The organism is Vibrio sp. 1751, assembly GCF_033339895.1.
GTDB classification, from domain to species: Bacteria; Pseudomonadota; Gammaproteobacteria; order Enterobacterales; family Vibrionaceae; genus Vibrio; species Vibrio alginolyticus.
On sequence record NZ_JAWOVM010000035.1, the window covers coordinates 1 to 43,583 of the forward strand.

Consider the following 43,583-nt stretch of genomic DNA (forward strand, 5'->3'; position numbering starts at 1 on the left):
GACTTAGTGTCTTAATCTAAACAAACAAGGTATTCAATATGTTTTCAATCGGTGACGTAGTAGTAGCGACTAAAGGTATCGATCTTGGCGAAATGGTTGTTACAGGTTTAAGCAGTGGCGGTTTTTACACACATGTAAAAGCAGGCGAAAAAACACTAACTTACCCAGCTAAAGATCTTAAGAAAGCATAATTAAATTTGCTCATTCTTATTTTTAACTGGCTTAAAGTTCGTATTAGTTATTTTAAGCGGGTTAGAATCGATAAAAGGTAGCGCAATGAGTCGCTACCTTTTTTTATTTTTTCTACCTTTCTTCACCAATATGAAACTCAACGCGATTTCTTCCAGTTTCTTTTGCCTTGTAAAGTGCTAAGTCGGCGCGTTTAACTAATGGTTCAAATGAGTCGTCGAGACGACAGACTTGAGTTACCCCAATACTCGCGGTGAAGCTCATATCACAACCTGAATGTTGAACGGTCGTCGTTTCTAGTGCATTACGAATCGTTTCTAATGTGTCTAGAGCTTGCTGTGATGAGCGACTTCTTAATACGATGGCAAACTCTTCACCGCCAACTCTGGCAAGTAAGTCACAATCAAGTAGATGACTTTTAATAGTATTAACTGCATGGATCAGTGATTTATCGCCTGCGTCATGACCAAGTCGGTCATTGAGGCTTTTAAAATTGTCGAGATCTAAAATAGCAACATGGAAGTCAATGCCCTGGGTTCGGTATTCATTTAGGCGGCTTTCGATTTGTCGCATGAACTCTCTGCGGTTTGGAATACCTGTTAGATCATCCGTCGTGGCGAGGTGCTCCATCTTCATAATCTGTATATGAAGGGCAATGTTTAAAGCAATCCAATTAGCGATGCACTGAAGCTGTGCCGCTTGTTCGTTTGTGTAAATGTGCGTTTGATGATGCGCAACATTAAGCGTTCCTAGGCAGACTTTACCGTGCATTAAAGGCGCGTCCATACACGTACCCATACCATTGGATGCGAGCATCATACAATCGATCTCATCAGATTGCGTAACATCATCGCAGATCATCAGTTGTTGCTTTTTGAACACTCGGCCAACAAACGCTTGATGAATGGGCACTAAAAATTCAGCGGGAATCGCTTTACTACCAGAGAAAGAGTAGACCTTTAGATGATCATTGTTTTCATAAAGTGTGATACTCGCACGGTCAGAATTAAATATACGATTTATCCATTCTGCCACCGTATCAAGTACTTGCTGTAGTGTTTCCGATTGAGCTAAAAAGTGAACAAACCCTATCGGCATACATATCGGACTTTCCATGTTTTGCATCGATAAGTCATCAGGGTTAAAAGTTCTTTCAAGTCTCAATAGACATCTCCTTGGCAATGTTGCAAATACCAACAATAAATTACGTGAAGCTATTTTGTAGAAAATGTGCTTCTTGGTAAGAGTATGGTTTAATTATCGCCGTTTGTGTGCATTTGGTTGCTTAATGTGGGCGTTAACTCACCCTAAATAAGTAAATCTTATACCTATTTATAAGTAAGTCATTACTCAATAAGTGGTGTTTTTAAGATGGAAGTACAGAATGAGCCCTTCTGGAAGAGAAGGGCTAGAAAAGGATACAAATGGGGTCAGGTGAGTAGAGACTTAATTGTCTTTGTACTTTTGTAAAATCAACTGACTTATCTGCGCAACGAGCTGGTCCCTAGCTTGAAGTGAGAGCTCGGTTTCTGTGACATAAATACTAATGTAAACAGGTCGATGATTTTCCTTCCATATAATCGCGTTAATGCCACGCGAACCATGACCACCCGCACCAGAACGGTCTGCAATAGACCAACCTGTTGGTAATACAGAACGCATTAACGAGTCTGAAACTTTGTTGTCCTGCATCCAGATTTTTAATTGTACACGAGACTCATAAGACAACGTTTCGCCTTCGACCAAAGTTCGAAGAGTGTTTAGTATGGCGTTAGGTGTGGTTGTGTCGCGGCTGTCGCCTGGTGTGGCTTCGTTCAAGCGAGGTTCTATTCTGTCTAGGCGCGTTGCTTTATCTCCAATTGTTCGCAGAAACATTGTTACGGCTTTAGGGCCGCCAATTTCATTTAATACCAAGTTGGCTGCAGTATTATCACTCATTAACATAGCGGCTTCACACGCGTGCTCTATGCGTGTGTTTTGGCCTGCGAGCTTATCCATCACTGGAGACCATACAACGATACTGCGCTCATCGACTTTTGCGGTCGCATTCTTACTTAGCTTACCGCTGTCCATATCACTTAGCATTTTGGCACAAGCTAGGGTTTTGAATGTGCTCATGAGTGGGAAGCGTTCATCGCCACGGTAGTCCCAACGCTCGTCTGCTTGGGTATCCCAAACTGACACCCCAATTCTGCTTGAGGTTTGTTGCTCGAGGAGAGAAATGTCCTCATTCAGTTGGGACGCGTAACTTAGGGTTGAGCAAACCATTAGCCCAGCCAACAAAAATAACTTTTTCATGGATCGTGTTCTTCAATTTTAGTTTTAGTTCGCACCGTAGCGATGTCACGTAAACTATAACGAGCCAATACTCTAAACACTGTTAAATCTATGTCTATTTTATGTAGGATTCTTTGCAATACGCTAATACGGTCTCAATATGAGGAGAAGAGTGTTGCTATCAAGGCCCGTAGTTTGGCTTATATATTACGTCGGTGATTCGGTCATAAAAATATCTTAGCGTGAGACACTGGCTCAGAATTTCTTATCATGAGCTAACGAATAGTTTGATCCAGAGAAATAAAAGGAGCTGAATCATCAGCTCCTTTGTCTAGTTGGATAATTACTTACAGTTCAATCTTTTTAACCATGCCCGATTCTGCATGGCCCGGAATGTTGCACGCGAACTCAACCTTGTTGTCACCGTGGAAGTGCCACAGTAATTGCTTCGCTTTACCTGGTTCTACCGTAACTGCGTTGCCTGAGTCATGCATGTGATCGCCACTCATTGTCTTCATCATTTCGCGATGTTCTAGCTGCTCTTTAGCCGAACCAATCGTAAACTCGTGGTTGATCTTACCGGTGTTCATGACCACAAATTGCACCACATCGTTTGGCTCAATTTTAACGTCTTTTTTGAACTTGATGGTCATGTCATCACCCAAGATAACGTGTACCACCTTGTCTGGCTTTGCCCCTTTTGCTGGCATACCAACTGCCGACATGCCCGGCATATCCATCATGTTTGAATGGTCCATTTTACTGTGGTCCATCTTCATGCTGCCGTGGTCCATATTTTCATGCTTCATGTTGCTATGATCCATGTTCGCGTGGTCCATGTTTGAATGATCCACTTGGGCAAACGCAGTCGTTGTTGTTAGGGCTAGAGCAAGAGTGATTAGTGTCTTTTTCATTTTTATATCCTTGTTTTAATTCATTATTAACTTGGTTGCTTCCCCTCAAACGGCATGTTTGAGAGGAAGGTAGGGGTTAAGCCTTGTTGTTTACATCACTAGCTTGGTGATTAGTTGCATTGCTTTGGCGCAACTCACGTTGTTTCCACAGCTTGAAGATGGCTGGAAGCACCAACAGCGTCAGCAGCAGTGCTGATGCCATACCACCAATCATTGGTGCGGCGATACGTTGCATTACTTCTGATCCTGTCCCTTCGCCGTACATGATCGGAATCAGACCAATAATGACCGTCAGTACCGTCATCATTACTGGGCGAACACGTAGGCCTGCACCTTCACGAATGGCATCAGTTAGGTCTTTCGCCTCAAGCTTCTGTTGGCTCTCTTCTGCATCGAGTTTTTTGTAGTGCCACGCTTGGTTGAGGTAGACGAGCATGATGACCCCAATTTCAACCGCGACGCCTGCTAGGGCAATAAAGCCGACCCCAACGGCAATCGAGAAGTTGTAGTTGAGGATATGCATGAGCCACAAACCACCAACCATAGCGAGTGGTAGGGTAAGCATGATGATCATCACTTCACCGACACGACGGAAGCTGAAGTAAAGCAGCAGCATAATGATGGCGATGGTGATTGGTACCACGACACTCAAGCGATCTTTCGCACGCTCCATGTATTCGTATTGACCAGACCAAGCCAGCGAGTAACCCGCAGGAAGTTCTAGTTGATCGGCCACGACTTGCTGTGCTTCCACTACGTAAGAGCCAAGGTCACGACCATCGATGTCGACAAATACCCAGCCGTTTGGACGCGCGTTTTCTGTCTTGATCATCGGAGGGCCGTCTTCGTAACGAATGTCCGCTACATCAGCCAGCGCAATACGAGCGCCATTTGGTGTCACCAATGGTAGGTTTTGCAGTTTAACCACTGAATCTCGGTAGTCTTGTGGGTAGCGAACGTTGATTGGGTAACGCTCCAAGCCTTCAATGGTTTCACCCACATTCATACCGCCCACCGCAGTGGAGATCACTTGCTGAACGTCTTTGATGCTTAAGCCATAACGCGCTGCGGCACGACGTTTAATGTCGATCGTGACATAACGACCACCTGCTACACGTTCTGCATAAACCGATGCCGTGCCTTGTACGCCGTTAAGAATTGGCTCCAACTGAGAACCGATCTTCTCAATCACTTTCAGATCGGGTCCGGAGATCTTAATGCCGATAGGGGTTTTGATGCCCGTTGCCAACATGTCGATACGCGTTTTGATCGGCATTACCCAAGCGTTAGTAAGACCAGGGAACTGAACCAGCTTGTCGAACTCTTTGCGCAGTGACTCGGTTGTTACCCCTTCACGCCATTGGTCGCGTGGCTTCAACTGAATCACGGTTTCAATCATGGTGAGTGGCGCTGGATCGGTTGCAGTTTCAGCTCGGCCAATCTTGCCCCATACGGTTTTCACTTCTGGAACGGTTTTGATCAGCTTGTTGGTTTGTTGTAGAAGCTCGCGTGCTTTACCAATTGAGATACCCGGATAGGTTGTTGGCATGTACATCAAGTCCCCTTCATCCAGCGGAGGGATGAACTCGCTACCCAGTTTACTGGTTGGGTAGTAAGCCGATGCCATCAGACCTAATGCGATAACAATCATGGTCTTAGGGTATTTTAAGCTGGTGTTCAACAGCGGACGGTACAACGCGACCAAGCCACGGTTAACTGGGTTTTTGTGTTCCGGTAACACCTTACCGCGAATGAAGTAGCCCATAAGAACAGGGACGAGTGTGATTGCCAAACCTGCTGCCGCTGCCATTGCGTAAGTCTTAGTGAACGCAAGCGGCGAGAACATCTTGCCTTCTTGGCCTTCTAAGGCGAACACTGGTACGAAGCTAAGAGTGATGATAAGCAACGAGAAGAACAGCGGTGCGCCGACCTCTTCTGCGGCTTTGCCGATTACTTGCCAGCGGTTCTTGTCGGTCAATGGCGTTCGTTCAATGTGCTTGTGAACGTTTTCAATCATTACGATTGCCCCATCCACCATGGCACCGATGGCAATTGCAATACCACCCAAGGACATGATGTTGGCGTTGATGCCTTGCCAATGCATTACGATAAACGCAGTGAGAATGCCAACCGGTAGGCTCAGAGCGATAACCAACGAAGAACGAATGTGGAATAAGAATAACGCGCACACAATCGCAACGACAATGAACTCTTCTGCAAGCTTCTTCCATAGGTTTTCTACCGCTGAATCGATAAGGGTAGAGCGATCGTAAGTTGCAACAATTTCCACGCCTTCTGGCAGGCTGCGTTGTAGGTCTGCGAGTTTGTCTTTGACTTTCGCAATCACTTCACTGGCGTTTTCACCAAAGCGCATCACGATAACGCCACCTACCGCTTCACCTTCGCCATTCAGCTCTGAGATACCACGGCGCATTTGTGGGCCAAGGTTAATGTCTGCGATGTCTCCTAATAGCAACGGCGTGCCTTTCTCGGTGACTTTTAGAGGCAGTGATTTGATGTCTTCAATGCTGGTTAGGTAACCCGTGGTACGAACCATGTGTTCGGCTTCCGCAACTTCGATAACGGACGCGCCGGTTTCTTGGTTACCGTTTTGGATTGCCATGTTCACTTGTTGCAAAGTGAGGTTGTACGCACGCAGTTTGGCAGGATCAATCTGCACTTGATACTGCTTCACCATACCGCCCACGGTAGCGACTTCAGAAACGCCATCAACGGTTTGCAATTCGTATTTCAAGAACCAGTCTTGCAGGCTGCGAAGATCCGCCAAATCATGCTTGCCGGTTTTGTCTTGTAATACGTAGCTGTAAACCCAGCCCACGCCCGTTGCATCAGGACCTAGGGTTGGTTTTGCGTTCGGTGGCAGCTTTGGTGCTACTTGGCTTAAGTACTCCAACACGCGCGAACGTGCCCAGTACATGTCGGTATCATCGTTGAAAATGATATAAACGTAAGAGTCACCAAAGAAGGAGTAACCACGAACTGTCTCAGCACCCGGCACGGCAAGCATGGCGGTGGTGAGTGGGTAAGTGACTTGATCCTCGACGACTTGAGGAGCCTGACCCGGATAGCTTGTCTTGATGATCACTTGCACATCAGAAAGATCCGGAATCGCATCAACAGGCGTATTCTTTACACTGTAAAGTCCGCCTAATACAAGGGCTAAGGTCGCGACCAACACTAGGAATCGGTTGCTCAGTGACCAACGAATAATAGCATTGATCATAATTAACCCTCGACGGCTGTTGTTGCAGGAACTAGCTGTTTAAGAACGTAGTCAGAACCTTGTTTTTCAACTAGAAACCGAACTTTCTGTCCTTCTTCAAAACCCGATAGATCAACGTCTTCACCCACAGAGAAGTTCATCTCGCCTGCATCCCAGTTCCATTCTGCAACCGGTAGGTGGTTTAAGGTGATCATGCCAAAATCAGCCATCAGCATGCTAATGTCACCAGTTAGCCAAACTTCTGCGGCAATGACGCTGTTGTCTGCCTTATACTCGATGATTTGGTACTGACCGGACTCCGTCTTTTGCATTTCAAATTCGATAGCCTGACCTTTTTTCAAGTCACCCATTTCAACGCCATCTGCGAAAGTGAAGTTCATTACCATGCCCGGCCAATCCCATTCTGGTACAGGTTGGTGGTTGATGGTCAGCATGCGGTGATCTTTCATTACGTCTGTGATTTCACCTTTGGCCCATGCTGTTTCTGCCGCTGCTTCTACACCATTGATGCGAGACAGATCCGCCGACTGGCTTGATTCAGAATCGAGCATGAAGTGAGATGAAGTAACGATCTTATCGCCTTGTTTAAGTCCTTGTAATACTTCGATTTGTTCGCCAGCTTCACGGCCAACTTCAATTCGAGCGGAGCGATATTTGCCTTCGCCCTCAGCTAGAACAACGCGAGTCATACCACCAGAGCGGATAACAGATGATTTAGGAATCGTTAACACTGCGTCGTCAGTAACAGGCTGCAAGGCAATATTGGCGAACATGTTTGGCTTCAATGCGCCATCTGGATTAGGGAATTTAAGACGCACACGCAACGTACGTGTTTTCGGATCAAGGATTGGGTACACGTAATCGACAACACCTTGCCATTCATTGCCCGGAATCGCGTCAAGGGTCATCGTGGCTTGAGAACCCGCTTTCATCCAGTGCGCTTGACGCTCAAAGACTTCTGCATCAACCCAAACATTGTCCAAAGGACCTGCACTGATCACCGCTTGAGCAGGGGACAAATAGCCACCTTCACGCACGTTTAAGCTCGCGATAACGCCATCAGCAGGCGCTTTGATTTCAATGGTTTGCGATGCTTTACCACTACGAGTAATGGATTTGATTTGAGCACGGTCAACCCCAAGCGTTACCAAGCGCTCGGTCGCGCCTTTTTCAAGACCTTTGCGGCCAGTGCGGTACGCATTCAGCAATTCTTCTTGTGCTTTAACCAGTTCTGGAGAGTAGAGCGTGAACAGCACATCGCCTTTCTTCACTTTCTCACCCACGGCATTGATGTAGAGTTTTTCTACCCAACCCGCCACACGAACGTTGGTTTGCCATAACAGACTTTCATCAAAGGCAATATAGCCAACCGTTTCGATGCGTGGTGATAGCTGTTGTAGTGTCGCGTTTGCGGTTTTAACCCCGAGGTTGTTCTCTACTGAAGGGTCAATAGTCACTGTACCCGGTGCGTCTTGTTCACCGGATAGGTCTTCTGCGTAAACCGGAATCAAATCCATGCCCATTGGGGACTTACCCGGCTTGTCGCGTTTGTAGTTCGGATCCATTGGGGCAACCCAGTAAAGCGGATCATTAGAGCTTGCAGCAGACTCGCCACCCATCGCACTCATGTCATGAGTTGAGCCCGTAAGAAAATGATTAGCACCAAACCCTAAAGCACCACCAACAATCAGCGCGATGGTTGCAATTTTTAATGTTTTCATTGTTTTACCTTATTTTCCCCTTCACATTTGACGCTACAGCGTTGTTGCCTGCTCTCGTTCACCCAAATCACATAGAGGATCTATGCTCATGGGATTCTCTCGTTTGCCGCCTAACTGCAGCCCCAACTGTCTTGGGGAATCACAAATTAATATGTCGAAATAGAGCGAGCTTCCGGTGAAGCCACTTGGTAGTCGAAACCACCGAGTAGGGTGGCTAAATTGCTGTTTGCGATGTTGAGATCGGTCAGTAGACGTTGTTGCTCTAATTGCAGAGCCAATTCGTCAGTCGTGGCAGAAATCACATCGTTAAACTGCGCTGTGTTGTTTTGATAACCCCGCTCAACGGCTTGAATGCGCGCTTTCGCTTGAGGCAATAAGGTGGATTGATAACGTTCTAAACGCTGGGTTAAGTTGCCGCGATCAACTAGCAAAGTGTTCACCTTGGCATTCATCTGCGTTAGTAAGGTGTCCTTTTGTGATTGTGCCGCGCCAACTTGGTATTGAGCGGCCGCGAGATTACGATCTTGGCGGTCACCCGTAAACAACGGAATGTCCATGGTGAGGTAAGCGCTAACCAAATCAGAGGCGGGCTCACCCATCATGTTGTCGGCTTGGCGGTAGGCGTACATTACTTCGACGCCAAATTGTGGGTTGTAGGCTTGCTCAGCAATTTCCACCTGCGTTTTATTGGCAGAAATGCTGACGTCGGCCATCTTAACCATCGGGTGTTGGCTGAGTTGCTGATAATGCTTGGTGGAACCCTGGCTGGCAGCAAGTTTGCTGTTCAGTGTGTCCCAATTAAGTTGATTGCTCGCGTGCAGAGCCTCTTCGTTCGCCAACCAATCTGACCCCAACCATTCGGAGAGTTGAGAGATAAGACGACGTTGCATTTGTGCATTGGCTTGCAGTTTCTCATCCAACTTGCTGACTTGAAGTTGGGCGTTGAGCAGATCTTGCGCTTCACTCTTACCAATCGAATAGTTGGTTTGAATAAAGCTTTCCATTTCCTTCATCAACTTGCGGTTCTCAAGCATGATTTGCTCCGCGCGTTGCTGGTAACCAAGTTCTAACCAAAGTTGAGTCATGCTGTTGGCTACCTCAAGCTCACGAGCATGGACTTGAAGCCCAAGGCCGTCAGCTTGTTGATTGGCTTTCTTCTGCTGTAAATCAAGCGTAGAGCCACGCTCAAATTGTTGCATTAAACCAACGGAGATGTTGGTCATTGGGTCTTCATCGAATTTGAAGCTGTCGACAGGTAAGCCACCAAAACCCACTTTCAGTTTTGGGTCCATCAAGGTCGCACTCGCGACACCCGTTTCACGCATGGCAGCAGATTGCGCTGAGTATTGCTTACGATTGCCATCGTTACTCAAAGCGACGTTGATCAGTTGGGCAAGCTTGGTCGTTGAATCTCGCTCACTTGATGCGGAATTTTGCGCTGCGTGCGTCTCTTTACCAGCGGCGTTAACCAAGGTTGGCACAGCGACCAGAGCCACCATAAAAATAGGTGCAGCTAAGCGGTATGGTTTGATATCCATAATCTAAATCCAGTGTTCGCCGGATCGATGGAGGTGCGGATTTTATTGCGGGAACAGTAAAGCCTTGTTACCTCATCGTTCAGGCGCATTAAAACAACCTGCGATACACGCGCAGGGTCGAATGCTAGGATGGATTTAGGCTATAGGAGGTCGGTACAGGTCGCGGCTGACGTGTACGACTGGGGAAGCAACTTCAGGAGTAATAGTTGCGCGATAGACGACGGGCATTGGGCTATTGATAGGATTCGGTAGGGGGACGAAAACTATCGTACACGCAGCAGTACAGCAGGTATGAACCATGCCGGAGCCCCCACCACAGTTCATGCTGGTTTCTCTTGCATCGCCATCTTCGGACATAGAAGCGTCAGTCATGGAGACGTCCATCATGCCAGGCATACCGCAGTGTTCGCTGTCACTCATCATAGAAGGATGGTGAGCCATGCCAGTAGACATCATTTGAATATTCATCAACGGCTCACTGTTCGCCACACTAGATACCAATAGTACTAGCGTCGTGAAGAGAGTTAACCAGATTGTATGCAGCGATTTTAAGTGCATACCTTTTCCCATGTGTTTGATGAAAATGATGAAAACCCTTCGATTCTAAAGGTTAACCTAAGGGTAAGGTCAATCATTTATTACTCTTATTATCAAAATAGTCCACCCCTTCAGTTTTCGCACTTTCGAGGGAGTAAAACGTTTGTTAAACACCGAGTGTTGAAAGTTAGCGAAAGAAGCCCTCGCTTTTTATGACACGTGAAAAATGTGGTTTATAAGTTTTACATCACACTAACTTGTCTTACAAATGATTATCCTTATAGAATGCATGGTTTTACTTGTGCAGATTTGGATTTGCTTTGCTGCGGGGGTTGCATGATAGAAATCGTCATCGATGGAAAATATAGAATTGTAGAAGAGGGTCTAACCCTTTTAGAAGCAGCAAAAGTGTGTGGGGTCGAGATCCCATCGCTGTGCGGAATGAACAAAAGTAATGAAAAAGTACCGTGTGACTTGTGTGTAGTTGAAGTCGAAAGTGGCGGTACTAAGCGTGCGTGTGAGCTCGAAGTTTACCGCGGCCTTAATGTGGTCACGCAATCAGAACAATTAAGCGAGCACCGCAGAAAAGCACTCAACCGCATCATGACGGACCATTACGCCGATTGTGAAGCGCCATGTAAAACCGAGTGTCCTGCGGGCGTGGATATCCAATCGTACCTTTATCACATCGCACAGAACGACCATCAAAAAGCGATTGAAGTGATTAAGCGTACGCTGCCTATGCCGTTATCGATTGGCCGCGTATGCCCTGCATTTTGTGAGAGCGAATGTCGCCGTTCGCTAGTCGATGAGCCAATCGCAATTCGTCAGCTAAAACGTCATGCCGCGGATGCATATCTGTCTGCGCATGAAGCCTATGTGCCAGAAAAGAAACCAATTAAAGGGTTGAACATTGCCGTCGTCGGCAGTGGCCCTGGTGGTCTAACGGCTGGCTATTACTTATCGAACGAAGGCTACGACGTTACGGTTTTTGAATCCATGCCAAAAGCGGGCGGTTGGTTGCGTTATGGCATCCCAGAATACCGTTTGCCAAAAGACATTCTCGATAAAGAAATCGAACTGATGTGCCGTAATGGCATGCAAGTGCACACTAATCAAAAGCTGGGTGTGGATTTCACGCTTTCTCAATTGAGCGAAGAATACGACGCAGTGTGTTTGGCGGTCGGTGCGTCTCAAGCGGTTGAAATGCATTACACAGGCAGCGACCTTGAAGGTTGCTACTTAGGCGTTGATTACCTTAAAGATTACGTGACTGAGCAAAATTACGTTACGGGTCAGAAAGTCGCGGTGATCGGTGGTGGTAACACGGCAATTGACTGTGCTCGTACTGCGCGTCGTGCTGGTGCAGACACCACGTTGATTTATCGTCGTACCCGTGACGAAATGCCGGCAGAAGACTACGAGATTGTCGAAGCGGAACACGAAGGGGTGAAATTCCACTTCTTGACCAACCCTGCAGAAAACCTTGCCGATGAAACCGGACGCGTGAATGCGATTCGTCTAGAGCGCATGGCGTTGGGTGAGCCGGATGCATCTGGTCGTCGCAGCCCTAAACCAACTGGCGAGTTCTTTACCGAAGAGTTCGACACCGTGATTGCGGCAGTATCGCAAAAGCCAGATCTGAGCTTCCTCGAAGGCGAAGATTTGTCGATTCCACTTACGCGCTGGAATACTTCTGATGCAGATGAAAAGACCATGCACACTGGCACGGGCAACATCTTCAGTATTGGTGATTTCCGCCGCGGTCCTGCAACGGCAGTTGAAGCGGTGGGTGATGGTCGCGTTGCGGCAAAAGCCATTGACCTGTTTTTGAATGGCGATATGGCGGATATGCCAAAGGCGGCGTTCAACTCGCGCAAAGAGAAGAAACTCTCTCAAGTCGATCCGCTTCACTTCGAGAATATCCAAAAAGTCGCTCGCTCTATCATGCCAGAGCTGACTCCAACACAACGCGAGCAAAGCTTCGCTGAAGTGGAGTTGGGCTTTGATAACGAAGAAGCAATGAAGGAAGCCGCGCGCTGCCTTGAATGTGGCTGTCAGGCCAATACCGATTGTGCGCTACGTGACTACTCCACCGAATATGAAGCCGAGCAGAGCTTTGACTTCTCCTTGCAGATTAAATCGCATCAAGATTGGTTAGATCTTCGTGCGAAAGACTTGCGTCATAAGTACGAAGTTGACCGCAGCTCTGAGTTTATTGAGTTTGATGCTAACCGCTGTATTAGCTGTGGTCAGTGTATCCAAGCGTGTCGCGACAAAGCCGTGCACGGTGTACTGAACTTTGTGTGCGATAAACAAGGTCGTCCCGCATTACGTCCTGATGATCGTCCACACTTTGGAAGTAACAAGAATGGCTTAACCCTAATGGGCGATTCGAACTGCGTGCAATGTGGCGCGTGCGTTCAAGTGTGTCCAACGGGTGCGATGGTCGATAGTCGTGACCGTTCGCAAGGTCGTACTGAAGATCTGAAAGCGGTCGACACCATTTGTACATACTGTGGTGTGGGCTGTAAGTTGACTATGTTCGTGGACGAAGCAACCAATACGATTCGTTACGTGAAAGGCGGTGACTCGCCGGTGAATCAAGGCATGCTGTGTGTGAAAGGGCGCTTTGGTTTTGACTTCATTGGCAGTGAAGAGCGTCTTACCACGCCATTGATTCGTAAAGACGGTTGGTTGCAGCCTGCAAGTTGGGAAGAGGCGATTCAACTGATTGCAAGTAAGTTCTCTGGCATCAAGCAAGATTTTGGCAGCAACGCATTAGCGGGTTTCTCTTCAGCGAAAACCACCAACGAAGACAACTACGCGTTCCAAAAATTTGTCCGTCGTGAACTGGGCACCAATAACGTCGACCACTGTGCGCGTTTGTGCCACGCATCGAGTGTAACCGGTCTTGAGGCGTCACTGGGTAGTGGTGCAATGACCAACGACATTCCAAGCATTAAGCACTCGGATGTGATCTTTATTATTGGTTCGGATACCACATCGGCGCACCCGATCATCGCTTCACACATCAAACAAGCAATTCGTCACCACGGCGCTCGTTTGATTGTGGCTGACCCGAAACGTGTCGATATGGCAGAGCATGCTGAGTTGTACATGGCGCACCGTCCGGGTACGGATGTGATGCTCCTAAATGGCGTCATGCAGCAGATCATCAAGAACGGTTGGTACGATCAAGAGTACATCGAAGAACGTGTCGACGGCTTTGATACCTTGCTGCAAGAAGTAATGTCGCCAGCTTACAACCTCGATAAAGTGGAGTTGGTTACGGGCGTTAAAGCTGAAGACATTCAAGCAATGGCGCGTATGATTGGCACGGCAGATCGTACCGCTGTTTACTACTCAATGGGTATTACTCAGCACACGACAGGTCATGACAACGTGCGTTCTATCGCTAACCTGCAATTGCTGTGTGGCAACATCGGTATTGAAGGTGGTGGTATCAACCCGCTACGTGGTCAATCAAACGTGCAAGGCGCGTGTGATATGGGCGCGTTGCCAAACAGTTTCCCGGGCTACCAAAAGGTATACAACCCAATTGTGCGTCAGAAGTTTGCGATTGAATGGAACGCACCAAATCTGCCTTCTGAGCAAGGTCTAACCCTGACAGAAATCATTGATGCGGCTTGCCATCGTGACGTTCGTGGTATGTACATCATGGGTGAGAACCCAGTGTTGAGTGACCCGAACCAAGCGCATGTGATTGAAGGTTTAGAAACGCTCGACTTCTTGGTGGTTCAAGACATCTTCCTAACGGAGACTGCACAATACGCGGATGTGGTTCTGCCTTCTTGCTCGTTTGCTGAGAAAGCGGGTCACTTCACCAATACGGAGCGTCGTGTTCAACGCGTGAATCCGGTCGTAACGGCACCGGGTGAAGCGAAAGAAGATTGGTGGATTATCCAAGAGATCGCCAATGCAATGGGCAGTGATTGGGATTACCACTGCGTGTCTGATATCACTAATGAAATCGCACGAGTGACACCTCAATACGCGGGTCTTCGTTGGGATGCCATTACGCCAAACGGTGTGCAATGGCCGAGCAACAAGAACAACCCTGCGGGTACTCGCATCATGCACCAAACCCAGTTTACTCGTGGTAAAGGGCAAATGGTGGGTGTACCGTTCCGTTATGCGGCTGAGCTGCCAGATGAAGAGTACCCACTTGTGTTAACGACGGGTCGCGTACTTGAGCAGTTCCATACTGGAACCATGACGCGCAAAACCAAAGGGTTGGATAATCTTGCTGGCCCTCGTGCGATGGTGAGCGTGGAAGACGCAGAAGCGTTAGGTATCAGTAATGGTCAGCGTCTGACGGTATCTACACGTCGCGGGAGCATTGAGATTGATGCCTTTGTGACTAAGCGTATTCAAAAAGGAGTGGTGTTCATTCCATTCCACTTTGTTGAATCGCCAGTCAACCGTCTAACGACAACAGCGACTGATCCGCATGCGAAGATCCCTGAGTTCAAGGTCGCTGCGGTTAAAGTGGAAGTGAGCGAAAAGACAACGCAGACAGAGTCTCTCGAAGATAGTTACCAACACGTTTAAATTCGGCGAGTCACGTTGTTGTGGGCACTGACAATTTGAGCCTAGTTGATGGGCGGATAATCTACTCTTGATTTCCGCTCTCACTACATTCACTCGGATTGTCTTTTTCTTCAAACTCCTTTTACTTTTCTGTTATCACCGCGCTCCGGTTAGTTTTCCTTTCTTACTTCTTACTTCTTACTTCTTACTTCTTACTTCTTACTGTCTCTATGGCGTATTTTTGTTCAAGCCCATGATGAGAGTGCAATAAAGTTTGTTGTTGAGCTTGTCATAGAATTGACTGTCTCTGACTGTCCTCTGTTATTTGGGCAAGTTCTATAACCTAAACTTTGCTCGCTTCCTATACTGAATTAACGAAGCAAGATTTTTATAACAACAAGAGGAAGCTTGTATGACAAGAACAACCTCATTTGCACTCGTTTTATTACTTATGTGCGCATACTTTGGTTACAACCGTTATTATGTATACCCCCAGCAGTTGGAAACACAGGCGAAGTCCATGCTAATACAAATGGCAAATCGCGAAGAGTGGGTAGATGTGTTTGAGATGATGAATCGCGTAGACGCGCATAAGGGCCATTTGGAACTTGTTGCTGACGTGACATCCTCTGATGGTCAGCGTGCGTACAGTGAAGGTATTATCACGTACACGGATCGCGAAGGCGTTGTCTGTAAACAGGTAGTGTTCAACTTTAAAATAAACTCTTTGAAAAACTACAATATTTCCGATTTACGAGATTGTTCCTACGGTGAGTACTATTAATATTGTCTGAGAGTTGAGCTCGATAGCACAGTGTATGAATACACAAACAAAAAATAGCCCTTCGTTGGGGCTATTTTTGTTTTTAAGGAATGAACGCAATATCGTGGGATTAGTCGAGTGATTTTTTGAAGCGAAATGAAGCGACAATAAGGCCGATAACAGTGAATCCAAGTAACCAGACTGTATCTCGCCATAGCTCCATTAAATCTGCACCACGCAACACCACACCACGAATAATGCGCATAAAGTGAGTGGCAGGCAGGGCTTCTGAGATCCATTGTGCCGCGACGGGCATTCCTTCATAAGGGAACATAAATCCGGACAGAAGAATCGATGGCAAAAGAATAAACACCGTCATCTGCATGGCCTGAAGCTGTGTCGTCGCAATGGTGGATATCACCAAACCTAAGGTTAAACTCGCGGCGATAAACAGCAGCGTGCCAAACAGTATCTGACTAATGGCGCCGTTTATTGGCACGCCAAATATCCAGTGCCCCAATCCTAAAATGATAAACACCTGAATCAGACCAACAAAGATATACGGAATGATCTTCGCCACCATGAGTTCGATGGAGTGAATTGGCGTAGTAATCAGTAACTCTAAATTGCCGCGTTCTCGTTCTCGAACAATGGCTGCACTGGTGAACAAGATCATCGTCATGGTCAGAATCACGCCCAATAAACCAGGGACAATGTTCACCGCCGAGCGCCGACTCGGGTTGTAATACAGCGCAACTTCAAAGGTTTTGGTTGGGGCAGGGCGTATCTCAAAATCAAAATCCGTTAACGGCATGGTTTGTAGCGAGAGAATCGCAGAGCTGATCATGGTGTCTGAACCATCCACAATCCACTGTCCAAGCTCTCGACCTTGCACCATACGTTGGGTTAGGTCGCTAGGTAGAATTAAAGCCGCTCGCACCAAACCGTCTTGAATGGCTTGCTCGGCTTCTGAAGCGGTAGCAAAGGTTTCAACCACATCGACCACTTGCGTTACTTTAACGGACTCGGTAATCACGCGCCCGGCGGTACTGCCACTTTGATCAACGACACCAACGGGGATGTTACGAATATCCGTATTAATAGCGAAGCCGAACAGCAGAAGCTGAATTAGCGGGATCATCACGACCATGCCAAAGGTAATGCGGTCACGTGAAAGCTGACGGATCTCTTTGATCATCACCGCTTTCATACGGGCAATAGATTTCATCATTGGCGGCCTTCCCCCGTCACGCTGACAAACACATCTTCTAAGCTCGGGCGAGCAATGTTCATCTCGCAGCCCTCAAGCTCTGGAAAGGTTTGGGTTAACCATTCGATCGGTTGTTCGATGTGCTGGTGGATTAAAATGCGCAAGCGAATGCCGAGCTGTGCGGCTGAGCGTACCTCTTCGCGCTGAATGACTTTCTCTTTAAGCTCGCGTAAGTTATCCGCTTTGACTTCGACGATGTTAACGCCCATTTGCGCCATGAGCTCTTCTGGCTCACCATCGGCGCGGATTTCCCCGGCTTCCATAATGGCCAGACGATGACAGCGCTCTGCTTCGTCCATGTAGTGCGTTGTGACCAAAATTGTGGTGCCTTGGTCAGAGAGATCAAACAACTGCTCCCAGAAATCGCGTCGGTTCTCTGGGTCAACCGCAGATGTGGGTTCATCGAGAAACAACAGTTCTGGTTTGTGCATGGTGGCTGCGGCGAGAGACAAGCGTTGTTTCTGCCCGCCACTCATTCCGCCGACGCGCTGTTTACGTAGTTGGTCGAGACCGTAGGTGGATAGTTGTTCTTCGATGCGAGCTTTCAGAGCCTTGGTTTCCATACCAAAGATTTGTCCAATAAACTCAAGATTCTCTTGAACCGTCAGGTCATCATATAGGGAGAACTTTTGTGTCATGTAGCCAATCTTGAGGCGCAGAAGCTCTGATTGTTTTGGGATCTCTAGCCCAAGCACGTCCACGTTGCCCTCACTTGGGCTAAGCAAGCCCGTCAGCACACGAATGGTTGTCGATTTACCGCAGCCGTTAGGACCAAGAAAACCATAAATACTGCCTTTGGGCACATTAAGCGTGATGTTGTTGATGGCGGTGAAGTCACCAAACTTCTTCACTACATTTTCAGCTTGAATAGCGTATTCGGTCATTGGCTTACTCCACCAAATCCACTTGCGCTGGTATACCTGAAGGCAAGGATTGTGCTGAGTCTTGAAGGTCGACTTCTGCAAGGTACATCAAACGCGAGCGTTCTTCCTCGGTAAGCGCGAAATAACGCGTAAATGAAGGTTCAGTCGCAACCCAACGAACGGTGCCGCTATATGGTTGCTCAACGCCATCTACATGCACGTTAACCGTTTTACCCGGCACAAAATCGACTCGGTAGTTGGCTGGAACATAAACGCGAGCGTATGGGACGCGGCTTGCTTGTATTACAGCAACCACGCCATTGACAGGGACGCGTTCGCCAAGGTTAAACGGTAGGTTATCTAACAAGCCATCTCGCGTGGCCGTGATGGTGAGTTCTGCCAGTTTCTGTTCTTGCAGTGCCACATCGGCTTTTGCTGCCATGAGTGCGGCTTTCGCTTGTTCAATATCTTCAGGGCGAGAGCCAGCGGTCAGTTTGCTGAACTCTTCTTGTGAGGAGTCTAGCTCTGCACGGGCAGAATCTCTGGCTGCTAAAGCGGTGTCTTTCTCTGATTGGCTGATGAGTTTTTTGCGAACTAACTCCGCTTTACGTTGGTAGTTCTTTTGCGCTTCAACCAATTGAGCTTCCGCTCTGGCAACACGTGCTTGCGCTGCGGCAATGTCTTCTGGTCGCTCACCATTAGTCAATTTCAAAAGATAGGCGTCAGCCTTGGCTTGTTCGGCTACGGCGTGAGCTAAAACGGCTTCTTGGTTCTTTGTATCGAGCTGAACCAGCACTTCTCCTTCGGTGACTTGGCTGCCTTCCTTGATGGGTAGGGCACGAATTATCTCGCTAGAGGTGGCAGTAAAAGTTACGCGGTCACGTTCTAGTGTGCCAAGGGCTTGCTGTCCGTCATCTTTGGAACAAGCAGTTAAAAGAGTCAGGGCTAGGGTGCCAAGAATGATTCGCTTCATCATGCGACGCTTCCTCTAAGAAGGTGAGCTCGAACTCGTATCAAGCTATAGAAGAGTATGGGACTGCATTCAGTGTAACGTGAGTCAGTTTTGTCCGGCTAGGAAGTTAATTCCTTCAATATTCATCAATTGATTAATTATTGAAACTGGCTTTATCCTGCTGAAGCCGTGCTTTACTTGGCTCTTTTAAGTTGATTACATGAATATCATTTAAACAAAAATCTGGCCTTTCATGTAGAGCACGCCGTCGCCAGATACTCTTACTTGTTCGCCAGTAACTTCACAGTGCAAAATACCTCCGCGCTGAGAAGCTTGGTAAGCGACCAGTGACGTCTTGCCTAATTCTTCTGTCCAGAACGGTGCTAATCCAGCGTGAATCGAGCCAGTTACGGGGTCTTCGTCACCACCATTTGCAGGCCAAAAGTAACGAGATACAAAGTCTTGTTGATCGCCTTTCGCGGTAATGACCACATCGTAAGGAGCGAGTGTCTTGAGGTGCTCTGAACGGTATTGAACCTCAAGTACCTCCTGCTGGTTGCCGACCACCACGAAATACGCTTGAGGGCTAAGCAGTACGCGTTCCACATCGCAACTTAGGCCTTCAATCAATGCCGAGGGAATATCAGAAACGGCTTTTGGAGGACGAGCAGGGAACGTCATCTCGATCTTACCTTGCGCATTCTTCTCTACGGTGAGGGTTCCTACTTCCAGAGTATGAAATTCAATCGTGCCATTAATGCCAAGCTCATCAAACAGCACTAACGACGAGGCCAGTGTGGCGTGTCCACAAAAGTCGATTTCAGTTATAGGAGAGAACCAACGAATCTCATATCGGTTTGCGCCAATGGATTTTAGAAAAGCCGTTTCCGACAAGTTGTTTTCTGTCGCGATATTTTGCATCAATTCTGGGGCTAGCCATTCCTCTAACGGTACCACCGCTGCTGAGTTGCCTTTGAATTGCGTATCGGTGAAGGCGTCCACCACGTAGATATCCAATTCCATTTTCCTTCCTTATTCCGTGAGCGATTAATTAGCATAAACCAAGTGCAATTAAGAGAGTAAGAAGTTTGTGTTAGAATCTTAAAGTGTCAAAATTATAGATTATTTTGTGGTTTTTGATACTTACTGACAAAGATTCGGACTGCTGGGTATTTAGACTAGTGTTGAATTCATTGAAAGGAAGAAAAACATGAAAGCGATATACAAGTCAGTTTTGGTATTGAGTGTTTTTGCGGTCGGTTCTACCCATGCATTTGAACTCGTGAGTAGAGATATTCAAGAAGGCCACCCGATGGCGAAGACATTTGAATACTCTGGTTGGGGATGTGATGGCGGGAATCAATCACCACAATTGATGTGGAAAGAAGCTCCAAAGGGCACAAAAAGTTTTGCGATCACCGTGTATGACCCCGATGCACCAACAGGCAGTGGTTTTTGGCATTGGATAGCGTTTAATATTCCATCCACCGTTAGCGAGCTGCCTCGAGGCATTGATATGAACAAGTTAGGCGGCAAAGAATCTCGTATTGACTACGGCACAACGGGGTTCGGCGGCGCGTGTCCTCCAAAGAATGATGGGATGCATCGTTACCAGTTTACGGTGTGGGCATTGCCAACTGAAGAACTGAATTTGGATGAAAACACGCCACCAGCCATTGTAGGGTTTACTTTGAATAGTGTTGCTTTGGGTAAAGCGACATTAACCACGACTTACACGCGATAATTGAATATAAGGGGAGAGAATGGGTCACCAATATCAGGTTACGCTGTTTCGTGCGGAGCAGCAGCAGAAGCTTCGTAATGTCAGGGTTCACTCCCCAAGCCTTATTCAGATTGTTAAGGGGAGTAAACATCTTTTCTGGAAAGACGAAGTACTCGACATCCATCATCCAAATATCATGCTTTGTGAAGCAAATGCATCCCTAAATTTTGAAAATCTTCCTCTACAAGGGCGATTTCTTTCTCGAATGTTCAGTTTTCACTGTGTGCCTAGCGATGAAATGTTGGAGCTAAGCATGAGCAACGCATTAGGAAACTATGTACCCGTTGTTGAGATAGATAAAGCATTGCAAGCGACGTTAAATGCTTTGTTTTCGTTTGAGCGGGAAAGCTTAAGTGAAGCGACACAACGCTATTGGATTATGGGTCTATATCAGCAGCTAGCTGAGAGAGGGTTATTGCATCGGTTGTTCTCGAGTTCACATATCTCTTTTAGTCAGAAACTTAGTCGTTACTTATCGCGCTCTCCAGGGGAGGAGCATCCATTAGACATGGTCGCGGGGCACTTTGCTATGAGCCGAGCAACATTGATACGCAAACTGAAACAAGAAGGTACCCAGTATCGTGAAGTATTGGCAGAAGTGCGCCTAAATCACGCACTTTACTTGATGCAAAATGGCTCGTATAACGTTGCGCTGCTAGCACAGTTGTGTGGTTATCAGTCAGAGGGGCGTTTTAGCCAACGCTTTAAAAGTAAGTTCGGCCTAACGCCCAGCGAGTATATTAAAACGGTAGTGAGTTAATGTTTTACCGCTTTTGTATTTTTTGTGCTTTTTAGGTTAGCCATAATATTTGGCCTTCATTCGCAATGCTACATTCACCAAAGCAATCAACACAGGCACTTCGATCAGTGGACCAATGACACCAGCAAAAGCTTGGTCTGAGTTTAGGCCAAACACCGCGATAGAAACCGCAATTGCCAATTCAAAGTTGTTGCCTGTTGCCGTGAAAGCAATCGACGCGTTTTTGTCGTAGTCAATGCCCATTTTCTTACCAACGAAGAAGCTGACAAAGAACATCAACACAAAGTAGATAGCCAGTGGAATTGCTACACGGAATACATCCATTGGCAGTTCAAGAATCATTTCACCTTTCAAGCTGAACATCAGCACGATGGTCGCAAGCAGGGCGATAAGCGTAATTGGTGAAATGCGTGGGATGAATACGTCGTTGTACCATTGTTCACCTTTCGCAGCGACCAGCCATTTGCGGCTTAGGAAGCCCGCTAGGAATGGGATACCAAGGTAAATAAGAACGCTTTCCGCGATGTCCATCATCGAGATATCAACTACGAAACCTTCGTAACCAAAGACTGGTGGCAACACAGTGATAAACAACCATGCCATCACACTGTAAGTTACGATTTGGAAAGCGCTGTTTAACGCAACTAGGGCTGCGCCGTATTCTTTGTTACCACCACCGATATCGTTCCATACCAATACCATGGCAATACAACGAGCAAGACCGATCAGAATGATACCAACCATGTAACCCGGATGATCACCTAGGAAAGTCAATGCAAGGATGAACATTAAAATAGGGCCGACAATCCAGTTCATGACTAAAGACAGCGTGATCGCTTTTTTATCTTTCGTCACTGTACCTAGCAGGTTGTAGTTCACCTTTGCTAGCGGCGGGTACATCATCAAAATCAAACCAATCGCGAGCGGTACGTTCGTGCTGCCGACTGACATTGACTCATTCCACTCAGCAACTTGAGGGAATGCTGCGCCAATACCTACACCGATTGCCATTGCCACAAAAATCCACACCGTTAGGTAACGGTCCAAGAAGCTCATTTTGTCGCTGGCACTATTTAAAACTTGAGTAGTCATAGTGTTCTCTTATTCGTTTATCGTCGAAAGGCGATAGTTAAAGGTATAGTTTATCTCTGCACGCCTGACCAGCGTGCAAAGGGAATTAATCAAATAACTTGGAAAAGCCTAGATTGAACTGATCAAACGCGTCGCGTTGAATGCGGTAACACACCTTAGGTGGGTTTGGCTCGGCGCTGATAAAGCCTGCTTGCTTGAGAATACGCAAGTGCTCGGAAACAGTAGATTGCGCAAGACCCAGTTCAGAAACCAAATCACTGTTCAAACAACCGCCCATGGTATCGAGCGTGTGCAGGATATGCAGAATGCGCAAACGTGCTGGATGCGACAAAGCTTTTGCTTGCGCTGCGAGAGTTTGTTCTTTCTCGAGCTGTTGTTGTGTTGTCTGAAAAACAACTTCGCACGTGTCCTTGCACTTATCACTCATTCGCTGGCCTTAATAGTTAATCGTCGAATTGCGATAAAGTGTACGCCTGCTCTGTGGAAGATGCAACAACTCGATGAAAAAATTAATCGTAAAATAACGATGAATAAAAAATTGAAAAAATATATGTTTTAAAAACAGTGATATAATAAAAAATTAAGTAGGTTACTAAAAGTTAACTAATTGCACTATATTTCTAGGTTACCATAATAAACCACATCCGACGCACAATGGTTACTGCGTCATCTTGTGAACTTATTTAAAGGTAATCCCATGAGCAACGTACTGATCATCAATGCACACGAACCATCACCATATTCAGAAGGTCGTCTAAATGCTTCTCTTGTCGACAAAGCACAGACGTTTCTGCAAGCAAAAGGCCATGAGGTTCGCGTTGTGACAATGCAAGATGAGATCAACGTAGATGAGCAACTCGCACACTTTGAGTGGGCTGATCGCGTGATCATCCAAAGCCCAATCAACTGGATGTCTGTGCCTTGGTCATTCAAAAAATACATGGACGACGTGTTTACTGCGGGTATGGGCGGCGCACTATGTGCATTCGATGGCCGTAGCGCAGAAGAACCAAAGAAAAACTATGGTACAGGCGGCACTCAAACCAACAGCAAATACATGCTGTCACTGACATTCAACGCGCCAGAAGAATCGTTTGATGATGAGAACGAATACCTATTCCAAGGTAAAGGCGTGGACGATTTGATGTTCCACATGCACGCTAACTTCCGCTTCTTTGGTATGTCAGCATTACCTACATTCGCTTGTTATGATGTGATGAAGAACGCAGATATCGAAAACGATTTTGTTCGTTTCGAAGCTCACATTAACGAAAACTTCTAATCCTTTTAGAAAGATAGTGCGAACTGAATGATGAATTGAGATGGACTGCTGTACGCGGTCCATTTTTATTTGTTTGCGGCGAGGTGACGTTTTTATTACTCTAAAGCACTAAATGTATCTAGCTTACTTTTCGTTACCTAGATTAGGTGCGTATCTTGAGGTGTATTGTGGAAAGCAGAATCAGTGTAGATAGCAAAGGTCGTAAGTCAGTGGCGAACGTATGTGCGGAGCCATGTGCTATCGAGAAAGGGATGCGTTTAATTGGTGGTAAATGGAAAGGTTCTCTGATTTATCATTTGAAAGACGGCCCAGTTCGTTTCAATGACTTAGCACGCATGCTAGGCGGTGCAAGTAAAAAGATGATCGACCAACGTCTTAAAGAGCTAGAAGCGGAAGGTATGGTGGTGCGTAAAGTGATCAGCGACCGCCCAATTGCAGTCAGCTATGAACTAACAGAGTTCGGCCGTACCGCACTTAAGATTCTTGATGATTTGCGAATTTGGTCTGAAAAGCATCAAATTGAGCTTCGTTAAGACCAAAGTAGTTAATCGCAAACGTCACTCTCTTTTGAAAGCTGATTAACAATACATCGCCGTTTATACCCAAGTAACTTAGATGTGCTTCATTCAAATCGTAATTTGTTTCGTAAAACAACGTACTCTTTCGAGTCAGGCATATCGAAGCTACTTGAGCATAATCGTACTTTTTAAGTTTTTGATTTTTAGTTATTATTTTATCATACTTAATAAGTTGTAGAATAAATCACTCACTTCAGTTGAATTTAAAAAAGCACTATTTAATTCCAGTTTCTTTTCAAAATCGGAATATTTATCGAATTCCTCTTTCTCAACTAAACCTATTGGTGAGTTGTCGTTAACGTGGCTTTCATATTTTTTGATGGTATATAATTTAGACCTTTCGTCAAAATATTGAATTATCTTAATGTTAACGTCAGGTCTCTCCGTATTATACGTGATCGTAATTTTTTCATAATCTTTATTAATCGGAGTCGTAAGCCCTGTAGGGTAGATGATTTTAAACCTATTAATGTCATTCTTCTTCGTGCTTTTATAATGTTTTGAGTATGAAAAGTTTTCAATTGCACTTTTAGTGACGATAATTGACTCACCTTTCTTTAAACCGTATTCGGTACATTCATAATCGTCGACAACCGTAGAATTTCTTTTCTTTTCAATCAGGTAGGACATAGTTGCAGATGTCCCTCCGTGTTCCAGTTTTTGTTGGTTTACAGAACAATAGAAATGACCTTTGTCCACCGTCATTGCGTTGACTTGTTCCGGATTTGAAATGGTGGGATGTATATCTTTTGCTGGATCGTTGTCGCTTCCTCCTGAACCGCATCCAACTAATCCGATACAAACGGCCATATAAAGTAAAGAGATTTTATTCATACTGTATTTCTCAATTAAGATGTGTGATTGCAAATAACGATTAATTACATTTTTATAAAGTGAAATGTTTTTTATTTTAATTGAACGGTGTTTTATTGGTAATTTAATCGTTTGCTTTTATTTTGTCTCTTACGGTATCTATGTTTTCATTTATGGTATGAATTATTAGATTTGCACAATTTTGAGTTGCAATAGGATAATAATCGCTAGCCAACTACTTGTGTAGGTACCGTTATGATTTATATATCCGTTAAGTCTAAGTTTTTAGTTTTAATTTCATGTATTTATCGTGAAAGTGACTTAGAAGTAAATAACTAACGTTGTTTGAGGGGAGCCTGGGCTTCACTGATCTTGTTTTTCATCAAGGCGTTGTATAATGAACAAGGACTCTATTTCCAACTTGTTGATACATATCAGATCTCACGGATCTGATATGTATTCCAAGTTATTCTCACTAAGGCAAGAATCCTAGCTTATTTAAGGATAGAAAGTTTACTTGGGTGTAGAAGATATTAGTAATCCAATGTGCCACGGATAGGGTAGTTATTGTTTGGATCGCGAATCCATGCCAATCCGCGTGATAGCGCGCCAAGCTCAGGGCGAACAAACGGGTTGTTTGAAATATCCACCACGTGTAAGTCGCCGTGTTCATTCACCACAAACAGACCTGGTTCTGCGAAATTATGATCGGTTTCCTGTTCAGATCGAGGAATAGATACATACAAGCCTAGCGTTTTCATTTGTTCTTCGGTCAGGCCGTAAGCGATAGGGAAGCTGATTTCGAGTTTCTCTAGATGCCCCTCTAGTTGTGCTTTTGAATCGCCAGAAACGGCAAGAATATCGACGCCAGCATCAGCGAAAGCCTGTTTGTAACTCTCAAGCTCGTTGAGGTACTTAGTACAAAGAGGGCAGTGTTTACCACGATAAACGAATACTGCTTGCCAAGTCGCATCACCTTGCGGCTGACCCAACGTTACGTTTGAACCATCTAGCAAAGTGGCTTGAAGATGAGGGAAGCTGTCGCCCGCTTTAAGTTTCACTGAAGTTGCCATATTGACTCCCGAATTGATGGTGTATATCCATGAATGCCCCTTTCTCAACAAAGCGATTGGGGGATGAGACTTCAATGTAGACTCTGTTTTGCGGTGTTTCAACTAGTTAACTTTTAGTAACCTGCAATAAGGTATTAGAGTGCAAAAGATGAAAAAGCAGAACTTAAGATACAACGAAGTGGGGGTGTAGTATCAGGAGCTAAGTTCTGCTTGAGGTTAGGCTATGACCACTGGAACATATCGTTAAGATAAACCAGAGTCATCACTTCTATTTTATTACTCGATTGAGCTAGGCGTTGCTGAAAAAAGTACGCCATCATTGGCTTCTTCATTTTTTCCTCCTTTAGCTGACGAGTAAATTATGTGTATAAAAGGGGATATAAAAAAGAGAGTGCTTTTGTTGGCTTTTTTCCTAATAACGTAAATATATGGGGCTTTAAAGCCGAATTTGGAGGTTAATTGTGGAAAAGGGGAACAGATAATTAGGAAGTTTTCTTATTTTATTACCGCCAACTTAAGTAAACTATTCCTATCCACAAACTTCACAGATCTAAGGTTGATTCAGTGTCTGATCTCAATTTGTTTCGCTATTACCAACGATTACTCTCGTTTAGCGTTGGTGATGAAACAAAAACCACGTTACAGGACATTGCCGACATCATGTTCACTTCTTCTCGGCATGCTCGTAGCCTGCTAACGCAGATGCAGCAGAAGGCGTGGTTGAGCTGGCACCCGAAAGCTGGGCGGAACCAACGATCGACTCTTATTCTGAATATGGAGTTAGACGTTTTAAAAGAGAGCTTGGCTCTTGAACGTATCAAGTTAGGCAAGTATGAAAAAGCACTGGCGATATTAGATGAAGACGAAATGGCATTTGGCCGTTTGTTAAAAACAACGTCTGGTGCTTCTGTGCAAGAAGGACAGCTCAATATTCAATTAACCTATAAGCGAATGTTTGAGCGCGTCGTTCCACATCAACTTCAGCGTAGCAGCGAACGTTTCTTATTAAGGCAAATCTATTGTTGCTTAGTTTCGAGTGATCACAATGGGAAAGTGCAACCAGAACTCGCACATCACTGGCGTTATGACGAAGACACCTACGAATGGACTTTCTACCTTCGTCCAGGTCTGACTTTTCATAATGGTAATTCCATTGATGCAGAAACAGTGGTTAGCTTGTTTGCAAAGTTGAGTTCACTACAGTATTACGAAAAAGAGTTGGCACATGTTGCTAACATTACTGCGCCAACGCCATTGAAAGTTGTTTTTAAGCTTAATCGAGCTGACTTGGGCTTTGCTGGACTTATTTCTGGAGTGAAATACGGCATTCAACCAGTAAGCCAAGTTAACGTAGCGAATAACAAGCTGGTGGTCGGAAGTGGCCCATTCTCTGTTGTCGAGCACAATGAAAGTCGTTTAAAACTGCAAGCATTTAATGGTTACTATGCATGTAGAGTTCTAACGGATTTGGTGACTATCTGGATTGTTAATGACGAGCAAATGGAGAACCCGTCATTGGCAGCAAATACGTTGCAAAGGGATGCTTCGCCCGAGGAGGATTTGTGTGGACACTATATGTCGACGCAAAACCGAGAAAACTCATCGGCGAGCAAGCGTAGTCGAATAGAAGATGGTTGCTTATTCGCCTTATTTAATCAGCACGCTAAGCACAAACTCTCTTTAGCGCAGCGCCGTTATATTAGTGAGCTAATTCAACCTGAGCACTTGGCCGAAGTGATGCGCCGCGAGAATATTGTATTTGGGAGTATACCCGCTTATAACCTGCTACCAGGTTGGAAGCCAGTGCTCCGTCCGTTTAGTGAGCCGCTTAAGTTACCTAAACACATTACGATAGCAGGATATAACTATACCGCGTTGCGTCGCTGTGCGCGGGCTATTTCTAATCGTTTGGCGAGTGTTGGCAGTAAAGTAGAAATTGTTATGTATTCCTATCGTGAGCTGAACGAGAAAGCTAAGAATGGTGAGCTAAATGAGACGATGGTCGTGACGAACATAAACCTAGATGATAATCGTCATGCCTCAGCGTTCACGAACTTCTTCAGCAACGCTGTGCTATTCCACACTTTGGGAGAAAAGAACGCACAATGGTTGGATGAACAACTACAGAGAGTCAGATCTTTCGTTCCACTTGAGGACTACCTTAATGCATTGGAGCCAATTGCATCGACGTTGATCAGCGAATACTGGATTGCACCCATGTTCCACCATACACAAACTTTGCGTTTCCAAGGTGTTTTAGAAGACGTCGCTCTTACTAACTGGGGTTGGCCAGATATTCGCTCGGTGTGGTCAGCGGATTAACTACTTTAGTTATTGAGCAAAGTGCTGCTTCACAAATTCAATGAAGGCTCTGGTTTTCGCCGATTGATAGATAAGTTGTGGGTACACCAAGTAAACCGCGTTGTGCTGGTGGTCGGTTTCTTCCGATAGAACCTGCACTAGACGGCAGTGCTCAACGTCTTGTTCGACAAAGTAACTTGCTAACCGAGCAATGCCATTGCCAGACAGGGCTGATTCTTTGAGTAAGCGGTTTTCATTGCTTGAAAGCCAACCTTGGGTTTGAACTGTTCCCGTTTTTAACGGCCACTCTTTTTGATGCAATGTGGTTAAGCATTGATGCTCTTGTAAATCATCTAATGTCTCCGGCGTACCTTCTTCTTGCAGATACTGAGGAGAGGCAACCAGCCAGTGGTGGTAGTCCAAAAGGTGATGAGCAATCATATTCTCTGGCGGCGTTCTTGTCGCTCGAAACGCAAAATCAACGCTGGTTTCTGTCAGATTAAACGCTTGATAGCTAGAAAGGATCTCGAACTCTACGTTTGGATGTAAAGCGCGAAACGCTACGCACAAATCATGCAGCACCGCTTCAGCAAACATCTTGGGAGCGGTAAGACGAATCAGACCGTCTATTTGTTCAGATCGCTGACTTAAACTCTTTTCCATTTCCATTACGCGGCGTTTGAGATCTTCCGCTTGTGCAAAGATCGATTCACCTTCTGCCGTCAATCTCACGCTGCGTGTGGTTCGAACAATCAAAGGCGTTGCGAGTTCCGATTCCAAGCGCTTGATTTGTTCCGACAGGTAACTTTTAGAAATGCCAAGTTGCTCCGCTGCCCTAGAAAAGTTAAGTGTTTGAGCCACTTCAGCAAACAGCATCAGTTTTTCGATTCTCTTATAATCTGCCATCTTGATTGCTCGTCTTTATTGTTCGCTTTAATTGTTCGGTAGCGAGGATAATGAATTCGATTTTACGGTATTAAACTAATTTTTACGAACGGTAAGATGGTTAGAGTTAACTTAAGAAATTGAAGATGCAGAAATCGGAAAAGTGAGAATAACGATGAACAATCCAACACTACCGCTCGCCAAAACCTTACCTAACGTTAGCCGCTTGGTCTTCGGCTGTATGGGACTTGGAGGGGAGTGGAATCGCAACCCATTAACCGCCCAAGATGAAAACCAAGCTTATGCCGCTGTCGAGGCTGCATTAGAGGTTGGCATCAATCTCTTTGATCATGCGGATATCTACAAATTCGGTAAGGCAGAAGAAGTGTTTGGGTGCATCTTAGCCAATGACTCAACCTTACGAGCGCGAATTTATCTGCAATCCAAGTGCGGCATCCGTCTAGGAGATGAGCAAGGTGTTAAGCAGTATGACTTCTCTGCCAAATGGGTGACGGCTTCTGTTGAGGGCATTCTTGAGCGCCTTGGCGTGGAAAACCTTGATGTTTTGATGCTGCATCGTCCTGATCCTCTGGTTGAATTTGAAGAACTGGGCACAGCGCTCCAAGCACTGAAACAAGCTGGCAAAGTTAACCACTTCGGTGTTTCTAACATGAACAGTGCTCAAATTGATCTTCTTCAACAAGCAACGGGCGAAATTGTTGTGGCGAACCAGTTGGAAATGAGTCTGGCTAAGTCTGACTTCATCAAGCAAGGTATGGGGCTTCCTTCGTCCGCATCTGACTACGTTGCGGGAACACTGGAACATGCCCGTAGGCACAATATCCAACTGCAAGCGTGGGGCAGTATGGCGCAAGGAAGATTCTCAGAGCGTGGCTTACATTCTGATGATCACAACACCAGACAGACGGCGGAGATGGTAATGGCGCTAGCAGCTGAATATGGCGTGTCGTCTGAGGCGATTGTTTTAGCCTTCCTGACGCGTCATCCAAACCAAATTCAGCCTGTTATTGGTACTGCAAACCCACAGCGTATTCGCGCTTGTGCTCAAGTAGAGAACGTCACGCTATCACGTAGCCATTGGTATGGCTTGTTCGAGAAAACCCTTGGTCATGAGATCCCGTAGGAGAGAAAAATGAAATACGTACAAGTTCAAACTCTGATTCAAACGGCATTGGAAATTGCGACTGCTCGCAAGCAGAACATTGCGGTTGCCGTGGTTGATACACATGGAGAATTGCTCGGTTTTGCCCGAATGGATGATGTGAGTGTGCAAGCAGGTTTGTTGGCACATAACAAAGCTTACACCTCGGCTAGAGACTGTCAGCCTAGCGGCAATCTGGGTGCTTGGGCTCGTGAGACGGGTAAGCAGTTGAGTTATTGGACTGACCCGAAGATCACAGGCTTTATGGGTGGTGTACCTGTAGAACAAGAGGGGAAAGTCGTCGGTGCAATTGGTATCAGTGGTTTGGCTGAGCAAGATGATGAAGCACTTGCGATGGAAGTATTAAACGCGCGTTGAGTATAATGTTTATCAGTAGGTGTGATGCTTTGTCCAGCTTTGTACTCACTGTAGGGACTCAAGTTCACAGGCTTCGTCGAGTCACAATGCTATCTAATAGCCTGAAGTAAGCAGAAGTTGAAATCGCGAACTATGATTAATTTATTTGAAAGCTTTGAGGCCTAAATATGTTTCATAAGGTATTCGTTTCGCTATTTTTTGTTCTCCTCTCAGGCTGTGGTACGAGTGACAGCGCGTTAAAAGAGAGCGGTTATGATGAAGCTTATATCCAAGGCTTTCATGACGGTCGGCATAGTGGTATGCAAGAGGCAGGGAATGATTTTGAACACTATATTAAGGACGAAACAAGGTATCAAACCGACTCAGATTATCGGCAAGGCTGGGATGCTGGTGAGGTAGAGGGTAACAAGTTACAAAAGCAGGCAACCGCGATAGGACAAGGCATGATTGATAATTCATATGAAGAACGTGATGTCTTTGATCCTGATAAAGTGGCGAAAGATGCAATAAAAGGCGTTGATACATCGGAATTGAAAAGCCTAGAGTAACGGACTGATATAAAGAATAAAACTCGTCATTTGACGAGTTTTATTTTTGTCTAAACGATTCATGTTTCAACGCTCAACAGGGCATTCATCGTTTGGGTATGAGCAATGTCGTTAATCACCTTTCTTGTTCTTTTGTTCAAGGACTAACGATAATAGGCGAACGAGCAGGGACTGAGCTTCCGGTGAGAGCAATCTCGCCACGGCCGTTAGGTCATTTGCTGTGACATGCTGAACATCACGTACATCTAAAGCAATATCTAGGTCAGTCAAATGAAGCGAACGCAATATGGCACGATATTGTGAGAGTTTAAGATCGGACTCTCCGCGCTCGATCCTTTGATATGTTTTTACGCTCATTCCAGCGATGTTTGCCATTTGCTCACGGGAGAGGCCATTCGATTTTCGTCTTGCGATCAGTGCTTGAATTATAGGGTCTACCTGCATGTGCTCTCCTGAAAGGACAGTTTTGACCTAAACGTAGCAAGAAGTGGACCAGTTTAACCACCACATATTTACCTGCTTTGCAATCAGTATAAAAATAACTGTCTTATAAAAACGTAAATATTTTAGTCAGTTATTAACTCAATGGAAAAGTATCAATCATACAAATCAATAGAAACGAAAGCTTCTATTCGCAAAATGCAACGCATTTTAGATCATTTATTTAGTGAAATTGATCAGCAACATCGTGAGACTAAAGAGAATGTTGTGACACTGATTCAACAGTCACAACAGCGATTGATGAACTACAAAGAGCTTTACCTTCACAAAGAATCGATAAGTGAAGTAGAGCTGCGGATCGCGCATGAAAATATGAGTGAGACTGAGAAGCAGGTCGCCGATATGGGTATTCCAGTGTTAACTTATATCATTGGCGCGCTAGATAAAGCGTATTAACACAGTCGTAAAGTCGGGCGATACAAGATTTACGCAATTTCGATCAATTGATGACATCTAAAAGAAAGGATGCAAATGCTGGGGAACCACACCCAGCATTCGGACACTCATTTACCTATATTTTCGAACCGTAAATCAGTGTTTAGAGGTATGTGAACCGAACAGTGTCGGTACGCAGCGAATAATAGCGATATTGTCCGATCTAGGCTACGTCCTTGGAATCTAACACCTTCACTTAAACTGTAAATTAATCTGTACACCCAGCCAAATTGAGCCATTGAGCACGTTCTTCCTTCTCTTTAAGCGATAAAAGACTAATTAGTGACGAAAAAAACAACACATCTTAGGTAAAAGATAAGAGTTGTTAAAATATATCGCTATAAGATTGACCTTTTGCTTTTCAATCGTCCTGCTTATGCCTTACAATCTTTTCGAACCAAATCCATTCATAACGAATGGGGTTGATGAATTAAGATGAACAATTTTGCTTCGAACCCAAAGTTGCGCACATTTCATCAACGATGACATCGCCAAAAACGACTCTCAAGTGTTCATGTGCAAATGATTAACCACCTTTTGTTGCGTGTTTTCTTAGCCATACAGGGCTCTTGTAACATAGTGCTCTTGTAACCAAATTTTGACTAAGTCGGAGCGTTTTGTTGTGTGCTTTAGATAAAGCACAACTGGCGAGAAATTAACGGATTGAATTTAGAGGTATTAACCGTGAACCTAAAACTTGTCGGCAGCTCCCTGATCGTTGCAGGTACTGCTCTTGGCGCTGGTATGCTTGCTATACCAATGGTGCTTGCTCAATTTGGCCTCCTTTGGGGCACTCTTCTTATGTTGTTCATCTGGGCTGGAACGACTTATGCTGCGCTGCTCCTTCTTGAAGCCAGTTGCAAAGTAGGTGGTGGTGTGAGCATGAATGCAATTGCTCGCGAAACGCTTGGTAAAGGAGGCCAGTTGGTAACCAACAGCTTGCTTTACGCCCTGTTAGTTTGTCTATTAATGGCTTACATCATTGGTGCGGGTGATCTGGTACAAAAAGTAACAGCCTCAATTGGGCTTCCAACATCTACGATCTCAAGCCAAGTCGGTTTTACTCTTTTAGTTGGTATCATTGTTTCGGCAGGTACAGGGGTAGTAGATAAGCTGAATCGCGGTTTGTTCCTAGGCATGATCGTAGCGCTGATCCTGACACTTTTTGCGCTTGCACCAAGCGTCTCGTTTGAAGGACTTGATGAGGTTGTGAGCGACGATAAAATGGCACTTATCAAAACCAGTTCGGTGCTTTTCACCAGTTTCGGTTTTATGGTCGTGATCCCATCGCTTGTAACTTACAACAAAGAAGCGAGTAAAACACAGCTGCGTAATATGATTATCGTGGGCTCAACTATTCCGCTTGTTTGTTACCTATTATGGTTGTTAGCGGTTGTCGGCAATCTACCACCTCATGAGCTTGTTCAATACTCCAACGTAACAGAGTTGATCTCGGTACTAGGTCAGCAATACGAGGGCTTAGAGTTCATCCTATCCATGTTTACTGGTTTGGCACTGCTAACGTCGTTCTTAGGTGTTGCAATGGCGCTATATGATCAAAATGCAGACCTACTGAAAGCAAGTAAGCCAGTGATTTTTGTTACTACTTTTGTGCTACCACTATTAGGTGCTGTATTTGCGCCAGAACACTTCCTAGCTATTCTCAGCTACGCGGGGATTATTCTTGTGTTTCTCGCGGTCTTTGTCCCATTATCAATGACCATGAAAGTGCGCCGAGTGCCGGTAGAAGATGACAATATTTATGAAGCTGGTGGCGGCGCAATGGGAATGAGCATGATCTTCCTATTCGGCTGTTTCTTGCTGTTTGCCCAAGCAGTATAAAATCACGCTAGCTTATTTAAAAACTGAGCCGCTCGTAGTCAAACGGGCGGCTTTTTTGTATTCATAGCCGAACCCAGGCCACTCGAAGTCATCAGCATTTGTGATGTTTGACGTTTCTCTGATAATCACGGTTAGCGCTGACTTTTTAGTAAAACTCCTTAGCGAAAGGCTGACATGTACAGTGATTCACCCTTCTATTATATCGATGTTGATATGAATAAGAGGCTCTGTTGTGTCAAAGCAATTATCTTTTGCCATGGTTGGCGTTATGTTGTCTTTAGGTGTGTTGAGTACAGAAGCGGTGGCTGACCCGAAGCATAAGCATGGACATCGGTACGATCACCATCATGCTCATCACCACCATCATAAACACAAGCGCAAGCACAAGCATAAACACAAACATCGTGACGTTATTTATGTGGAGACCAGACGACCAAGGCGCAGTTACTATTACCATGACCGAATTCCTCGGAATAGTACCTACATAAAGATTGGAGATTTCACTTATCTAAAAGTGGACGACCGTTATTATCGCCGTTCTAATGATCGCTATATCCATGTCGAGTTCAATTAAACTTGAAAGGGCACATAGTCGGCGTTCTTGTAATGTTGAGCTTAATAGCAACAACATGGCACATGTAACATCGACCAATACTAGGGTTGAGGGTTAAAAACAAAAACAGCGAGCCGGTGCTCGCTGTTTTTGCTTAGATGAGTGTTAGACAGTAAATCTATTTAAGATTTGATCTTGTTTATGTACATCTTCTTGTTGCGCCTGCATCGCGTCGTTGGTTCGATTTGCCGATTCGGCGACTTGAGTCGATAGGTCTTTAATATTCACCGTATTGTTGTTGATCTCTTCAGCGACAAGGCTTTGCTCTTCCGCTGCTGAGGCAATTTGCAAGTTCATATCGGAAATACGCTGAATCGCGTCACGAATGCGTTGTAACGCACTATTTGCTAAACCCGCTTTTTCAACGGCCTCTATAGCACTACCTTTGCTTTGATGCATGGCATTTGCCACAGATGAAGCGCCAGATTGTAGTTGCTCAATCATAGTACGAATCTCTGTTGTCGACTCTTGAGTACGTTGTGCCAGTGTACGTACTTCATCTGCAACAACGGCGAAGCCTCGGCCAGATTCTCCCGCACGTGCAGCCTCGATTGCGGCATTCAACGCGAGTAAGTTTGTTTGGTCCGCAATATCGTTGATGACTTTTAGAATCGTTTCGATATTGGCGGTAGCAGATTCCAACACTTGTACTTCTTCGACTGCAAGGTCAATGCTATCGGAAAGCATGTTTATCGTTTGTGTCGATTCACCAACGATAGAAGACCCCTCAACCGTTGCTTGGTCGGCTTCTTTAGCTGCACTTGCCGCACCTTGCGCATTATTAGCAACCTCTGTCGCGGTGACAGACATCTCATGCATCGCGGTAGCAAGTTGTTCTAGCTCTTGCAGCTGAGTGTGAATTGCGCCTGCCGAGTCTTTTGCGCCCTCAGCGGTGATTTGAGTTCCGTTTAAAATTTGATCAGAAATACGTTTCGACTCAATGATTTGCTGTTGTAAGTTCTCCATGAACGTATTGAAGTTTGTGGCAAGCTCAGAAAACTCTTGGTCAGTATCTGTTTCGAGGCGTTGTGTAAGGTCGCCTTTCCCTGATGCTACATCTTTAATCGCATTGTTTAGCGTGTCCAAAGGACGCATGAGAGTGCGAATCAACAGAGTTAGGGCGATAATAGATGCAATCACGGCAATGATTGAATAAATAATAGCGTTGTTACGAAGCTCTCCTACGGCAGAATAGGCAACAGCTTCATCGATCACCGAACCTACGTACCAGTTCTCGCCAGGAATGTGAGTCAGGTTAACCATGTAGCGGTTGCCATCAATCTCAACATGTTGTGCTGATTGCGTAAGTTCGATTTGCGGGAGGTAGCTACCGACTTTCTCGCCGTTATACTTACTTTGAGGGTGAGCAATGGTTGTGCCATCAGCGGTGATCAGAAATAAGTAACCAGCATCAAACAGATTCACTTGGTTGACCAGATCAGAAAGGGTAGTTAATTCGAGGTCATAAAACATACCGGCTAAAAACTGGCCATTTTCTTTTACTGGCGTACCAACAGAGATGATAACGTTTTTCGAAGACGCATCGACGTACGGATCGGTTACGACCAAATCGCCTTTGCTCTTAGCTGCAATAAACCAAGGACGCTGACGTGGGTCGTAGTCTGGACCCGCATCCCAGCCGTCGTCATTTTCAATCACAAAGCCATTACTTTCATAACCAAAACCGATGGCAAGGAAGCTGCTTTTTGGCGTCGGTCTTTCAAGTATGTTTTGAACATAGCTATGTGAACTGGGATCAAGCTCAATCACTTCAGTAATGGAGCGAGCGAGATCCTTCTTTGCATTCATTTCTGATTGCACAGTGTTACCAACACTGGTCAATATCTCGTTTACACTTGAGTCGATTTGCTCCTGAGTTTGGGAGCGGATGGTCATAACTTGTTGTGTCGACAATAACGACACGGTAATTAGCAGCAAAAATGAAGAGGCTGTGACAACCTTATGTCTGAATTTCATGAGCTTTCCTCTGATTCTCCCGGTTGGTTCCACTTTGCTTTCGCCTCTTTTAAACCGAGCGAATTGGGCGTAAAGAGAAACCTATTGTGTTTGGTTATATTTTTATCGACATCTTTGTCAAAAACATGAACTCATTTGTCGTCTTTTTTAACTAAATTTAAACAAACCGACAATTTACGTTAAAACTTGTGAGTGTGATCATGTTTGCGAGCTCAATTAATGAAATCGTCATAATGAAAAGAATTGCTTAACAAACAGTGGCATTAACTGGCTTTACAGGTGAGGTGATGAAAATTTTGTTGGTGCTGACAGGTGTTTTGTTGAAGTTTTGTCTTTGTAAATTATGAGCTTTTTACTAAAAGCCTAATGTGGACGGAGTTTTAGGTATAAAAAAGGCCCCGACGATGCGGAGCCTTTGTTAATTGACGTCTCGATTTTAGAAAATAAGATGAGCAACGCCAGCAATCACAGGTAACGTGATTAACGTACGTAAAATGAAAATTACGAAGAGCTCTACAATGTTTACTGGAATTTTGCTGCCTAACAGTAGGGCACCTACTTCCGACATGTAGATAAGCTGAGTTACTGACATTGCTGCAATAACAAAACGTGTCATTTCGTTATCGATTGAGGCCGCTAAAATTGCTGGAATAAACATATCCGCAAAGCCAACAACGATTGTCTGTGATGCTGCAACAGCTTCAGGGACTTGCAGTAGCTCTAGGTATGGGATAAACGGTTGACCCAGAATTGCAAATACAGGTGTGTATTCTGCAATCACCAATGCAACGGTACCAAGACCCATCACTACAGGTAATACGCCAAATACCATGTCGACTGCGTTGTGTACGCCTTCTTTAAATACAGACTGAACCGATGTGACTTGACCAGCACGCTTAAGAGCTAGATCCATACCCCAAGAGAATGTGGTGTGGCCTTCTGGCACTGCATCTGCGTCTTTATCAGGGTTGCTGCCGTCAATGTAGCGATCTTTCTTCAGACTAAGCGGAGGCAGGCGAGGAATGACAATCGCAGCTACGATACCAGCTAGACAGATAGCGCCGTAGAAAGGCAAAAATAAGTGCTCTAGTTTTACCTGAGCGATAACAACTAAGCTAAACGTGATCGATACTGCTGAGAAAGTGGTCCCGACAACAGCCGCTTCACGCTGAGTATAGAACTTATTTTCGTATTGCTTGCTGGTTAGCAAGATACCAACACTTCCGTCGCCTAACCAAGATGCCATACAGTCAATTGCACTGCGGCCAGGTAGGTTGAATACCGGACGCATTATTTTACTGAGTAACGCACCAAATAGCTCCAGAAGACCGAAGTTCAAAAGAAGCGGAAGCAGTAAACCCGCGAAAATGAAAACGGCAAACAGAGTAGGTAGGAGACCAGTAAGAACAAGCCCGCCAGTGTTCTCTTCCCAAATTGCTTTTGGACCCACTTGGAAAAACGTCATTAACACGGCAGCGCCGCCGATTAAACGAACAACGAGCCAAAGTGGAGATGGGTTGAAGAGACCGTTTAAAAAACCATTACGTAAAATTGCAGCTGGCTTAAAAATTTTGCAAAGAACAGAAGCAACGGCCATGAAAGCGATGATACTGGTGACGATAGCAATCAAGGTATCGCCTAACACCGCTGGGATGACTTTTGCCATCACTGCAACGGGAATGGTTAGGCCGCCATCGTAAGAGATCGGAGCCATAAAGAGTAGAAGACCAATTAGGGAAGGGATGAAAAACATCCAAAAGTTGCCCTTAGGAGCTTCAGTAGCATTAGTGGTGTTATGCATAGTTGTCTCGTGTTACTACTAGTCAATACTTGCCATTTCCATGACATAAATATTCACTAAACATCCGTATTTAATCACAGTTTTGCGGAGGGTACCCGCAAACTGCATCCATTGCAATACTATTCATTAAATACATCTAGTTATTCAGCCGATTTGTCGGGTAATTGGTCAAATAACGTCTAAGTGTATGCGAATATGTTGCGTGTGTTAGAAAATTGTAGCACGAGAGGCGAATTGCGCAGTGAATTATGGGGCGCATTGTGACTGGAATAATAAAATGGTAAACAAATGTGATTTTGATCTGACTAACTTCTTAGCCAGAAATTCAGTTAGCCTTATCTATTCTAAGGTTTTTAGCAGTGTCAAAATGCCGTTCAGCGTTTCTTGTACCGTTGCAGTGTGAACCTATTGAGCCAAATCCGATTGAAGTATGTCGCTTCAATCGGATCGAAATTTTATGCTTTTTGTTGACGGCTAAGTATGTATAGGTAACTCCAGTAAATCAGAGCTGTAGAAAAAGCCAATATTGCTGGGAAAACCAGCGTATATAAACCATATACCGTAAATAGAGCCGCTCCCGCGACGCCGCCAAACAAAAAGCCAAAGAAAATGAATAGGAATAATTTTGCTTTACGTCGGTCAAATTGACGACCTCTCAAGCTCTCTCCAATCATAATCCCTAGATCGGTGATGATTCCGGTCATATGTGTGGTTCTGACTACTGCGCCGCTAAACGTGGTGATCATTGCGTTTTGTAATCCACATGCTGCTGATGCTAGATATTGGCCGTACAAATCCCCTTGCACCAAAAAGCCCAAGCTGAGTAAGAGCAAGCTTCCTTCTATGCACAGTGCAACACCATATCTTCGTCCTAGCTTTAACGCACTGCTTTCAATAAAAAAGCCGCTAAAGGCAGCGCCAATCAAAAAGCTAAATACGATGAAGAGCAGGTGAATGGAGCTATCCACACCTGTTAGCAAGCTGTTCCCTAGCTGAGTTACGGTTCCCGAAAGATGAGTTATCGCTTGGTGTTGAAAGCCGAGAAGACCAACGGCGTTGACGCAGCCCGCGAGAAGAGCTAGTAGAAACGCGCCATATTCCACCCAACGAGGAAGTCTGGAAATCACAATAAACCCCCACCAAATATTAGGAGCCGATTATAACGCTCACACCGAGTTACGAAACCCTTTACAGTAAAACTCGATTGATCATTCTCAAAAAAATCTCACTTATAGGGTGTTTGTCCGAGCCAAAGTAAATATGTGAACGTGGATTGCCCGCTAGCAGATGTGTTCCGTTGTGCATTCGAAACTCACCCACCCGTGTTTCATTTGTTCATAGACTGAAACGGTAGGTTGGTGGAACTCTTTATCGGTAAATAGACCGACGGGAATGATCATGATTTCTGGGTATGCAGCAACGAACAACCTCATTGTCGTGCCGCAGGATGGACAAAAGTCATACTGAACCTCACTGCCATCATCGCCAATTCGGGTATAGCTAGTGACTTCACCGTTTAAAGTGACGTGCTCTTTTTCAAAGCGAGCTTGTACCCCAAAAACACTGCCAGTTCGTTTTTGGCATTCGAAGCAATGGCAGACAGACGTGTGGGTGGGCTCTCCCTTACAACGGATCTCAACTAAACCGCAGGCGCACTCGCATGTATGAATGGTTTTTGTCATCGTGATTACCTATTTGTCCCAATACACCAATAGACCTAGAGCACAGAGCTTGTGTCACTAGCTCGTTATGAGCTCTGGACTTGAAACTATTTGGATATAATCAGTTTAGTTTAATTTTGAAACACTTGAAGAGGTGAAATCATTTGGGTATACAATGGTATACTCGCTTTTCGTTTATACCTTGAAACAAGGAAGCTTTCATGACTCACAAAAAAATCCTGCCGATACCACTTATTCTACTTATTCCAATCGTTTTATTAGTTGTGGTTGTGATCGCGGGTGTTTATCGTTTTAGTTTGTCTGATGACGAGATCATGGCTAAGTTTCCTCAAACAGAAGTAGAAACTAACGTTATTGTGCAAGAGACGCTTGGTATCACTGCACGTAATCCTTGGACGATCCAAGTCCCCGAGCAGGGTGCGGTCACTTTTCTTGATGAGTGGGATAAAGAAAACGGCTATTTGATAGGTGACTATGATGCAGGTGCGACGAAAGGTCAGGTACTTGTCCCAACTGCGTCGATTAGTCAGCGTGAGATTGAAGGTGTTTCATGGGTTGTTGCACCGATGATTGTAACGACACAAGGTAGCGGTTCGTTTAACTATGTTGGCTTGTTCAAGTTTGACCCCGTGCCGAGCCGAGTTGTACTTTTAGACAGTATTTTTGTTGGTGACCGCGTGAAATTTACTCAGCTCGAATGGAAAAGTGATACAACTATCACGCTTTCATATTTAGCGCACGGTGACGATCAAGCAATGGCAGACACGCCAAATCAATTCAATTCATCCACATTACAGCGTGTAGGGAATAACTTACATATGCAACAGTGATGAATTTTTTTTGAGTTCTGTAAAAATTCAGTATTTTCTGCGCTAGATCTCGAAATTTCCTAGTGATTTCTTATTCGGGAATGCATAAGCTATGAGCCTTGTTTGAAAGGAGATAGTAATTCCCGTGTCTACAAATGAAATTACAAGACGGTTGCCGAATCTGACAAGTCGTAGAGCGCTGCTGTTATACTCCTTGCCAGTTTTAGTTGCGATTGGTGTTTCTCACTCTCTCAAAGAGTCATCTTTAACCAAAACCATCGCATTGAACCTACCTGAATCTCAGGTCGTTGAAAAAATTCTTGATGCGACAACTGCCGAAGTTGTCACTCCCCCGAACTTCGAATATCAAATCCAAGCAGGTGACAACCTAAGCACTATTTTTAGTCAGCTCGGTTTCGGTTACAGCTCGTTAATGAAAGTAATGGAAACGGATTTGAACTACTTGGCACTTGATACACTTAAGCCGGGCAATACGCTCCGTTTCTGGCGTGATGATGCGACAGGCGAGTTAGCGAAAATGGAACTGCAATTTTCTATTGCAGATAAAGTGGTCTACAAGCTGAATAGTGATGGTAGCTATGACTTTACTGATATTTCCATTCCTGGCGTGTGGAGCCAAGAGCCTTTAGTTGGCGTTATTCAAGGCAGTTTTTCTTCTTCTGCGAGTCGTTTAGGTTTAACGTCGGCGGAAGTGAGTCAAGTCGTAAGCTTACTCAAAGAACAACTTAACTTTGGACGTGACCTTCGTGCAGGTGATCGATTTGAAGTTGTTCGTCGCTCACAAAGCATCAATGGTGTACCAACAGGTAAGAACGAAATTGAGGCGATTAAGATTTATAATCGCGGCCGCGAGATCACCGCTTACCTTCATACTGATGGTCAATTCTACAATGCCAAAGGTGAAAGCTTACAGCGCGCATTCCAGCGTTACCCTGTAAGTAGCCGTTGGCGTATCAGTTCTGGCTTCAACCCTAATCGTTTACATCCAGTAACGGGGCGTGTTGCGCCGCACAACGGCACTGACTTTGCTGTACCAACCGGTACACCAGTCGTTTCTACTGGTGATGGTACAGTGATCATGACTCGTAAACACCCCTATGCGGGTAACTACGTGGTTGTTGAGCACGGCAGCAAATACAAAACCCGTTACTTACACCTAAGTAAGATTTTGGTGAAGAAAGGGCAAAAGGTTTCTCGAGGCCAGCGTATCGGTCTTTCTGGTAAAACAGGTCGAGTGACTGGGCCACACCTTCACTATGAGTTGATTGAATACGGCCGTCCAGTTAACGCTATGCGAGCAAATATCCCAATGGCGAGTTCTGTTCCTAAGAAAGAGATGGCTACTTTTGTCGCGAACAGAGATGAAATGGATAGACTATTACGCGATAAAGAGAAAGCAGTGCTGTAATAAAGTACTTCGCTTAAAAAACAAAAAGAGACTAAGCATAGCTTGGTCTCTTTTACTTTGTGCATTAACTAGATTTGAATTCTATGACAGCAGTCTGTTCAGTACGTTAGGCACTCCGCACTTCACGTTCATTTATCAGGTGTACGATTTCTTCAACACTGTGTGGACGAGAGTAAAAATAACCTTGGATGTAGTGGCAGCCCATTTCAATTAACTTTTGTAGTGCTCTATCGTCTTCTACGCCTTCGGCAATCAAATCCACATCAAGCAGCTCTGCCAATTGCGCTATCAAAAACACTACTTGTTCAGAGGTTGTATTTGAGAGCATGTTCTGCACAAAGGTAGCATCGATTTTGATGCTATCAATTGGATAATTGTGTATATAGTTCAAGCTTGAGTATCCCGTACCAAAATCATCCAGTGCGACTTTAAAACCCAAGTATCGCAACGAGTTAAGTACCATCTGTTCACGGCCACTTTGTGAGAGTAAGACGGTCTCGGTGAGCTCTATAACAAAGTCTTTTGCTTCGTGCTGATACTTTTCAACCATGTTGGTTAAGTGATTAATATAACGGTTGGAATCAACCAGCTCATACGCTGAGCAATTGATGGAGAGTTTGACTTTATAGCCTAGGTTCGCTTCGAGTTCTTGCTTTGCGATACACGCGAGTTCAATAATCCGTTCACCTAACTCGATAATCAGGCCTGATTGTTCGGCAGCTTCAATGAACTCCGCTGGAGAGATATTTCCATAGATATTGCTATTCCAACGAGTCAAAATTTCAAAGTAATTCCAGCGGTCGCTCGTGATATCGACGATCGGTTGAACCACTACATACAACTCATCGCTGTCTTGTATATCAGTACTTAGCTGGATTCGCATTGCCTCAATAAGCTGCGTCCTACGGTGGTATAAAGCACTAAGGTGTGTGTCGTAATGGGCTTTGTTGCGTAATTCAGACGAGAAACCAAACCTCCTAAAGTTGACCGACTTTTATACAATATACTGAGTTTCAG

Annotated in this window: 37 protein-coding genes and 1 pseudogene; 16 read left to right on the top strand and 22 right to left on the bottom strand. The window is 45.1% G+C overall.

Annotated features, from left to right (window positions below):
* The first annotated feature begins 38 nt into the window (after nt 1–38).
* Nucleotides 39–191 (top strand): hypothetical protein, encoded by a 153-nt coding sequence (locus tag R7041_RS12700; RefSeq protein WP_005375418.1) that lies wholly within the window; start codon nt 39–41, stop codon nt 189–191.
* Between the two features lie 112 nt (nt 192–303).
* Here R7041_RS12700 and R7041_RS12705 read toward each other — a convergent pair whose 3' ends face one another.
* From R7041_RS12705 to R7041_RS12735, 7 genes are all read right to left on the bottom strand, one after another.
* Nucleotides 304–1,353: a sensor domain-containing diguanylate cyclase gene (locus R7041_RS12705; RefSeq protein ID WP_206949064.1), complete on the bottom strand. Its 1,050-nt coding sequence runs from the start codon at nt 1,351–1,353 to the stop codon at nt 304–306.
* 282 nt (nt 1,354–1,635) lie between these two features.
* The gene (locus R7041_RS12710) at nt 1,636–2,487 is read right to left on the bottom strand and encodes a carbenicillin-hydrolyzing class A beta-lactamase CARB-42 (protein ID WP_005375420.1); all 852 of its coding nucleotides are present in this window, start codon (nt 2,485–2,487) and stop codon (nt 1,636–1,638) included.
* A gap of 326 nt (nt 2,488–2,813) precedes the next feature.
* Nucleotides 2,814–3,380, bottom strand: a complete 567-nt coding sequence (gene copI, locus R7041_RS12715; protein ID WP_064376773.1) for a copper-resistant cuproprotein CopI — start codon at nt 3,378–3,380, stop codon at nt 2,814–2,816.
* A gap of 76 nt (nt 3,381–3,456) precedes the next feature.
* On the bottom strand, nt 3,457–6,624 hold the full coding sequence (locus R7041_RS12720) for an efflux RND transporter permease subunit (protein ID WP_186585169.1): 3,168 nt from the start codon (nt 6,622–6,624) through the stop codon (nt 3,457–3,459).
* A 2-nt stretch (nt 6,625–6,626) separates the two neighbouring features.
* Nucleotides 6,627–8,345, bottom strand: coding sequence for an efflux RND transporter periplasmic adaptor subunit (locus tag R7041_RS12725; RefSeq protein ID WP_186585171.1), 1,719 nt, complete (start codon nt 8,343–8,345; stop codon nt 6,627–6,629).
* Between the two features lie 146 nt (nt 8,346–8,491).
* Nucleotides 8,492–9,883 (bottom strand): TolC family protein, encoded by a 1,392-nt coding sequence (locus R7041_RS12730; RefSeq protein WP_186585173.1) that lies wholly within the window; start codon nt 9,881–9,883, stop codon nt 8,492–8,494.
* Between the two features lie 135 nt (nt 9,884–10,018).
* Nucleotides 10,019–10,441, bottom strand: a complete 423-nt coding sequence (locus tag R7041_RS12735; RefSeq protein WP_017635236.1) for a hypothetical protein — start codon at nt 10,439–10,441, stop codon at nt 10,019–10,021.
* A gap of 315 nt (nt 10,442–10,756) precedes the next feature.
* Here R7041_RS12735 and fdhF point away from each other — a divergent pair, with 315 nt between their 5' ends.
* Together fdhF and R7041_RS12745 are read left to right on the top strand one after the other, a co-directional pair.
* The gene (gene fdhF / locus R7041_RS12740; protein WP_258512564.1) at nt 10,757–14,995 is read left to right on the top strand and encodes a formate dehydrogenase subunit alpha; all 4,239 of its coding nucleotides are present in this window, start codon (nt 10,757–10,759) and stop codon (nt 14,993–14,995) included.
* A gap of 391 nt (nt 14,996–15,386) precedes the next feature.
* Nucleotides 15,387–15,758, top strand: coding sequence for a hypothetical protein (locus tag R7041_RS12745; RefSeq protein ID WP_005375433.1), 372 nt, complete (start codon nt 15,387–15,389; stop codon nt 15,756–15,758).
* A gap of 109 nt (nt 15,759–15,867) precedes the next feature.
* Here the strand turns inward: R7041_RS12745 and R7041_RS12750 are convergent, their stop codons facing one another.
* The 4 genes from R7041_RS12750 to R7041_RS12765 all read right to left on the bottom strand — a co-directional run bounded on the left by R7041_RS12750 (nt 15,868) and on the right by R7041_RS12765 (nt 19,845).
* Nucleotides 15,868–16,965 (bottom strand): ABC transporter permease, encoded by a 1,098-nt coding sequence (locus tag R7041_RS12750; RefSeq protein ID WP_017635233.1) that lies wholly within the window; start codon nt 16,963–16,965, stop codon nt 15,868–15,870.
* The gene (locus R7041_RS12755; protein ID WP_047101669.1) at nt 16,965–17,891 is read right to left on the bottom strand and encodes an ABC transporter ATP-binding protein; all 927 of its coding nucleotides are present in this window, start codon (nt 17,889–17,891) and stop codon (nt 16,965–16,967) included. Before R7041_RS12755 ends, R7041_RS12750 begins: the two co-directional genes overlap by 1 nt.
* 4 nt (nt 17,892–17,895) lie before the next feature.
* The gene (locus R7041_RS12760; RefSeq protein ID WP_373921001.1) at nt 17,896–18,846 is read right to left on the bottom strand and encodes an HlyD family secretion protein; all 951 of its coding nucleotides are present in this window, start codon (nt 18,844–18,846) and stop codon (nt 17,896–17,898) included.
* A gap of 207 nt (nt 18,847–19,053) precedes the next feature.
* Nucleotides 19,054–19,845, bottom strand: a complete 792-nt coding sequence (locus tag R7041_RS12765) for a PhzF family phenazine biosynthesis protein (RefSeq protein WP_186585177.1) — start codon at nt 19,843–19,845, stop codon at nt 19,054–19,056.
* 187 nt (nt 19,846–20,032) lie between these two features.
* Between R7041_RS12765 and R7041_RS12770 the strand changes: the two genes are divergently transcribed.
* Complete coding sequence (locus R7041_RS12770; protein ID WP_047101665.1) at nt 20,033–20,566, top strand: YbhB/YbcL family Raf kinase inhibitor-like protein; 534 nt, start codon at nt 20,033–20,035, stop codon at nt 20,564–20,566.
* A 19-nt stretch (nt 20,567–20,585) separates the two neighbouring features.
* Entirely contained in the window at nt 20,586–21,365 is a 780-nt protein-coding gene (locus R7041_RS12775) for a helix-turn-helix domain-containing protein (protein WP_170890025.1), read from the top strand.
* A gap of 36 nt (nt 21,366–21,401) precedes the next feature.
* On the opposite strand, the gene arsB is transcribed toward R7041_RS12775, so the two are convergent.
* A complete protein-coding gene (gene arsB, locus R7041_RS12780) occupies nt 21,402–22,457 on the bottom strand; it encodes an ACR3 family arsenite efflux transporter (RefSeq protein WP_005385145.1) in 1,056 nt (351 codons plus the stop codon).
* An 85-nt stretch (nt 22,458–22,542) separates the two neighbouring features.
* The gene (locus R7041_RS12785; protein WP_005375451.1) at nt 22,543–22,884 is read right to left on the bottom strand and encodes an ArsR/SmtB family transcription factor; all 342 of its coding nucleotides are present in this window, start codon (nt 22,882–22,884) and stop codon (nt 22,543–22,545) included.
* A gap of 270 nt (nt 22,885–23,154) precedes the next feature.
* On the opposite strand from R7041_RS12785, the gene R7041_RS12790 reads away from it, so the two are divergent.
* Nucleotides 23,155–23,739 (top strand): NAD(P)H-dependent oxidoreductase, encoded by a 585-nt coding sequence (locus R7041_RS12790; protein ID WP_054578681.1) that lies wholly within the window; start codon nt 23,155–23,157, stop codon nt 23,737–23,739.
* A 167-nt stretch (nt 23,740–23,906) separates the two neighbouring features.
* Complete coding sequence (locus tag R7041_RS12795; RefSeq protein ID WP_005375456.1) at nt 23,907–24,272, top strand: winged helix-turn-helix transcriptional regulator; 366 nt, start codon at nt 23,907–23,909, stop codon at nt 24,270–24,272.
* A gap of 195 nt (nt 24,273–24,467) precedes the next feature.
* Here R7041_RS12795 and R7041_RS12800 read toward each other — a convergent pair whose 3' ends face one another.
* The gene (locus tag R7041_RS12800; RefSeq protein ID WP_054578682.1) at nt 24,468–25,151 is read right to left on the bottom strand and encodes a hypothetical protein; all 684 of its coding nucleotides are present in this window, start codon (nt 25,149–25,151) and stop codon (nt 24,468–24,470) included.
* Nucleotides 25,152–25,663: 512 nt separating this feature from the next.
* Nucleotides 25,664–26,203: a redoxin domain-containing protein gene (locus tag R7041_RS12805; RefSeq protein ID WP_054578683.1), complete on the bottom strand. Its 540-nt coding sequence runs from the start codon at nt 26,201–26,203 to the stop codon at nt 25,664–25,666.
* A 564-nt stretch (nt 26,204–26,767) separates the two neighbouring features.
* Here R7041_RS12805 and R7041_RS12810 point away from each other — a divergent pair.
* The gene (locus R7041_RS12810) at nt 26,768–28,525 is read left to right on the top strand and encodes an SgrR family transcriptional regulator (protein ID WP_186585179.1); all 1,758 of its coding nucleotides are present in this window, start codon (nt 26,768–26,770) and stop codon (nt 28,523–28,525) included.
* A gap of 9 nt (nt 28,526–28,534) precedes the next feature.
* Here the strand turns inward: R7041_RS12810 and R7041_RS12815 are convergent, their stop codons facing one another.
* The gene (locus R7041_RS12815; RefSeq protein WP_186585181.1) at nt 28,535–29,410 is read right to left on the bottom strand and encodes a LysR family transcriptional regulator; all 876 of its coding nucleotides are present in this window, start codon (nt 29,408–29,410) and stop codon (nt 28,535–28,537) included.
* Between the two features lie 154 nt (nt 29,411–29,564).
* Here R7041_RS12815 and R7041_RS12820 point away from each other — a divergent pair, with 154 nt between their 5' ends.
* The 3 genes from R7041_RS12820 (at nt 29,565) to R7041_RS12830 (ending at nt 31,477) form a co-directional block, all read left to right on the top strand.
* Complete coding sequence (locus R7041_RS12820) at nt 29,565–30,533, top strand: aldo/keto reductase family oxidoreductase (RefSeq protein WP_186585183.1); 969 nt, start codon at nt 29,565–29,567, stop codon at nt 30,531–30,533.
* 9 nt (nt 30,534–30,542) lie between these two features.
* On the top strand, nt 30,543–30,929 hold the full coding sequence (locus tag R7041_RS12825; RefSeq protein WP_186585185.1) for a GlcG/HbpS family heme-binding protein: 387 nt from the start codon (nt 30,543–30,545) through the stop codon (nt 30,927–30,929).
* Between the two features lie 167 nt (nt 30,930–31,096).
* Complete coding sequence (locus tag R7041_RS12830) at nt 31,097–31,477, top strand: hypothetical protein (protein WP_005375467.1); 381 nt, start codon at nt 31,097–31,099, stop codon at nt 31,475–31,477.
* Nucleotides 31,478–31,588: 111 nt separating this feature from the next.
* On the opposite strand, the gene R7041_RS12835 is transcribed toward R7041_RS12830, so the two are convergent.
* The gene (locus R7041_RS12835; protein ID WP_031780945.1) at nt 31,589–31,921 is read right to left on the bottom strand and encodes a helix-turn-helix transcriptional regulator; all 333 of its coding nucleotides are present in this window, start codon (nt 31,919–31,921) and stop codon (nt 31,589–31,591) included.
* Between the two features lie 141 nt (nt 31,922–32,062).
* On the opposite strand from R7041_RS12835, the gene R7041_RS12840 reads away from it, so the two are divergent.
* The 3 genes from R7041_RS12840 (at nt 32,063) to R7041_RS12850 (ending at nt 34,829) form a co-directional block, all read left to right on the top strand.
* Nucleotides 32,063–32,374, top strand: coding sequence for a hypothetical protein (locus R7041_RS12840; protein WP_054577105.1), 312 nt, complete (start codon nt 32,063–32,065; stop codon nt 32,372–32,374).
* Between the two features lie 723 nt (nt 32,375–33,097).
* A complete protein-coding gene (locus tag R7041_RS12845; protein WP_005375474.1) occupies nt 33,098–34,255 on the top strand; it encodes an amino acid permease in 1,158 nt (385 codons plus the stop codon).
* A gap of 232 nt (nt 34,256–34,487) precedes the next feature.
* A complete protein-coding gene (locus R7041_RS12850; protein ID WP_080276968.1) occupies nt 34,488–34,829 on the top strand; it encodes a hypothetical protein in 342 nt (113 codons plus the stop codon).
* Nucleotides 34,830–34,973: 144 nt separating this feature from the next.
* On the opposite strand, the gene R7041_RS12855 is transcribed toward R7041_RS12850, so the two are convergent.
* The 4 genes from R7041_RS12855 to R7041_RS12870 all read right to left on the bottom strand — a co-directional run bounded on the left by R7041_RS12855 (nt 34,974) and on the right by R7041_RS12870 (nt 40,328).
* Entirely contained in the window at nt 34,974–36,845 is a 1,872-nt protein-coding gene (locus R7041_RS12855) for a methyl-accepting chemotaxis protein (protein WP_025768473.1), read from the bottom strand.
* 436 nt (nt 36,846–37,281) lie between these two features.
* The gene (locus tag R7041_RS12860) at nt 37,282–38,646 is read right to left on the bottom strand and encodes a YjiH family protein (protein WP_005385171.1); all 1,365 of its coding nucleotides are present in this window, start codon (nt 38,644–38,646) and stop codon (nt 37,282–37,284) included.
* 455 nt (nt 38,647–39,101) lie between these two features.
* Nucleotides 39,102–39,773: a YoaK family protein gene (locus R7041_RS12865; protein ID WP_005375484.1), complete on the bottom strand. Its 672-nt coding sequence runs from the start codon at nt 39,771–39,773 to the stop codon at nt 39,102–39,104.
* A gap of 153 nt (nt 39,774–39,926) precedes the next feature.
* Nucleotides 39,927–40,328, bottom strand: coding sequence for a GFA family protein (locus R7041_RS12870; RefSeq protein ID WP_025768472.1), 402 nt, complete (start codon nt 40,326–40,328; stop codon nt 39,927–39,929).
* A gap of 200 nt (nt 40,329–40,528) precedes the next feature.
* Between R7041_RS12870 and R7041_RS12875 the strand changes: the two genes are divergently transcribed.
* Complete coding sequence (locus tag R7041_RS12875) at nt 40,529–41,158, top strand: hypothetical protein (protein ID WP_017635850.1); 630 nt, start codon at nt 40,529–40,531, stop codon at nt 41,156–41,158.
* 124 nt (nt 41,159–41,282) lie between these two features.
* Entirely contained in the window at nt 41,283–42,566 is a 1,284-nt protein-coding gene (locus R7041_RS12880; RefSeq protein ID WP_025768471.1) for a peptidoglycan DD-metalloendopeptidase family protein, read from the top strand.
* A gap of 106 nt (nt 42,567–42,672) precedes the next feature.
* Here R7041_RS12880 and R7041_RS12885 read toward each other — a convergent pair.
* A pseudogene (locus tag R7041_RS12885) lies at nt 42,673–43,506 on the bottom strand (EAL domain-containing protein); the annotation flags it as partial.
* Between the last annotated feature and the right edge of the window lie 77 nt (nt 43,507–43,583).

Excerpts from the sequence above, each read along its gene's own strand:
- R7041_RS12700 (WP_005375418.1), top strand. The coding sequence starts at position 39 with ATGTTTTCAATCGGTGACGTAGTAGTAGCGACTAAAGGTATCGATCTT.
- R7041_RS12710 (WP_005375420.1), bottom strand. The coding sequence starts at position 2,487 with ATGAAAAAGTTATTTTTGTTGGCTGGGCTAATGGTTTGCTCAACCCTA.
- copI (WP_064376773.1), bottom strand. The coding sequence starts at position 3,380 with ATGAAAAAGACACTAATCACTCTTGCTCTAGCCCTAACAACAACGACT.
- R7041_RS12720 (WP_186585169.1), bottom strand. The coding sequence starts at position 6,624 with ATGATCAATGCTATTATTCGTTGGTCACTGAGCAACCGATTCCTAGTG.
- R7041_RS12725 (WP_186585171.1), bottom strand. The coding sequence starts at position 8,345 with ATGAAAACATTAAAAATTGCAACCATCGCGCTGATTGTTGGTGGTGCT.
- R7041_RS12730 (WP_186585173.1), bottom strand. The coding sequence starts at position 9,883 with ATGGATATCAAACCATACCGCTTAGCTGCACCTATTTTTATGGTGGCT.
- R7041_RS12735 (WP_017635236.1), bottom strand. The coding sequence starts at position 10,441 with ATGCACTTAAAATCGCTGCATACAATCTGGTTAACTCTCTTCACGACG.
- fdhF (WP_258512564.1), top strand. The coding sequence starts at position 10,757 with ATGATAGAAATCGTCATCGATGGAAAATATAGAATTGTAGAAGAGGGT.
- R7041_RS12745 (WP_005375433.1), top strand. The coding sequence starts at position 15,387 with ATGACAAGAACAACCTCATTTGCACTCGTTTTATTACTTATGTGCGCA.
- R7041_RS12750 (WP_017635233.1), bottom strand. The coding sequence starts at position 16,965 with ATGAAATCTATTGCCCGTATGAAAGCGGTGATGATCAAAGAGATCCGT.
- R7041_RS12755 (WP_047101669.1), bottom strand. The coding sequence starts at position 17,891 with ATGACCGAATACGCTATTCAAGCTGAAAATGTAGTGAAGAAGTTTGGT.
- R7041_RS12760 (WP_373921001.1), bottom strand. The coding sequence starts at position 18,846 with ATGATGAAGCGAATCATTCTTGGCACCCTAGCCCTGACTCTTTTAACT.
- R7041_RS12765 (WP_186585177.1), bottom strand. The coding sequence starts at position 19,845 with ATGGAATTGGATATCTACGTGGTGGACGCCTTCACCGATACGCAATTC.
- R7041_RS12770 (WP_047101665.1), top strand. The coding sequence starts at position 20,033 with ATGAAAGCGATATACAAGTCAGTTTTGGTATTGAGTGTTTTTGCGGTC.
- R7041_RS12775 (WP_170890025.1), top strand. The coding sequence starts at position 20,586 with ATGGGTCACCAATATCAGGTTACGCTGTTTCGTGCGGAGCAGCAGCAG.
- arsB (WP_005385145.1), bottom strand. The coding sequence starts at position 22,457 with ATGACTACTCAAGTTTTAAATAGTGCCAGCGACAAAATGAGCTTCTTG.
- R7041_RS12785 (WP_005375451.1), bottom strand. The coding sequence starts at position 22,884 with ATGAGTGATAAGTGCAAGGACACGTGCGAAGTTGTTTTTCAGACAACA.
- R7041_RS12790 (WP_054578681.1), top strand. The coding sequence starts at position 23,155 with ATGAGCAACGTACTGATCATCAATGCACACGAACCATCACCATATTCA.
- R7041_RS12800 (WP_054578682.1), bottom strand. The coding sequence starts at position 25,151 with ATGAATAAAATCTCTTTACTTTATATGGCCGTTTGTATCGGATTAGTT.
- R7041_RS12805 (WP_054578683.1), bottom strand. The coding sequence starts at position 26,203 with ATGGCAACTTCAGTGAAACTTAAAGCGGGCGACAGCTTCCCTCATCTT.
- R7041_RS12815 (WP_186585181.1), bottom strand. The coding sequence starts at position 29,410 with ATGGCAGATTATAAGAGAATCGAAAAACTGATGCTGTTTGCTGAAGTG.
- R7041_RS12820 (WP_186585183.1), top strand. The coding sequence starts at position 29,565 with ATGAACAATCCAACACTACCGCTCGCCAAAACCTTACCTAACGTTAGC.
- R7041_RS12825 (WP_186585185.1), top strand. The coding sequence starts at position 30,543 with ATGAAATACGTACAAGTTCAAACTCTGATTCAAACGGCATTGGAAATT.
- R7041_RS12830 (WP_005375467.1), top strand. The coding sequence starts at position 31,097 with ATGTTTCATAAGGTATTCGTTTCGCTATTTTTTGTTCTCCTCTCAGGC.
- R7041_RS12835 (WP_031780945.1), bottom strand. The coding sequence starts at position 31,921 with ATGCAGGTAGACCCTATAATTCAAGCACTGATCGCAAGACGAAAATCG.
- R7041_RS12840 (WP_054577105.1), top strand. The coding sequence starts at position 32,063 with ATGGAAAAGTATCAATCATACAAATCAATAGAAACGAAAGCTTCTATT.
- R7041_RS12855 (WP_025768473.1), bottom strand. The coding sequence starts at position 36,845 with ATGAAATTCAGACATAAGGTTGTCACAGCCTCTTCATTTTTGCTGCTA.
- R7041_RS12860 (WP_005385171.1), bottom strand. The coding sequence starts at position 38,646 with ATGCATAACACCACTAATGCTACTGAAGCTCCTAAGGGCAACTTTTGG.
- R7041_RS12870 (WP_025768472.1), bottom strand. The coding sequence starts at position 40,328 with ATGACAAAAACCATTCATACATGCGAGTGCGCCTGCGGTTTAGTTGAG.
- R7041_RS12875 (WP_017635850.1), top strand. The coding sequence starts at position 40,529 with ATGACTCACAAAAAAATCCTGCCGATACCACTTATTCTACTTATTCCA.